The sequence below is a fragment of the uncultured Gimesia sp. genome (genome assembly GCF_963976445.1).
GTDB lineage: Bacteria > Planctomycetota > Planctomycetia > Planctomycetales > Planctomycetaceae > Gimesia.
The window spans coordinates 1-57,671 of record NZ_CAXBKP010000003.1 but is presented as its reverse complement, the minus strand read 5'-3'; the positions used below and the strand labels follow the sequence as shown (position 1 = coordinate 57,671).

35 protein-coding genes (1 of these 35 running past the window's edge) are annotated in these 57,671 nt (G+C 49.6%); 21 read left to right on the top strand and 14 right to left on the bottom strand.

Annotated features, from left to right (window positions below):
- The 4 genes from AAC022_RS04770 to AAC022_RS04755 all read right to left on the bottom strand — a co-directional run.
- On the bottom strand, positions 1–89 hold the start of the coding sequence (locus tag AAC022_RS04770) for a MoxR family ATPase (RefSeq protein ID WP_339728506.1). The gene continues 874 nt to the left of window position 1, outside the view; only the first 89 of its 963 coding nucleotides appear in the window; the start codon lies at positions 87–89; the stop codon falls past the left edge of the window.
- A gap of 239 nt (positions 90–328) precedes the next feature.
- Entirely contained in the window at positions 329–1,822 is a 1,494-nt protein-coding gene (locus AAC022_RS04765) for a sulfatase (RefSeq protein WP_339728504.1), read from the bottom strand.
- 24 nt (positions 1,823–1,846) lie between these two features.
- Complete coding sequence (locus AAC022_RS04760; protein ID WP_339728503.1) at positions 1,847–3,259, bottom strand: sigma-54 dependent transcriptional regulator; 1,413 nt, start codon at positions 3,257–3,259, stop codon at positions 1,847–1,849.
- Positions 3,237–4,664, bottom strand: a complete 1,428-nt coding sequence (locus AAC022_RS04755) for a HAMP domain-containing sensor histidine kinase (protein ID WP_339728502.1) — start codon at positions 4,662–4,664, stop codon at positions 3,237–3,239. Before AAC022_RS04755 ends, AAC022_RS04760 begins: the two co-directional genes overlap by 23 nt.
- 462 nt (positions 4,665–5,126) lie before the next feature.
- Between AAC022_RS04755 and AAC022_RS04750 the strand changes: the two genes are divergently transcribed.
- The 5 genes from AAC022_RS04750 (at position 5,127) to AAC022_RS04730 (ending at position 10,775) form a co-directional block, all read left to right on the top strand.
- Entirely contained in the window at positions 5,127–6,137 is a 1,011-nt protein-coding gene (locus AAC022_RS04750; RefSeq protein WP_339728501.1) for a DUF1559 domain-containing protein, read from the top strand.
- Between the two features lie 255 nt (positions 6,138–6,392).
- The gene (locus AAC022_RS04745; protein ID WP_339728500.1) at positions 6,393–6,989 is read left to right on the top strand and encodes an NAD(P)H-dependent oxidoreductase; all 597 of its coding nucleotides are present in this window, start codon (positions 6,393–6,395) and stop codon (positions 6,987–6,989) included.
- Between the two features lie 126 nt (positions 6,990–7,115).
- Positions 7,116–8,267, top strand: a complete 1,152-nt coding sequence (locus AAC022_RS04740) for an SGNH/GDSL hydrolase family protein (protein ID WP_339728499.1) — start codon at positions 7,116–7,118, stop codon at positions 8,265–8,267.
- On the top strand, positions 8,267–9,787 hold the full coding sequence (locus tag AAC022_RS04735; RefSeq protein ID WP_339728498.1) for a VCBS repeat-containing protein: 1,521 nt from the start codon (positions 8,267–8,269) through the stop codon (positions 9,785–9,787). The genes AAC022_RS04740 and AAC022_RS04735 overlap by 1 nt, the downstream gene beginning before the upstream one ends.
- 133 nt (positions 9,788–9,920) lie before the next feature.
- Positions 9,921–10,775, top strand: coding sequence for a hypothetical protein (locus AAC022_RS04730; RefSeq protein WP_339728497.1), 855 nt, complete (start codon positions 9,921–9,923; stop codon positions 10,773–10,775).
- Positions 10,776–10,805: 30 nt separating this feature from the next.
- Here the strand turns inward: AAC022_RS04730 and AAC022_RS04725 are convergent, their stop codons facing one another.
- From AAC022_RS04725 to AAC022_RS04705, 5 genes are all read right to left on the bottom strand, one after another.
- Positions 10,806–11,642 (bottom strand): NHL repeat-containing protein, encoded by an 837-nt coding sequence (locus AAC022_RS04725; protein ID WP_339728496.1) that lies wholly within the window; start codon positions 11,640–11,642, stop codon positions 10,806–10,808.
- An 89-nt stretch (positions 11,643–11,731) separates the two neighbouring features.
- Positions 11,732–15,439 (bottom strand): FG-GAP-like repeat-containing protein, encoded by a 3,708-nt coding sequence (locus AAC022_RS04720; protein WP_339728495.1) that lies wholly within the window; start codon positions 15,437–15,439, stop codon positions 11,732–11,734.
- A gap of 214 nt (positions 15,440–15,653) precedes the next feature.
- Positions 15,654–16,979: a DUF1501 domain-containing protein gene (locus AAC022_RS04715; protein ID WP_339728494.1), complete on the bottom strand. Its 1,326-nt coding sequence runs from the start codon at positions 16,977–16,979 to the stop codon at positions 15,654–15,656.
- Positions 16,980–17,067: 88 nt separating this feature from the next.
- Entirely contained in the window at positions 17,068–20,577 is a 3,510-nt protein-coding gene (locus AAC022_RS04710; RefSeq protein ID WP_339728492.1) for a DUF1553 domain-containing protein, read from the bottom strand.
- A gap of 322 nt (positions 20,578–20,899) precedes the next feature.
- The gene (locus AAC022_RS04705) at positions 20,900–24,340 is read right to left on the bottom strand and encodes a DUF1553 domain-containing protein (protein WP_339728491.1); all 3,441 of its coding nucleotides are present in this window, start codon (positions 24,338–24,340) and stop codon (positions 20,900–20,902) included.
- 303 nt (positions 24,341–24,643) lie between these two features.
- Here AAC022_RS04705 and AAC022_RS04700 point away from each other — a divergent pair, with 303 nt between their 5' ends.
- Together AAC022_RS04700 and AAC022_RS04695 are read left to right on the top strand one after the other, a co-directional pair.
- Positions 24,644–25,177 carry a sigma-70 family RNA polymerase sigma factor gene (locus tag AAC022_RS04700; RefSeq protein ID WP_339728489.1) on the top strand — a complete coding sequence of 178 codons (534 nt, stop codon included), beginning with the start codon at positions 24,644–24,646 and terminating at the stop codon, positions 25,175–25,177.
- Entirely contained in the window at positions 25,174–26,604 is a 1,431-nt protein-coding gene (locus AAC022_RS04695) for a hypothetical protein (protein ID WP_339728487.1), read from the top strand. Before AAC022_RS04700 ends, AAC022_RS04695 begins: the two co-directional genes overlap by 4 nt.
- Positions 26,605–26,768: 164 nt before the next feature.
- On the opposite strand, the gene AAC022_RS04690 is transcribed toward AAC022_RS04695, so the two are convergent.
- Entirely contained in the window at positions 26,769–28,430 is a 1,662-nt protein-coding gene (locus AAC022_RS04690; RefSeq protein WP_339728485.1) for an NCS2 family permease, read from the bottom strand.
- A gap of 1 nt (position 28,431) precedes the next feature.
- Positions 28,432–29,418, bottom strand: a complete 987-nt coding sequence (locus AAC022_RS04685; RefSeq protein ID WP_339728483.1) for an adenosine kinase — start codon at positions 29,416–29,418, stop codon at positions 28,432–28,434.
- 321 nt (positions 29,419–29,739) lie between these two features.
- Between AAC022_RS04685 and thiC the strand changes: the two genes are divergently transcribed.
- Entirely contained in the window at positions 29,740–31,560 is a 1,821-nt protein-coding gene (thiC, locus tag AAC022_RS04680; RefSeq protein WP_339728481.1) for a phosphomethylpyrimidine synthase ThiC, read from the top strand.
- 133 nt (positions 31,561–31,693) lie between these two features.
- On the opposite strand, the gene AAC022_RS04675 is transcribed toward thiC, so the two are convergent.
- Positions 31,694–33,712, bottom strand: coding sequence for a hypothetical protein (locus tag AAC022_RS04675; protein WP_339728479.1), 2,019 nt, complete (start codon positions 33,710–33,712; stop codon positions 31,694–31,696).
- A gap of 379 nt (positions 33,713–34,091) precedes the next feature.
- On the opposite strand from AAC022_RS04675, the gene AAC022_RS04670 reads away from it, so the two are divergent.
- From AAC022_RS04670 to AAC022_RS04655, 4 genes are all read left to right on the top strand, one after another.
- On the top strand, positions 34,092–34,661 hold the full coding sequence (locus AAC022_RS04670) for a YqgE/AlgH family protein (protein WP_339728478.1): 570 nt from the start codon (positions 34,092–34,094) through the stop codon (positions 34,659–34,661).
- Between the two features lie 63 nt (positions 34,662–34,724).
- Complete coding sequence (locus tag AAC022_RS04665; RefSeq protein WP_339728477.1) at positions 34,725–35,690, top strand: aldose 1-epimerase; 966 nt, start codon at positions 34,725–34,727, stop codon at positions 35,688–35,690.
- A gap of 19 nt (positions 35,691–35,709) precedes the next feature.
- The gene (locus tag AAC022_RS04660; protein WP_339728475.1) at positions 35,710–38,859 is read left to right on the top strand and encodes a HEAT repeat domain-containing protein; all 3,150 of its coding nucleotides are present in this window, start codon (positions 35,710–35,712) and stop codon (positions 38,857–38,859) included.
- A 224-nt stretch (positions 38,860–39,083) separates the two neighbouring features.
- A complete protein-coding gene (locus tag AAC022_RS04655; RefSeq protein WP_339728473.1) occupies positions 39,084–40,283 on the top strand; it encodes a hypothetical protein in 1,200 nt (399 codons plus the stop codon).
- Between the two features lie 13 nt (positions 40,284–40,296).
- Here the strand turns inward: AAC022_RS04655 and AAC022_RS04650 are convergent, their stop codons facing one another.
- The gene (locus AAC022_RS04650; protein WP_339728471.1) at positions 40,297–41,112 is read right to left on the bottom strand and encodes a 3'-5' exonuclease; all 816 of its coding nucleotides are present in this window, start codon (positions 41,110–41,112) and stop codon (positions 40,297–40,299) included.
- 199 nt (positions 41,113–41,311) lie between these two features.
- On the opposite strand from AAC022_RS04650, the gene AAC022_RS04645 reads away from it, so the two are divergent.
- Together AAC022_RS04645 and AAC022_RS04640 are read left to right on the top strand one after the other, a co-directional pair.
- Positions 41,312–42,385, top strand: a complete 1,074-nt coding sequence (locus tag AAC022_RS04645; RefSeq protein ID WP_339728470.1) for a MoxR family ATPase — start codon at positions 41,312–41,314, stop codon at positions 42,383–42,385.
- Between the two features lie 48 nt (positions 42,386–42,433).
- Positions 42,434–43,579 (top strand): cysteine desulfurase family protein, encoded by a 1,146-nt coding sequence (locus tag AAC022_RS04640; RefSeq protein WP_339728468.1) that lies wholly within the window; start codon positions 42,434–42,436, stop codon positions 43,577–43,579.
- A gap of 78 nt (positions 43,580–43,657) precedes the next feature.
- Here the strand turns inward: AAC022_RS04640 and AAC022_RS04635 are convergent, their stop codons facing one another.
- Entirely contained in the window at positions 43,658–43,930 is a 273-nt protein-coding gene (locus tag AAC022_RS04635) for a hypothetical protein (protein ID WP_339728467.1), read from the bottom strand.
- A 1,233-nt stretch (positions 43,931–45,163) separates the two neighbouring features.
- Here AAC022_RS04635 and AAC022_RS04630 point away from each other — a divergent pair.
- From AAC022_RS04630 to fliS, 7 genes are all read left to right on the top strand, one after another.
- The gene (locus AAC022_RS04630) at positions 45,164–46,981 is read left to right on the top strand and encodes a flagellin (protein WP_339728466.1); all 1,818 of its coding nucleotides are present in this window, start codon (positions 45,164–45,166) and stop codon (positions 46,979–46,981) included.
- A gap of 303 nt (positions 46,982–47,284) precedes the next feature.
- The gene (locus AAC022_RS04625) at positions 47,285–51,487 is read left to right on the top strand and encodes a tetratricopeptide repeat protein (protein WP_339728465.1); all 4,203 of its coding nucleotides are present in this window, start codon (positions 47,285–47,287) and stop codon (positions 51,485–51,487) included.
- A 72-nt stretch (positions 51,488–51,559) separates the two neighbouring features.
- The gene (locus AAC022_RS04620; RefSeq protein ID WP_339728463.1) at positions 51,560–52,264 is read left to right on the top strand and encodes a hypothetical protein; all 705 of its coding nucleotides are present in this window, start codon (positions 51,560–51,562) and stop codon (positions 52,262–52,264) included.
- A 38-nt stretch (positions 52,265–52,302) separates the two neighbouring features.
- A complete protein-coding gene (locus AAC022_RS04615) occupies positions 52,303–53,154 on the top strand; it encodes a phytanoyl-CoA dioxygenase family protein (protein ID WP_339728462.1) in 852 nt (283 codons plus the stop codon).
- 69 nt (positions 53,155–53,223) lie between these two features.
- Positions 53,224–54,006, top strand: a complete 783-nt coding sequence (locus AAC022_RS04610) for a class I SAM-dependent methyltransferase (RefSeq protein WP_339728461.1) — start codon at positions 53,224–53,226, stop codon at positions 54,004–54,006.
- Between the two features lie 297 nt (positions 54,007–54,303).
- The gene (fliD, locus tag AAC022_RS04605) at positions 54,304–57,033 is read left to right on the top strand and encodes a flagellar filament capping protein FliD (protein ID WP_339728459.1); all 2,730 of its coding nucleotides are present in this window, start codon (positions 54,304–54,306) and stop codon (positions 57,031–57,033) included.
- A 55-nt stretch (positions 57,034–57,088) separates the two neighbouring features.
- Positions 57,089–57,562 carry a flagellar export chaperone FliS gene (fliS, locus tag AAC022_RS04600; protein WP_339728457.1) on the top strand — a complete coding sequence of 158 codons (474 nt, stop codon included), beginning with the start codon at positions 57,089–57,091 and terminating at the stop codon, positions 57,560–57,562.
- The last annotated feature ends 109 nt before the right edge of the window (positions 57,563–57,671 follow it).

Genomic DNA, 57,671 nt, shown 5'->3' with positions numbered 1-57,671 from the left:
CCCCTGATCACACTACTAAGATTATCTCTTAGCAGGCTCAGATTTTGGGCGTATTTTTCGCTCTGTTCCGGCAAAGTAGACTGTGCCATACAACGTCTCAATCATTGATAGAGTTTGATTAGAGAAATGCAATATCAAAGTGAATGTTCGAACATGATCTTGTATCACAAATCCAAGTGACTCACTGAATTATAACAAATCAACAGGAAATGAAAGGACCGACAACGAAATATTTCACTGTGCACATTATCAATTTTTAATTTTTCGTGAAGTGGTTCCCATCAAGAAAAACTGTGGTTGCCGTTAGATCACATCCCAATTCGTCCCCTCATTTCTCAGGTTGCCAGGGTTGTGGTCCATTCGGCTTCGCGCGTAAAAATTTTGCATCGGTGTCCCGATACCAGCGATGCAATTGTTGACGCATGTCAGAAACCCGTTGAGGCTCTTTTGACGCAAGATCTGTCTGTTCTCCGATGTCCTGTTTCAGGTCATAAAGTTGCGCACGGCCATCTTCAAATCGTTCAATCAGTTTCCAGTCTCCCTTGCGGATCGCACCGCCGGGAATGCCCCCCTGATTAGAGTAATGCGGATAGTGCCAGTACAAGGCATCACGGTTCAATCCCGATTGACCTGTTAATAAAGGTTTGAGACTGACGCCATCTTGATGCTGTTCTGGCTTTGCAGGCAGACCGGCCAGATCCAGAATCGTGGGATAAAAATCGGTTGTGATAACCGGTTCATCACAGATGCTCCCCGGCTTCGTCCCGCCCGGCCAGCGAATCAAAAAGACTTCCCGAATGCCCCCTTCATACAACCAGCCCTTGCCTCCTCTCAAAGGCAGGTTCGAGGTGGGCGAACCTTCGGACGTACTCAAGCCACCATTATCGGCAGTCAGTATGACCACGGTATTGTCTGCTAATCCTGAAGTTTCTAACTGTTTCAGTACTTTGCCAACGGCTCGGTCCATCGATTCGACCATCGCTGCATAGACAGCATGATTCTGCAGAATTCTTACGCGCCGTTTTTCATTGACGGAAAACACCTGTTCTTCGTCGGCGAATTCTTCCTTCTCAGTCAAGCCCAGCCGTTTGGCTTTCTCCCGATATTTGGCGACCAAAGGCTTTGGTCCCATTAAAGGTGTGTGTACAGAATAAAAGGCAAGATAAGCGAAGAAGGGTTGTTCTCGATGTGCGTCGATGAACTTCGCGGTTTCGCTGGCCAGTCGATCGGGGAGATGCTCTCCATCTGGTCCGTCAGTCAAACGAGGATTCCCATAAGGTGAGAAATATTTTTTACCACCATAAGGTCCCCCACGGTGCCAGCCTGCCCGGTTGATATCAAAGCCCTGATTTTCCGGCCAGAATTCTTCCGTCGGCCCCAGATGCCACTTCCCGGCAAAAAATGTCGAGTAGCCGTGTTCTTTGAGAGCTTCGGCAATAGTAACTTCATTCAAAGGCATCTTGTCGTTGAGTGGTGCGGGCAAAAATTTCCCGGCCCGTTTGCCGGAAAAGAAATTCGTGGCATCAACGCGTGTCGGATATTTTCCGGTCATGATGCTATAGCGAGTAGGGCTACAGACCGGATTGGCAGCATAACCATTGGTAAACCGCATCCCGGTTTTCGCCAGCTGATTGATATGCGGCGTCTCGTAGAAGGTATCCGGATTATTACAACCCACATCCATATAGCCAAGATCATCCACTAGAATGAACACAAAGTTCAACGGCTTCGATTGTTTTTTTTCGACAGCATACGTCAGTGAACTCTTTAGAGTCAGCAACGTGAACATCAACATTAAAATGGAGCGCGACATCAGTCTCATGTTGACTTACCTTAGTAGAATAGATCAACTATTTTCAATTCCGTATTGTTTCAGTTTCTTACTTAGTGTGGTCCGATGCAAGCCCAGACAACGAGCGGCCGGCGCACATTGCCCATGAAATTTGTCTAAAGCGATTTCCATCACGGGCGGTTCGATCAATGCCAGCAACTTCTCATAAATATCTGCTGCCTGTTCAGGATCGGCCAGTTGCTGTTCGGCCCACTGCTTGAGCAGCGCGGCGATCTGTGCGTCAGAACCGGTCTCGGTTTCATCCATTCCCAGGAATGATTTAGAAACGGGAGGCGGTAGATCCTCGGGTAAAATTGTCCCTCCGCGTGCCCGGAGCGCTGCATGTTCAATCGCATTTCGCAACTCACGTACATTACCATACCAGGGACGTCGTTCGAGTTCGACAATCGTTTCCGGAGTTAAACGGTGCTGCATACCTGTCTGGCGATCGACAAACCGTTCCAGGAAAAATTCGGCGAGCACACGAATATCACCTACGCGCGATCTTAAAGGAGGGATCTCGATCTGAAACGTGCACAATCGAAAATAGAGATCGTGACGAAATTTCCCCTGTTTGATTAATGATTCCAGATTACGGTGCGAGGCAGCAATTACTCGAAAATTGGTTTTGACACGCTGATTCGAACCGACGGGCAAGACTTCCCCTTCCTCAAGTGCTCTTAAAAGTTTGATCTGTATCGAGAGCGGGATATCTGCGACTTCGTCCAAAAACAGCGTCCCCTGATCGGCCTGTTCGAGAAAGCCGACCCGCGCTGAGTCGGCACCGGTGAAAGCGCCTTGCGTGTGGCCGAACAGTTCGCTTTCTGCCAGAGATTCACTGAGCGCGGCAATATTCACCGCTACAAAAGGACCGGAAGCACGTTCACTGAAACGATGAATGGCCTGTGCCGCCAGCTCTTTTCCCGTGCCGCTTTCTCCGGAAAGCAGCACACTCGCTTCGGAGCCAGCAACCAATGCAATCGACTTGAACACATTCTGCATCTCCGGCGTAGACCCAACCAGACCTTCTACCTGACGGGGTTCACCGGGCAAATGTTCTTCGCGCCGCGATTCGTTGATGGCTTTATCCAATACCTGTTCCATCTGATTCAAATCAAATGGTTTCACAATATAATCGAAGGCCCCCTTGCGGACTGCTTCGACTGCAGTCTGCAAATCACCGTATGCCGTAATCACGATCACGGGGACCGGACCGATACGATCATAGAGCCCCTGCATGGCGGTCAACCCATCCATACCGGGCAAGCGAACATCCATCACAACAACATCGGGGCGTTCTTCTTCTGCCAGGCTTAAAGCCTGCTCTGCGGTCGAAGCCGTCATCACCTGATGGCCGTGGCTTTCGCCTAGTTGGCTGAGCCCCCAACAGATAGATTCTTCGTCATCAACAATTAGTAGTTTCGACACACTCTTTCTCCACATTTACCAGAGGCAACTCGACGATAAAACATGTTTTCTGATTTCGTCGTTCCCAGCGGATCTCACCGGCATGATTCTGCACGATTTCTCTGGCCACAAATAAACCCAGCCCGGTTCCATCTTTTTTGGCTGTCACCAGGGGTTCAAACATTTTATTCACGATCGAAGGCTCCGGACCGGGGCCTGTATCCTGTACTTCCAAAGTAACAGACTCCGAATCGCTTTGAAACAGTTGGATACTGATCTGCCCGCGATCGGCTGATTCCAATCCTTTTTCTGACTCAACGGGAACGGCTGCTTCAATGGCATTCAGCAGCAGGTTAGAGATCAGTTGTTCCAGAGATTCGGCATCCCCCTGGATCATAATTTCTTCTGCAACAGACGCGTCTTTAATTTCGATACCGAAGTGCCTGGCTGTTGGCGTGACCAGACTGATGACTTTGGATACGATTTCACTCAGATTAACTCGTTCTAAACTGGAAAAGTGCCCCCCCTTATTCTCCAGAAAACTCTGTAGATATTGTTCGATCATACACAACTGACGATTGGCTACCTGTAAGGTTTCATCTTGTTGATCGACGGGGCATTTGCGGAGATGCAAATCGAGCGCGATGCGGCACCCGGTGACAGCATTCCGCAATTGATGCGCGATGGCGCCCCGCAATTGTCCCAACGTTTTCAATCGTTCGTTGCGTTTAACTTCGTCTTCGTAATCGCCTAACAGTTCTGCCATCCGGTTGATGGAAATACTCAAGTCACGAATCTCATCATCACGGGTTGGCAGGACCATGGGCTGAAAATCTCCATGCGCTATCTGTGCCACTTTGCGATCAAGTCGCTGCAAAGGACGTGTGACGCGTGCAGCGATCACAGTCGCTAGAAAAGCAACAATCACTAAAGCGATGCTGCCTGCAAGGAGAGAAGGATAGATCGCATTCGAAAGTGCTTCCCGATATTCCTTGACCGGGTAATAAATATGCAGATACCGTTGCATCTGTGTGCGACCACGGGGTTGAATCTGCACGACAGAATGAAAAAAGTGGGCGTCTCCGGTTTGAATCACATCGGAAATCTGCAACTCATTCCATTCGGGAGGAGTCTGTGTGACTGTGGAGGGAATAAAATCAGGACGGGTTGAAGACAGTACATCGCCCTGCTGATTGACGAGTATAAAATCAGCTCCGGAAAGGCCTTTGGTTTGATTTAAAACCGCTGCTGTGAGCGGAAACGTGGCCTCGTTTAAAGTATGTGCGATTTGTCGGAACTGATCACGAATCTGTAGCTTAATCTGATTGGTCGAGAGATAGGCGTGTAATAGCGTCACACTGACAATGGCGCATACCATGATGCCGACCATTGGAATCAGAATCTGGTACCTCAACGGCCAGCGCATCAATCGGAGTGCCTTTTCTTACTAAAATGAGAACGGTTTTGAATTCTGTGATGTGCATCCTGCAAACTTTGAACCAGCCTTCTTCCGAACACCGGTTCGTCCCACGGACACTTCCCTGATTCTTCTTATTTTATGACAAACAGGGAGGATAAAATACAATGAACCTGTCAGATCAGCCAGAATTCTTGTGTGGACCTGTTAAATATGACGTTCTTCTACTCAATTCGAACAACCCACCTGTCGTGAATTTCAGCGCCCCTGTCTGTTTCTCTGACACCTCTGTGGAGACTTCTGCAATCTAAATCCGGTCATCGAGTCCTAACTCGTTACAAACCGAACCAGCGACTCAGAAATTGACGGAAGCCTCTTGAAAACAAGGACTTTGGTACACGCTTTGCTCCCGTTAAGAGATAGGATATTGGAAATAGAACGAAAATAAAGACCTCTACAGGAATCGCTGAAATGCGCAACAAACGTGGATTTACACTCATTGAATTACTGGTCGTGATCGCTATCATCGCGATTTTAATCGCCTTGCTGCTGCCGGCAGTACAACAGGCTCGCGAAGCGGCCCGCAGAACGCAATGCAAAAATCATCTGAAACAACTGGGACTGGCCGTACACAACTATGCCAGCAGTTATCGTTATCTGCCTCCCGGCGCAAGCGTGGATCTTTCCTTGTCCACGTCCGGCAGCAATGGTTCATGGGGCGTTCATGGCCGCATCTTACCGTTACTGGAGCAAGGCAACCTGTATAACAATGTCGATCTCTCGATCGCCTGGGACTTTCAAACTGCCATTGATGGTTTGAAAATTCCCGTTTATGCCTGCCCCAGTGATCCAAAAAGTGATCAGGTTCGTGATCCCGGCGGCGGAAAAGTCAAGTTGTACCCCACCAATTACGGTTTCAACTATGGAACCTGGTTTGTCTTTGATCCTACCAATGGCAGTGGAGGCAATGGTGCCTTTTATCCGAATGCCAGTTTGACCATGGCGGCATTCACCGATGGTACCAGCAACACACTCCTGGCTTCGGAAGTCAAAGGCTGGCAACCTTATACTCGCAACGCTGGCCCCCCCAGTACAACGATCCCCAATACTGCATCCGAGGCAGCCACCATGGCGGCATCAGGCTCAAGTCTGAAAGTGAATCCTGCAACCGGACATACGGAATGGCCCGATGGTCGTGTGCACCACACTGGATTCACCGTCACAATGAACCCCAACACCTATGTTCCGTTCACAGACTCAGGAACGGAATATGACGTCGACTACAATTCCTGGCAGGAAGGCCGAGATGGCAACGCCGGCTCACCGACTTATGCGATCATTACTTCGCGGAGCCATCATATCGGAGTCGTCAATGCGGTTCTGGCGGACGGTTCAGTTCGTACAATCAGCGAAAATATCTCGCTAGATATCTGGCGCGCGTTAGGAACGCGGGCGAACGGTGAGGTGCTCGGCGAATTCTGATTCTCCAACATCGAGTTGAACGAAATAGAAACTGAAAGAGTTGATCTGACCTGAGATCAACTCTTTTTTTATTGAACTTGATATGGCTGTTCAAAAATCGAATCACGTCCATTCCCTGATAAATGAAAATGCAACCAATTTCTAAAACTATAGGAAATACCCCCCTCTTACCTTTCAAAAACAGCAGTAAATCTACAACAATGAAACAGGCAAACGATATCGAGGATTCTGCTAACACGGAAAGGATTCAGAGCGATGAGTTATCAACCGCGTGTTGTCGCTTTTGCAGGAAGTACCCGAGAGAATTCATATAATAAGCGCCTCGTCGCGATTGCCGCCAAAGGAGCGCGAGAAGCAGGAGCCGATGTGACGGTGATCGACTTGCGCGATTATCCCATGCCATTGTTTGATGAAGACCTGGAAGCAAAGCAAGGGAAAAACGAACACGCCCACAAATTTAAGAAGCTGCTGGTGGGTTGTGACGGAATTCTGATCGCCTCCCCTGAATACAATGGCTCACTATCCGCGGTATTGAAAAATTCCATAGACTGGGCCACCCGCGCTGACGAAGGTGATCCTCCCGGTTCCCTACCCGCCTTTCGTGGCAAAGTTGTTTCGATCATGAGTGCCTCGCCCGGTGGCTTAGGAGGCCTGAGAGGGCTCGTTCATTTAAGAGCCATTCTGGGAGGCTTGGGGTGTATCATGCTCCCTGCACAGACGGCTGTCTCCAGTGCCCATGAAGCATTCGACGAGGCCGGCAATCTGAAAGATCAAAAACGGCAGCAGCAAATTCTGGATCAGGGACGAGAGCTCTCCAGCTTCATTGCTCAATTGAACAAGATGGATTTTTAATCGATTCGACTTGAAAAAACTTCGCGTTCATTCCGCATAGTCTACTTTCTTTTTCATATTTGCTGTGGTTAAGATGAAGGGGACTCTCCTTTTATCATTACTTCCGAGTTGACTACAGGAATCAACATGAAATTCAAACAACGCCTTCTATTACCAATTATCGCGGCGCTGCTGTTCTGTGGATCGCCATTTCGAATAGCGATGGCAGCAGATCAGCCACTCACCCCGTCCTCTGTTGATGAGAAAGACAAAACACATTGGTTTGACATCACAGATCTTGGTGTGGAAGGTAAGGGCTGGACTGATACAGAGGCCTTTTATCATCGTTTGCCTGCGAAAGCCAAAGGCGTTGTTCGTCCGCCTGTCTGGTCACTCTCTAAACATTCGGCAGGGATCGCCGTCCGCTTTGTTACCGATGCCACCACGATTAAAGCCAAATGGAAACTGACCTCTCCCTCGCTGGCAATGAACCATATGGCGGCGACTGGCGTGAGCGGCTTGGACCTGTACGTGAAAACAGAATCAGGAACCTGGCGCTGGCTGGCCGTTGGCAAGCCTTCCAAACAGGAAAACAGTGTCACTCTAATCTCGGATTTGATTCCGGGAACACGCGAATATTTTCTGTATCTTCCACTATACAATGGTGTCACATCGGTGGAAATTGGTGTCCCTGAATCCAGTCAACTCTGGAAAGCACCAACGCGTGAAACAGGTAAAGATAAGCCACTGGTCTTCTGGGGAACGTCGATCACTCAGGGGGGATGTGCGTCCCGCACGGGAATGGTACATACTGCGATTCTGGGACGTCGACTGAATCGCCCGGTGATCAATCTCGGATTTTCCGGCAATGGTCGCATGGAACCGGAGGTCGCCAAACTGATTGCCGAACTTGACGCGAGTGTATTTATCATGGATTGCCTGCCAAACGTGACAGCCTCCGTCGTTGCCAAAGAGACTGAACCACTGGTCAAAACGTTGCGGGCCGCCCACCCGGAAACGCCGATCCTGCTTGTAGAAGACCGCACCTATTCGAATGCGTATCTAAAGAAAAGCAGCCAGGAACGACATCGTACCAGCCGCCTGGCACTCCGCGAAGCTTATGATCGTCTGAAAAAAGAGGGTGTCAAGAACCTGTATTATCTGGAAGGCGATGGATTGTTAGGCGACGATACTGAGGGCACGGTCGATAGTTCACATCCCACTGATCTCGGTTTCTTCCGACAGGCGGATGCCTTCGAAAAAGTGCTCAAGCCAATCCTTGAGCAACAGTCGAAATAATGTGGACGCGCCTCTGCTTTTTCCTGTTGCTCGCTTTGCCTCTATCGTGCGAGAAACAGGAACCGCCGTCTCAACAAAAAACGGTACTCTCCTCGGATGCACGCTATGAGGAATTTCACGCCGAGATCCAAAGCTTCTGCGGCAGCTGTCACCTCTGCCCTGATCCGAATGTTCTGACGAAAGAATTCTGGCGACTGCAGATACCGCGCGAGTATGCCCACTATGAACAGTCCCAACACAAGCAGCTGCGCGTACCACCGATGCCTGAAGTGATTCAATACTTCGTTTCCCAGGCACCTGAAAAACATGCACTGCCTGGGCAGATAGTGAATCCCCTGCCCGGTCCCGTCTCATTTCGAAAACAGGAAATTCAAAATTCAGTAGCCAACCAACTTCCCGGCGTTTCTGATTTGAACTGGCGTCCCGGCAAAGAGGGTGCGGGAGAATTATTGATCACCGACCTGGGTTCGGGCGAAATCGGTCGCATACTGTTTACTGCAGGCAAACCCACTTTTCAATCTCTAGCAAAACTGAAGCACCCGGCACACATTGAACGTGCCGATCTGAACCAGGACCAACACGACGATTATCTCATCGCAGACCTGGGCAGTTTTGGTCCAGAGGATCACGACCGGGGGAAAGTCACACTGTTGAAGTTCGACGAGAAAACACAGAAGTATCAGCCACAGCATCTTCAGGAGGGGCTGGGGCGTGTCGCCGATACCAAAGCAGCAGACTTTGACGGGGACGGCGATCTCGACATCATCGTGGCAGAATTTGGCTGGCAAAATACGGGCCAGCTGCTGTATCTGAAAAACGTCTCTCCCTCCATATCAGACCTTCAATTCGATTTACAGGTGCTCGATGATCGGCATGGCGCCAGTCATATGCTGATTACCGATTTCAATCAGGATGGTTTGCTCGATTTCGTTACACTGTTCTCGCAGGAACATGAAATCATCGTCGCATTTATCAATCAGGGCGCCGGCCACTTCAAAAAGGAGACCGTTTATCAGGCCCCCGATCCCGCCTATGGTTCGTCCAGCATCTCGCTGGTGGATCTTGATCAGGATGGCAATCTCGATTTGCTCTACACGAACGGCGATACGATGGATAGTTTCGAACTCCGCCCCAGCCATTCGCTGCAATGGCTGGAAAACACGGGCTCGTTTCCGTTTCGGCATCACCGCATTGCGCCACTAACGGGCGCCTATTGTGCCACGCATGGCGACTTCGACGGCGATGGTGACATCGATCTCGCCGCCTGCACGATGACCTGGGACTATCAGGAACCACGAAATACTATCGTGTGGTACGAGCAACAGAAACCAGGCGAGTTTATTCCGCATCCGCTCGATTATTCCCACGGGCAGCATGCGGTCATTGAAGCAGGTGACTTCGATGCTGACGGAGACCTGGACCTGGCAGTCGGAAATTTTGAGCCGCGCGAGACTGACCAGGCATCGCCTGCCGAATGGTTTTCGATCTGGTGGAACGAGGGGCCTGTGAAATCGGAGTGAAATTTTCAACACACGCCATGTGTATACACCTGGCCAAATCCAGAGTATGATAATGGAAGCGTTCCAAAATCAGTTTTGTATCAAGTTATGATCAACTGCCTGCACCGTTTCCGAACCGACCTGAAGCATTCACATGAACCAACTCATTCAACGCCCTGCCAACCGTAGTATCTGGCTGTTTCGCTGGCTCTATCCGGCACGTACCATTCAGCATTTTCCACGAACAGCAGAAGGGGACTCGGCCTGGCAGAGACAGCATGATGAAGTCTCGCGCACCATTCGCCGGACTCTGTTTCTACTCATCAGTTATTGTTTCTTTTCTCTGCTCGTCATTCTGGAAGCCACGAATGGAGTCAAGTCTTTAGAGTCGCTGAATCTGATTCCGCCAGACAATGTTACGCTTCCCTTTGTGAGTGTCCGGGTCGACTTTGGCACATTTACTATTTTTGGTTTGTTGATTCTATTCGGGATGACGGCCTACCTACATATTTTTGTGGAGCAATGGATCCAGCTGGGAGCATACCACAGACGTCCCAATCGGACTCCGTTGCCTTTTCTATTTAATCTCGATACGCCCAGCGCGCGTGGTCTTACTTTTTTTCTTTTATATTGGATGCCCCTGGTCATCGCACTACTCTATCTTGTGGCCGGATATATCGACCAGATTGATCTCGTCATCCGTCAGCTGGCAGCACAACTGAAACTGTCAGGGCATGTCAGCGAAAGAATTGCGCCACGAAAATGGTTGATCATTTCCCTAATGTCTTACAGCTTCGCAGGTTACCTGATCGCCTTGCAACTGCGTCGACTCCCGCAGAGAAAAACAGTAGCGCAGGCCTTATTAACCGGCTGTTTTCTGATCTTTGCCGCTTGCAGCTTTACTTCTGGCCAACTGCTTTTCGATCCTCTACCTATGACAAAACCGATCCCGAGACAGTCGGCTGAACTGCCCAAGGGGTCGATCCCCGTTGAGGCACCCCTGAAGTAAATCGTTTTGTTCAAACTGGTGTGCCAGCGGTTACTTCCCCGACTTCAGTAAATCGGTAACCTTCTTTTCCAGGTTGACGGAGAAGACCGTTTTGGCATGTGGATCGGCGACCAAGATGTTTTTTCCCGAGAGCGCGATACCGACCGGGTTTTTGAATGGTTCTCCGGAGACCCATTTTTCTGTTTTCCCGTCGGGGGTGACTTTCCAGAGTGCTTTCTCGTAGCCGTCGCTGACGATCGCGGTCCCATCTTCGAGTACCACGACGTCATGGGGAAAGTTAAAGGGGCGACCTTTGACGACGACGGTTACTTTTCCATCAGGAGCCACTTTCAGCAGTTGGTCTGCAGTACCTGAAACGACCCAGAGATTTTCCGCCTGATCTAGAGCCAGACCACGAGGCGCACTGACTTCGGCATACAGAGTTGGTTTGCCTCCGGCTGCAGGGACTTTCCAGATCCGATGCAATTCGAGATCTGAGACTAACAGATCGCCACTTTTGGTGACGACGACATCCATGGGAATTCCAATCCCCCCGTTGGTTAAAGGCGTCGGCTTGTCGCCTGCCTTTTCGAAACGGTAGATTTCCCGTGTCGACGAATCGCCGGCAAGTACCCGCCCTTGCGGGTCAACCGTCACACAACGAACGGCATTCAAAGGAGTGCGAAAGACTTTGGAGCCAGTGAAAAAACTGGCGGCTTTGCCGTTCTCCACACTCCAGATTCCCGGTAGCTTCCGATCGGCCACATAGACGGGGCCTTTGTCGGCGGCTGCAACTGACAGAGGATACAACATCTCGGCTGACTGACTGACGTTAGTCGTGCAGAGAAACAGCAGAACGACGGAAATGCTACGAAGGAAATACTGCATCGTGTGGTATACCTGATTGATATGAGAAATGAAAAAGTTCGCCCCTATTTTATCGTAACAGCCGGGCAAATGCACTCATGAAATGCCGCTTAGGGTTTCTGCAGATAGTTCCAGAAGCGGGCACTGTCCAGTTGACGCGTATGATATTGTTCCCGATCCTGCTGCAGCACCTTATCATCCGGATACGGCTGGGTAGGATAGGGATAGCCCCGCATCTCCCGAAATGGGAGCGGTTCCACCGACTGACCCAGAATCGTATGCAGATTGGCGTCCTTGTCCCAGCCAACGTTATGCAGGATAAAATCTCGTTTCCAACCCGGTTTTACAGGTTCTGATGGGACAGCAAATCGAAGCTGCATCGCATCCCCCGACCCCATAATCACCAGTCGATTGTCGGCGGATTCCACTAGCGGCTTCACATCGCCATAGCGAGTAAAGCCTCCCTGCATTGGCGGCCACTGAATGCTGGTTGACAGACTCTGATAGTCATATCGTTCCGGGCCATTTCCCGGATGAATGATCGGAGCAGAAAATCCGCGATGCTTTAATGTCGCAGATTCCAATGGTAAGGCGCTTGTTATCAATTCAGCCGATGGTTCGTCCACAGTGAAAAAGACCTGATCCCAATAAAACTCCATGTTTGTTTCGATCCGCACGCGATAATCGTTCGTCAGAAACTGATCTGTCAAATCAACGACGATCGTTTTCGTCTTCCCGCCAGGAAAGCCCATGAATGGTTTGATGGTTTTCCATTCCCCCTTTGCATCAGGCACCGACAACGAAGGAGGCCGGGGGGACGGCATGGATGGATTTTCCGATAGTGCCAAGTTAATTCCCGTGTCTGTCGGATAAATCCAGCCGGTCAGAAACAGTTTCATCCGGGGCGCCGTTTTCGTATTCTGCACAGCCTTGGTATTCAGGTCCAGCTCCAGAATGTGGTCTTCGGTCAGCCCCTGTCGATATTTTTCGTCGAACGTTTTCGCATAAACATCGTCGGCCTCTTTGATCTCAGGCAAAACGTCGCGGCCCTTGTGATTGACGGCGGCGACCGGCGTTTGCGGACGTTGCGCGGTATGAATCTTAAACGCAGCCAGATCAGGGGGGCCCACTTTTTCATTCGAGAATATTTCCACATCATCCGGATGGTCAATGGCCATCAGTTGGACGGTGTCAAAGTAACCGGCTTCCCAAAGTTCTTCGGTGATCCGCAACTCATAGAAACCATCTTTTGCTTTCAAACGGTCTCCATCAATTTTGAGAAACTCCCAGTCACGGCAGGGAGCGACAATCCCTTTACCAAACTGCAGACCAATCGGCGCCGCCCAGAGTAAATCGGTGTAAAACGAAAATTGTTCGCCGTCCCAGGTATAGAGGTAGGGACAGGAGCCCATCAGTGTCTGCTTCTCATAAATCCGCTGATCGGTTTTGGCGTTGATGATGTTCACGGGGATACCGTTGGTCCATAAGACACGGATTGCTTCAGCGACCGTCTGTTTCCCAAGCCCGAAGTGAGTCGATTGACCGGCTACGATCTGCGGTTGATAAATGGCGCCGCTACGTAGTTCCAACAGGCTGCCGATGCCATAATGATTCACGCGGCCGCTGGCCGACTTGAGTTCGCCTTTGATCTGCTCGGCGCGGAGTGAGATATCAATCCAATGATTGTCGTTGCCTTGATTTTGCCACTGAATCAGTTCGTTCTCCGCGAGCGCAATCACATCGAGACTACCATCCTGATTCAGGTCATAGAGCAGAACTTTTTGAATTGGCTTTGAGAATGTGATCTCCTGGTCTTTCAGATACGCTGTCTGCTCTGCTTTTCGCTCAGCGGTTCCCAGACAGAGTTGTAGTCCGTTAGCACTCGACGCAAGCAGGTCCAGCACGCCATCGTTATTCAGGTCGCCAGTCTGTAAGAGGGTTCCCTCTGTGTTGACAGGCGCTGCCGCTTTGATGGTCTGCACACTGGCAATCTGCACGGTGCCAGGCAGGGGCCGATTCGTCTCGGCCAGCATCAAATCGGTTCCGCTCACGCCAATCAGATCCCACGAGCCGTTCAAGTCGAAGTCTGCCAGGCGGCACTCTTCGAACTGATTGACGGCGGACTGTTGTTCGTTCTCAGTATATAATCGCCAGCGAAAGCGACCGTGCCGCAGATTTTCCAGATAGCCAGCCTGCCTGGACTGGCGACTACATAAGATCAGATCGAGATCGACATCGCGATCCCAGTCGACACGTACAATCGAAGTCGCCGCCAGATCAACTGGAGGCAGTTGAGAATTGGCGCTGATATCCTGAAACGAAAAATCACCTCGATTCGACCAGAGTGACAGACCTGTGGAAGTTGAAGCCACCAGATCCAGGTCTCCGTCATGATCCAGATCTGAGAAATTGATCGCCAGAACATCGGTAAGTGTCTCCAATGTTGTTTTCTGCGCTTTCAGAACCAGTGATCGCTGTCCGGTTTTTGTGTCTCCTAGATTCTCAAAGACTTTGAATCCTGATTTACCGGCAAGTACCAAATCGAGGTCGGCATCGCGGGAGGGTGCAATCGAAGAGACCTTCTGTTCTGTTTTTTCAGTAGTCGCGGGCTGGTTTAACTGTTGCACATCCGCATCGAGATCCACCGCGTGGACTTCGGAATAATCGCCAGCACAGGCTTGTTGCGTGATCAGTTTCCAAGTCCCGTCTGCATTCCGATTGAAGACAGAAACATCTTTGGCGGTTAGAAGTATTAAGTCGGGTTTGCCATCCAGATCGAAGTCGGCAATCTGTAGATCTTTGATTTCGGAAGGTGTCCCATTAGCAAATTGCAGTGAACCGGCGTCTGTAAACTTCACCGACAGCGGTTTTTGTTGCGCAGGCCACTCGACGGCAGTATAGAACGCGGGGGGGAAATCGTGGATCACAAATTCGAGTGGATTCTGTTCGACGCGGCGGCGATCGCTTTTTACCAGATCTTCCGCAATCAGTACATTTCTCAAAATGCGTGCGTTGCGAAGTACGACGTTCCACTGCTGATCCATAATCGCTGTCAAAGAGTCATTGATCAGTTTGTTCAAATCGAGCCGTGTATGATCTTTGACACTGTCTACTAAGGGAGCCGCCAACTCTTTAATTTTTTCGAAGACAGGTGTCGCCTGCGCTGTCTTCTGATCTGCTATAACCTGCAGATAATCGAGTGATAGAAACAGGTTCTCTGGTTGCAGTTCCCAGGCCTTTGCCAGTGATGCTTTCGATGCTACTTGCAGTGCTGGATCAGCACTCTGTTTTTGTGCCTGCGACAGTTCAAACCAGATCGCCGCGTCTTGAGGGTTCTGTTCAATCGCACGCTGGAATTCCTTCAGTGCCTGTGGTGTTTGGCCGAGCGCAACATGAATGCGAGCAGACAGGACGTAGCTGATGGCGGAATCAGAGGCAATCTGGATTAACTGATTTACGGAATTGAGGGCCTGCTTCGCAAATTTCTGCCCTTCCGGCTGAGCGGATACTTTTTCGGGCGTGAGCTGTAGCAAACGACAGATCGTTAAATCACGAAAGCCGATTTGCTGTGTGGGAAGTTCTTCGGTTAAACGCTCCAGTAACGCATCGCTGTCTGCATAGCGCTCGTTTTCGAGGTAGGCGATGCCTTCATTTTTATATCGCAGCAGTTCCTCTGCTTTTTCGTAGGAGATCGGCTCCAGCGCAGCAGGTCCCTCTTGTTGTTGAGGAGGCGCTTTGACGGTTAAAAACAGTGCCAAAGTCCCTAAAAAAAGAACCACGGCCGCAATGATCGTAAAGTGGGATGATCGAGATGCCATCGAGCAATCCTTTGAGTTAAAAACCTTCGTTCAATAAACGAAATCGAAAATCATTGTCTCAAAGGATACCGATCCTGAGTGCGAATGTCAGCCGTGACATGCTTGCTTTACGTTCAGAAGTACTCTGTTTCGCTGATATTCAGGAAAATAAAAAAGGATGGCCATCTGGGAACCATCCTTTTTTAAGTAAGTCAGAGTTTCAACGTGAGCTGGTTTAACCGAACAGTTCCCGTACAGGTTCTCCCATATCGGTAATTGGCACGGGGCGATCGCCTGAGAAGAGTTCTTCGGTAGGGTCGATACCCAACGCACTATAGATGGTTGCGTGCAGATCGGGCACGGAGACCGGACGCGAAACGATGGAGCTACCTAGTTCGTCGGTCACGCCGATGGTTTTCCCATTCTGCAAACCACCGCCTGCCAGCGCCACGCTGAAGGCTTTGGATTGATGACCGCGACCTCCGCCGGAATCGAATGAGGCAGGACGACCGAATTCGGATGCGACGACAATCAATGTTTTGTCGAGTAGTTTGTTCTGTTCCAGATCGAGCACGAGTGCTGACAATGCAGAATCCAGTTCTTGAATTAGCAGATGCTGATTGAGCTGTCCGTCGTTATGGGTATCCCAACCGGTCCCATTCACAAAATTTAAGTTGTGAGAAACTTCGATGAATCGCACGCCTGACTGGATTAAGCGTCGCGAGAGGAGGCAGCGTTGCCCGAACTCACCGCCGTAGGCGTTGCGCAGATCGCTTTTTTCATTGTCTAACTGGAAGACTTTCATGAACTCAGGGCCTGACAGCCGAAGTGCTTCAGCCACCGATTGATCGTAATCCTGAATTGTCTGGCCGCCGACACTGTTCTGACGGTATTCGGCTCGCATTTTTGACAGCAGACGTTCGCGACGGTCTTGTCGACTTTGATTGACACGCGACGATCGCGTGAAACCACTTGGCCCGGCGCTCGTATCGGTCAGATAAACATAACCGGCTTTGCTGCCCAAAAACCCAGGACCACGGGTGACGTTGGGATAACCGATCAGCACATAAGCGGGTGCATGTTCGCTGGCAGCGCCTCTTTTATGCGCGATGACCGAGCCAACAGAGGGGTAAGTAATCGTACCCGTAGTCGGTCGTCCGGTATGCATGCGGTTCGTTGCGGCGGCGTGTTCGTCAATCACTTCGTGATGCACGCTGCGGACGATGTTGAATCGATCCAGAATCGGTGCACACTTGGAAAGATGCTCACAAACATCGGTTCCCTTGATCGCAGTGGGAATCGGATTGTAGTACGAACCGGCCTTCTTTGCTTTCGCATCCCCTTTGCGTTTCGGGTCCCAGGTATCAATAGAACAGGAACCGCCGCCTAGCCAGACCATAATACAATGCTCTGCTTTTCCGACAGGCATTGGCAGTTTTTTGGCTCCATGTTTTTCGGAGGCCAGCAGCTGCTGCCAGGGAGATCCCAAAGCGGAAGCCGCCAGACCCGTAACAGAAGCCTGTCGTAAAAAATCGCGACGCGTTGAATGAAATTCGTTCATGATCTACTCTTATTATGATTTGTGAAACGTTGTAATAAGTAAGTTCATTTTTGGCACTGTTGATTTTCAGCGCTGTTTATTTTCAGTACTAAGGAACAAAGATAAATTCCGGAGAATTCAGCAGCGTCCAAAGTACATCTTCATAGCGACTCCGCCAGTCGTCCTGCAGACGCTGTGTTGGCGGATCTCCTTCTTTAACGGCTTCCTGTAGTTCGACTTTAATTTCATTGGCCCGGGGGCTCAAATGGTTTGACCAGCCCACCAAGTTCCGTGGTAAAGATTCGGGGATGACAATTTTGGCATTCGCGTTGATGCGCTCCGCATAGCCGGGCTGGAGTAGATCGACAAACATGTGCAGCTCACTGTCCGTTGGTTCGCGCGTGAGTGTTTTCATCACGGTCTGCTTGACCAACTCTTCCACAGGCTGTTCCTGCAAGGTGAGCGTCGTAAAATCACTATCGTCTGAAAGTCGTGTGAAACGTTTTCCAACCACGCCATTCGCAAGAATCGCCGGTTGCAATGCCGTCGACGTATACTCACGGACGGTCATCGGGTTCTGTCTCGTATCCCGCCAGCCAAACGTTTTCAGCAATGTAATAAATGGCTGACCAAAGGGAAGCGCCAGACTGGGACGATCCCGCTCGTTGGACGGTGATGTGAATTCCCAGGCACGACGGGGTGATCCCAGATCGAGTGCGGTGGGATAATTCAGTGCACCGTCGACATCAATACACATTCGCCCTGCATTCAAAGGCTTACCGCAAATGGCGAACATCGAATCCAGAATTTGCTCGGCTTCCATACGGCGTAAAACCGGTGAGGAAAAATTATAGGTCGAATCAACCAGTGATTGAATTTTGGTAATATCGGTTGCCACCTGTCGCTGATACAGGTCCGATTCAAAAATCAAACGTGCCAGATACTTCAAGTCATATCCATGTATCACGAATTGTTGTGAGAGGTATTTAAGCAGCTCAGGATGCGACGGCTCCTGGCCATCCCAGTCGTCAACGGGCTCGACCAGTCCCTGACCGAGATACCGTTTCCAGACCCGGTTCACAATCACATTAGCAAAACGTTCGTTCTGCGGAGAGGTAATAATGGCCGCCAGTTGCTCGCGGGTGTCTTTGGATGAACGCAGATAGTTTTCGGGAAACTTGCCGGGCTTGACCAGTTCTTCAAACGTCCATTTCGGAGGCACATTCTCTCCCGGCAGAAGGGTGACTGAGATGAGCATCGAATTCGATTTGAAATCAAAACCGGGAACCGAACTTGTTTTGGGAACTCCCTGTGGAGTCCGCTTTAACATGGCCGCCAGACTAAAGAGATCACGTTGTTTGAAATCATGAAACGGTGCATCATGGCAGCGAGCACATTTCATGTTCAAGCCCAGAAAGGTCTGACCAACGATGTGCGCTTTGGCTGCCATTGGGGCATCGTTCAGCGAAGCCATTTCGAAGCCAGCAGGTCCCCCAAAGTATTTACTGCCTTCCATCATCACCAGTTCGGTCAGAAAACGATCGAAGGGTTTATTGTCGTAAAATGACTCGTGAATCCACCAGCGGAAAGGCCCTGAATTATTTAATGTTGGTTTAATAACGTTCGGGTTCTCGGCCAATACATCCTGCCAATAGCCGACCCAGTTGTCTGCCCAGCCGGAATCATTGATCAGACGCTCCATCGCAAATGCGCGGCGGGTTTCCGGTTTGTTGGCCAGATACTCTTGAACCAATTCAGGAGAAGGTACGGTTCCCGTAGTATCAAGGGATAAACGCCGCAAGAAAGCGAGATCATTCAGCGGAGGTGATTGAGACGCTTTCTCTTTTGCCAGCCGTCGATTGATGAAATGATCGATGGCGTTGTTGGCCCGCAGTCCTTTCGCAGAGGCAGGTACTTTGACCTGAGGCTGCTTGAGTGTATCTTCTTTGGCCAGCTTGTGTCGCCATTCCCAGTATTGGGCTTCTTTGGCAGCCCCTTCCTGCCGACGCTGTGCATTAACGGCAATGAGCGAGTAGCGGAATTTGCGTTCGAAGGGCACCCAACTCTCGTCGGTCAACCAAATGACCTCATCATTCTTCGAAAGCAACTGAAAGTCTTTACCAGGATCACCGACGAAGATGGCCGTTTCACCGAAGTCAGGCCGATGACCGAAACCGCCGACAAACATTTCAAAACGGACGCGATGCGGTTTACCATCACTGGTATACTCAATTACTTTTTCCTGATCACCACGATGTAATGGACGAATCTGGGGAGCCAGACTGCGATCTACCTTAAACACATGACCGTGGGCACTGCCAGATATTTTGTGGAATCCCGTTTCAGCGACTAATTTGTCATCAATATAAAGCCGCGAAGCATTACGGGCGCGAACTAAAATCCGCTTTTTTCCTTTGGGGATGGTAACATGAGACATCGCGCGAACTAGAAATGGTCCAGAACGATCTGCCCTTAAACCCCGACTGGAATACTTAATGGGCATTTCAAGCAATGCAAAATGGGGTTGAGTGATTGACTCTGAAAAACGGGGTGGGCGGAAGCTCCAGGACTTTCGATTAGGAACGCCTTCATAGATATCAACCTGAACCCGGTCTGAGGGAACCGCAGTCCAATCAATGCGAGGCTGAGGAGCAACATATTTAAAGTGAGACGCAATTTGTTTTGCCGAGAGAGCAGTTCGATAGAGGGCGACTTCATCGAGTCGTCCATCAAAGGAACTATTGGCAGAGCCTCCCATTGAAGAACCGATCCAGAGTTCATCATTATCCACGACCGGAGCCAGTGTGGTATCACCGCCCATATCCCACTTGCCGGAAACAGCCTTCCCATCAATATATGCTTTCAGACTTTTCTTTTTCCCGAATGTATATGTGACGGCAACATGATGCCAATTCTGCGAACTGATGCCGGCGCCTTTGGATGTCCAACGATGATAGTCTGGTTTGACATCCTTCTTTTCTGGTTGACCACGAAACAGAAAACTGAGTTCCGAACCAGTCACTCTCAACCCATAATTCTGGTTATCCCGAGCGACTCCTTTTCGGCCCGTACGACCTTTACCAATAATATAGTAATGTCGGCCTGCTTGTGTTGAGTTGAGGTTCACCCAGGCTTCAAGCGTGATCGCATCACCGGCAGTGAAATCGAGGTAACTTTTCTCGCCTGGATCTACCACGCGGAGAAATCCGGATCCCGGTTTGAAGTGAGCAGCCTGATTTTTGGAACTGAAGAGCGGGAACTCAGAAGGACGCGGGCCTGCCGCTGCTTCAAGCAACTTGCCGCTTTCCAGCGCGATGACAGGTTCCGTTTTTTTGTCCTCTTTCTTCGCTGTTTTATTTGCTGTTTTATTTGCGGTGGTTTGAACGCCGACATATCCCTCTTTGGATCGTTGTTCGAAGTTCCAGTAGACGGTCGGTTTCCCTGAAAGAATCAGCTCACGGTAAGTAGCCGGTGTTTTCTTCTCTTGTTTTGGTTTTTGGGCTTTCGGTTTATCGGCGACTTTTGGTTTTTGGGCGACTGACAGGCTCGGAAATAAAGGCAGGGCGAGCGAAACAATCAGGAGGGAAAAGAAACTCTTAACGAATGCCAAATAGTTCATAGCAGGCAATTCCAGATAAAATCAGGTTCTCGGAAGAGATATCACAGCAGGCGAGTTTTGTGAAAACCGGGTATTTCCGACCCCACAAACAATACTGTACACAAGGATGTCACTTTTATATCAATCGTGATCTATAAGAATATACCGATGCAGAGGATGATCTCACTCTAAATTATAACCTGATCGGTGAATTTGTGAAATTATTGCGAGAGCGCCCCCCTTTTTGTGAGATTCCGCGCTTTCAGGCGTATTCTGAAGGCCGAAACTGCCCCAACCGCATTAAATACGCCAAAAAGTGCGATTTGTTCAGATCGGTTTTCAATTAAGGCACAAAGATAAATTCCGGAGAATTCAACAAAGTCCAGAGCACGTCCTCGTAGCGATTCCGCCAATCCTCATTCAGGCGTTTGGTCGGTGGATCTCCTTTTTTAACCGCTTTCTCAAGTTCCACTTTGATTTCATTGGCCCGGGGGCTCACATGGTTGGACCAGCTCACCAGATTTCGCGGCAACCGCTCGCGGCTGACGATTTCGGCATTCGAATTGATCCGCTCCGCATATCCCGGTTGCAGCAGCGCTAAAAACATTTTGCGTTCCTCAGCCGTCGGCTCACGCGTCAGCATTTTTATCACGGTTTCTTGAATCAACGCTTCCAGCGGTTGATCCTGTAAAGCGAGTTCCGTGAAAGCGCTGTCATCGGAAAGCCGGGTGAAACGCTGACCTAACAAGCCATTGGCGAGAATCGCCGGTTGCAGAGCAGTCGCTGTGTACTCGCGAATGGTGACCGGACTTTGACGCGTATCACGCCAGCCAAACGTTTTCATCAGCGTAATGAAGGGTTGTCCAAACGGCAGCGCCAAACTGGGGCGATCCCGTTCATTTGACGGGGAAGTAAACTGCCACGCACGACGTGGCGTTCCCAGATCGAGCGAGCTGCGATAATTGCGGGCGCCATCAATGTCGATACACATCCGACCGGCGTCGAGTGGCTTTCCGCAAATGGCAAACAGTGAATCCACAATTTGCTCCGCTTCCATGCGACGTAGAACCGGAGATGCAAAATTGTAAGTACCATCAACCAGTGATTCCATTTTTGCGACATCGGTTGCCGCCTGTCGCTGATACAGGTCTGATTCAAAAATCAGACCTGCCAGATGCTTTAAGTCATAGCCGTGTATCACGAACTGCTGCGACAGATATTTGAGTAGCTCTGGATGAGAGGGTTCCTGACCATCCCAGTCGTCGACCGGCTCTACCAGGCCATACCCCAAGTATCGTTTCCAGACCCGGTTCACTATGACATTCACAAACCGTTCGTTCTGAGGAGCAGTCATAATCGCTGCGAGTTCCTCACGAGTATCTTTGGGAGACCGCAGGTAGTTTTCTGGAAACGTGCCGGGCTTGATCAGTTCATCAAACGTCCATTTGGGTGTCACATTTTCTCCCGGTAATAACGTGACCGAGACCAGTAGAGAATTTGACTTAGGATCGAAGCCGGGAATGGAACTGGTCTTAGGCACGCCCTGCGATGACCGCTTGAGCATCGCCGCCAGGCTGAACAGATCACGCTGTTTGAAATCATGGAACGGCGCATCGTGACAGCGAGCACACTTCATATTCAAGCCCAGAAAGGTCTGCCCAATGATATGGGCCTTGGCCGCCATGGGAGCATCATTCTGTGATGCCATTTCAAAACCGGCCGGACCGCCAAAGTATTTGCTGCCTTCCATCATCACCAATTCGGTCAGGAAACGATCGAAGGGTTTGTTGTCATAGAACGATTCGTGAATCCACCAGCGAAAGGGTCCGGTGTTATTCAAAGTCGGATTTACGATATTGGGGTTCTCAGCCAGCACGTCCTGCCAATAGCCAACCCAGTTATCGGCCCAGGCGGGATCATTGATCAAACGCGTGATCGCGAAGGACCGGCGAGACTCCGGCTTCTGTGCCAGATATTCTTTAACCAGTGCAGGTGCCGGAACTGTCCCGGTGGTATCAAGCGATAGCCGGCGCAGAAATGCCAGATCATTCAACTGAGGTGACTGTTTCACTTTCTCTTTTGCCAGACGACGATTAATGAAATGATCGATGGCGTTATTCGCTCGCAAACCTTTGGATGCTGCAGGCGTTTTGGCTTGAGGCTGCTTGAGCGTTTCCTCTTTTGCCAGCTTGTGCCGCCAGTCCCAGTACTCGTCCTCTTTCGCTGAAGCTTCCCGGCGACGTTTCGCGTTGACAGCGATTTGATCGTAGCGGTACTGGCGAGCGAAAGATAACCAGTCCTCGTCGGTCAGCATCACGACCTGATCGGACGGAGTCAGCAATTGAAAATCCTTGCTGGGATCGCTGATGAAAACGGCCGTTTCCCCGAAATCAGGCCGATGCCGAAAACCACCCACGATCATTTCGAACCGCACGCGATGCGGTTTGCCGTCACCCGTAAATTCAACCACTTTTTCCTGATCCCCCCGTTGCAGAGGACGAATCTGCGGCGACAGGCTCAGGTCGACATCATAAACTTTGCCGTGAGCACTGCTCGAAATATTATGAAAACCAGTTTCCACAATCAGCTTACCGTCGATATACAGCCGCGACGCATTACGGGCACGAACCAGTATCCGTTTTTTGCCTTTGGGGAGCGTTATTCGCGACATCGCCCGCACCAGAAATGGATCGGGGCGATCGATTTTCACGCCACGAGCCGAGTAGCGGTTGGGAATTTCAATCAATGCAAAGTGGGGCTGCGTGAACGTTTCTGCCAAACGGGGCGGACGGAAACTCCAGGACTTCTGATTGGGGACCCCTTCGTAGACATCTACCTGCACCCGGTCATTGGGAATCGCCGTCCAGTCGATACGTGGCTTGGGAGCGACAAATTTATAGTGAGCAGCAATCTGTTTCGTTGAGAGTGCTTTTCGATAGACGGCGACTTCATCCAGCAAACCATCAAGCGAACTATTGGCCGATCCGCCCATGGAAGAGCCGATCCAGAGCTCATCGTTATCGACTACTGGCGCACGTGTTGTATCACCGCCCACATCCCATCTACCGGATACGGACTTACCATCAATATAGGCTTTCAGACTTTTCTTTTTAGCAAACGTATAAGTCAGCGCCACATGGTGCCAATTGTGGGCACTGATCCCGGAACCAGTTGAAGTCCAGCGATGATAGGTCGGCTCCCCATCTTTCTTCTCAGGCTGAGTACAAAACAGAAAGCTGATTTCCGAACCGGTCACCCGCAGACTATAGTTCTGATTATCCTGGGGCACTCCTTTTCGATGTGTACGGCCCTTCCCGAGAATATAAGAGAATCGCCCCGCTTTTGTAGAATTCAAATTCACCCAGGCTTCGATCGTAATCGCGTCACCAGCGTTGAAATCGAGCGGACTATTTTCCCCTGGATCGACCACCCGCAGGAAACCCTTCCCCGGCTCGAATCCGGCGGCCTGGTTTTTGGCGTCGAACAGAGGAAATTCAGAAGGGCGAGGCCCGGCTGCCGGCTTAGCTAGCTGACCGCTGACCAGCGCTTTCACAGGCTTGGATTTTTCTTGATCAGCCACAACGCTGCTGTAACCTTCAGAAGCAGGCGTCTCAAAATTCCAGTAGAGCGTTGGCTGGTCTGAAAGAATCAACTCCCTATAACTGGTCGGGGCGGCTTGGGTACTTTTTTCTTTTTGAGCGTAGGATGGGCTCGCAGAGAGAGGCAGGGCGAGCAAGAGACCCAGCAGGTAAAGGGAACGCTTAACGGATACCAATTGGTTCATAGCGGGCAATTCCAGACAATCAGGTTCTCAGAAGAGACGTCACTGCAGGCGAATTTTATCTGAAACAGAGCATTCCAGACTCGACAAACACGCTGTACACAAGAACGTCGTAAATCATGAACTAATCTAATATACCGGTACCCAAGGTGATCTCACGCCAAATCAGGCGCGGTGAGTTCAATTTATGATTTTTTTGCGGGAATGCCCCTCTTTTTGTGAGATCCCGTGTTTTCTGGTATATAAAGGCAGAGAATTTCAACACTGCCGATCTTCGGTGGTACATAGATTGAGGTCACCATCGATTTGAAGCCTGAAGAAACTGAAAACTTCGTTCAACTCATAACCGCTCACCAGAGCGTGCTTTATGCTTATATCCGGTCATTGCTGCCGGACTCAGAAGCGGTGCAGGATGTGCTGCAAGAAACAAACCTGGTGCTCTGGCGTCGTGCGGAAGAGTTCGAAGCGGGCACCAATTTTGTCGCCTGGGCTTGCAAGGTGGCTTACTATCAGGTGTTAGCTTTCTACCGGGACAATAAACGTGATTCGATGGTCTTTAATGTGGAACTGGTTTCGATGCTGGCCAAACAAAACGAAGAGAAGCTGGCAGGTTCACATGACCTGCAGCGTGTGCTCTCGCGCTGTCTTGCCAAACTTCCGGAACAAAGCCGCCGTCTGATTCAGCAGCGCTATGCAGCGGGCGGATCGGTCCAGGCGATTGCCGCGGAACAGGGTCGTTCCGTCGGCGCTGTTTCTCAAACGCTGTATCGCATACGGCAACTTTTACAAGAGTGCGTTCAAAAAACACTTGCCCGTGAGCAGGGAGAAAATTTGTCATGAATCAGAATCATCAACCTTCCGAGGACCAGAACGATCCCCAGGAAATCATCTCCGCCTTTCTCGATGGTCTACTTACCGAAGAAGAAAGCCAGGCTTTTCTGGAACGTCTGGAATCGGATGCTGCTGCCAGGGACCTTTATCTGGAAATGATGAATACCGATTCCCTGCTACAATGGGAACAGGGGCAAACCGCGCCGCTGCCGGATCTGTTCTGCCTGACACCTGAAGCGGCTGTATCACAACCGGGCGTTGACCCCGGTGTTGTCTCGGCGCGAAAGCAACTGGCGTTCATGCGATATGCACTGGCGGCGACCGTTGCCGTCTGTCTGTTTCTGACCGTGCTTCTGCTTATGGAAAGCCATCCCAGTCAAGCAATCGCGCGACTGGATTCGAGTGATGGTGTTCCTGCTGCGATGATCATTGAGGAACATCATCCGGTTTGGGAACAGACCGAATGGACTCAGGATGTCAGCAAACCACTTGTTCCGGGTTGGCTAAAATTAAAGTCCGGACGCTCCCTGATCGACTTTTTGAGCGGTACCACGATCGCGTTACAGGGACCTGCCGAGCTGGGAGTCAATTCGGATGATCGCGCCTATTTAAGGTCGGGTCGCTTAGCCGTTGTCGGAACATCACGGGCTCACGATTTCACGTTGACGACCGACAATCTGGCGATTCTGTCACAGTCTGCCAACTTTGGTCTTTCAGTGACACCCGATGAACAAACCGAACTGCATGTGTTTGAGGGAAGTGTTACTGTTTCTCGATCACAGCCACAACCTGACGCAGTGATGATTCAGGATCAGACGCCGGAAGCCGCAGATTCGATCACTGTGGAAGCCGGACAGTCGATTGTCTTTGATGGCAATGGTCAGGAAGTGCTTCGTCAACTGGCAGACCAGAGTGCCTTCCCGACACGCGATCAGTTTTCCGTTGCGGATCCTCCTGGAGATATCCCAGCCATCGACTTTGCAGCACATAAAATTGAGCCTTACAGTTTTCAGGACGGGCAATATGAACTCCCCACTGATTACCAGTTAATTGAACAAGGCAAAGGAATTCGTCTGTGGGGGAACGCCTGGAAGACGTTGGATATCAACACAAAGATCACCCCCAACACGGTGATCGAATTTGATTTCCGCTCCTCGCATCAAGGTCAGATTCACGGTTTTGGTTTTGACTCTGATAAGAAATACGATAGACCGAATCATGTGTTCCAGATCTATGGCTACGAAGCCTGGTCCCACATCGGACAGCAGTTTAACACGTATACGGGAACCGGCTGGAAACGATTTCGGATTCGTGTGGGCCGTTATCTGACTGGGAAATATCGTTATCTGCATTTCATTGCCGATGAAGATGTGATTGCCCGCGCCGAGAGTCAGTTTCGCAATGTGCGCATTTATGAAGCACCGACACAGCCGTAGTTTTCTGATGGCGTAGATCGAACTCATTCACACGTTTCAACCAGGAACAGCAACCACGAATTCTCTCAGTGGATTTGTGTTACTGTCAATTCCCTGCTCGCTCTGTTCGGCTCGAATGATATTCGGGCTTACCCATTTTTCTGGAGATGACAGGATTTGTTTTCTCAATGCCTGGAACTTAGTTCGGAATCGGGCTCATCGGTTTCAGGGAGAGGCGGATCGTCTTTGAATCCGCCGAGGATCAGAAAGGTGGCGGCGAACAGCAAATAACCAACGCCGATGCCTGTCGCATGGAAGGTGAAGCCGTCGACATTCTCTGCCGTGAATGCCAGTCGAAAATGAATGTCGTTGCCGATGATTTCGTAGGCGCTGGTGAGACCAACAAACGCAAACAGTGCCGCAATGACAGACCAGACTGCGGCCGAACGGTATTTGCCATCAATCAGGCAAGCACAGATGGCGGCCAGGATCATGCAGGTAAAAATAAAACCGCGTTCCATGACAACCAGGCCGTGCACCAGAAATCCATTGACTTCGGTAAATAGATTCGTGGAGAGAATTTCCTGTAGTGACTTACCCCCACCGACAAGTAGAGTGCCCTGCATCACCGTTGCGCCCCAGGCGGCGATCGCCGGGAATAACCCGAGTGCGACGGCGGGCGCGTGTCGTTTGGGAGAAGCCTGAAATGCCTGCGCGGTAATCACCATGCCGATCCAGAGCACAATTGCGATTCCGGCTTCGAGGGGAATGATCTTGCTGATGACGCCTGTGGTTCCCGTGAGACAGATGAATAGAAAAAAGATGCCGTTTAAGGTGGAATAACCGGCCCGCGAGCCCATTTCTTTCCAGCCCGGATGTCCGATATATATCGTCGTGGGAAAACAGCTACCGAGCAGTGAAGCCAGAATAGTTCCGACACCGTTGGCAATCATGGCGGGTTTCGCAGGATAACTGTCGCCGGCGGCTTCAGCCGATTCGATGTTCTGCATACTGCCAATCACGTTAAACAGGCCCATCGGAAAAATCACTGACATATAACCCAGCCACTCACTGGGCTCTTTCAGCAATTCCCAGAGCGCGGAACCCGCGAATTGTGGTGGATACCAGCCCCACTGTCCCCAGGCTGTCTTGATTGCATCCGTACTCATGGCGGAGCCTTGCATGAGTTGCGGTACCACTTCGGGGAGTACCCAGGCGCAGATGGTGCCGACAATGATCGCCAGCAATCCGCCCGGAATGCGAAACGGAAGTTTGGTACGCGAAAAGAGCGTCAGCAATACGACGGCTGCCGGAAGCATGGCAATCAGCGGTCTCTGATAGATTTTCAGCGCGAATGTCATGGAGATAAAGCCGATGGCGATGCCGGCAAGCGTAGAAAGTAGAGCCGCCCGCGGAGTCAGTTTTCGTACCCGATCTGCGACAAACGCACCAAAAAATTCGATGATGCCGCTGCCAAAACAGGCCAGCAAACCCATTTGCCAGGCTGCCTCGGGACTATTCGTGCGCTGATAGACGGGAACCATCACAAAAAAAATGTAAACCAGCAGTGAGGGCGTATTAATGCCGTACGGGAGGGCGCAAACATCGCTCCGATTTTCCCGTTTCGCCAACTGGTGTGCCTGCCAGGCGTAAAAAATGTTCCCGAACAGAATACTGAGTGCCGCTCCAGGAAGGATATATTGCAGTAGCAATTTGGAATCGGCAGAGATTCCACACAGGCCACACAACGCCACGATTAATAGAAGCTGGACGAGGTTATCGATCATCAAAGCGAAAAAACCGTCCAGGTCGCGTCGTACGAAGAGGGGGTAATTGCTGTGCTTCATATCAACTGAGCAGTTCCTTGATGTCTTCCTCTGTGAAAGGTTTTTGCAATCGAGCGCCTAATTGCGAGACGATACGGGCGGCTGCGTGTGAGGCAAGGTGGCCCGATTGATGCCAGTTCAAACCATTGGTAATTCCATACAGGATGCCCGCGGCATACATATCGCCGGCACCCGTCGTATCGATCGCCTCAGTCTCAACACCTTCAATGGGAATAATGCGTCCTTCATGCATCAGAATAGACCCATCGGAGCCCAGAGTGAGCGCAAGATTCGGAACATGTTTATGAATGATATGGGCACAATCGACGGCGTCGTGTTTACCGGTCAGGCTGCGGGCTTCTTCCAAATTACAAAATAGTAAGTCGACAGGACCTTCGATCAATTGCTGGAATTCGTCTCGGAACAAGTTGATCAGGAACGGATCAGAAACGGTGAATGCGACTTTTACATCATGTTTTTTGGCGAGTTCGATCGCACGGTAGGCAGCCTGTTTCTGGGTTTCTCCCGTAAATAGATAACCTTCCACATACACATATTCCGATTGTTTGATATGTTCTTCGTTTATATCGTCCACACTCAGAGTGGCGGAAACCCCCAGATTGGTGAGCATGGTACGCTGGGCGTCTTCGGTAATCAGGACAACACAGGTCCCGGTATGTCCTTCCGAGGCAGGGTCAACGTCGATGGTTACGCCCAGTTTTCGCATATCGGCCAGGTCAAATTCGCCGAGCATGTCACTGGCCACTTTTCCGGCGTAGGCTGCATTTCCCCCGAAATCAGCGACTCCCAAGATGGTATTGGCTGCAGAACCGCCGGCACATTGCGAAATTGGTGCGCCATCCAGTTCGCCGAGGACTTTTTGCTGTGTTTCTTCATCAACCAGAGTCATGACACCCTTGGTAAAACCCAGTTTTTCCAGCGTGGCATCGGAGACCCGTGCCTGTATATCAACCAAAGCGTTTCCAACGCCATATACATCGTATTGCATGATTTACCTTAACCTGATGGATTCAGAATCGTTTCAAATCGACCTTTTTGTAGGGCAGATCGAACTCCAGATCTATATTATTCACAATGTGCAAATCATAACCAAAGCGCTATTCAATGGGAAACCACAGAGAGTAACCATCTAATCAGTTTGAAAAAAGCAGTCAGGTCACTACTATATAAGCAAGAATCCAGAAAGCGTCCCCATCGGGGACAGTGCTACTGCAAGTTGTTATGATTTCTGGCCTGGATTCTCCAATAACAAAACACAAGAGAAACAGACTCAAAACCACCGCATCAACAATTGAAGGATGCTTTAAGCATGACGAACTCCTCATCTGCGTATGACCTGATGTACTCACTCCCACCCATTGGTGGAAATCCCTCGACGCGTCCTAACCAGACGAATCCGGGGAGTTTCGCGAATCCGCCACAGATTGCGCCGGGAGCCCAAGGTGCGTTGACGTTCTCTTCACCTGATACTCCGGGCATGCCGGGCGTCTCTAAAAAAACAGCCTGGGATTTCATGCCGGAAGGCTGGGAGCTGAAAGCCGGCTTTGAAGAAAATTATGAAACCGCAGATGCCTGGACGCCACCAACTGATTTTCTACCAGTCACTCAACTGGAACTTGCCCGCTGTGGGACGATCACTCCGGAAATGGAACGGGTTGCGGAACGGGAACCTCATCTGACCGCCGAACAGATCCGCGACGAAATCGCCGCCGGTCGTATGATTATCCCGGCCAACAAAGTTCACCTTGGCTACAAGCTGGACCCAATGGCGATTGGCCGTGCTTCGAAAACGAAAATCAATGCTAACATGGGCGCCTCGCCGGTCTCTTCAGGCACGGACGAAGAAGTCGAAAAATTAACATGGGCACAGAAGTGGGGTGCGGACACCGTGATGGACCTTTCCACCGGGGGAGACATCGACGGCTGTCGGCAGGCAATCATTCAAAACAGTTCCGTTCCAATCGGGACCGTTCCCATTTACTCGATGATCATCGCCCGTCGTCTGGAAGATCTGGACCATGCCAGCATTCTGCAGATGCTGAAACATCAAGCGGAACAGGGTGTAGACTACTTCACGATTCATGCTGGCGTCTTGCAGGAGCATTTGTCATTAGTCGCAAAAAGACTGATCGGGATTGTCAGCCGTGGTGGTTCACTGTTGGCGAAATGGATGTTGCACAATAAACAGCAAAACCCGATGTATGAGCTGTGGGACGACATTTGTGATATCATGCGGGAATACGACGTCAGTTTTTCGATCGGCGATGGTTTACGTCCCGGCGGACTGGCCGATGGTTCCGACCGTGCTCAACTGGCAGAGCTTTGCGTGCTGGGTGAATTGACCGAACGTTCCTGGAAAAAAGGGGTGCAGGTCATGATCGAAGGACCGGGGCACATTTCCTTCGACCAAATCGAATTTAACATGAAGCTTCAGCGCACACTGTGCCACGGTGCTCCGTTCTATGTGCTGGGACCGTTGGTAACAGATATCTTCCCCGGTTACGATCACATCACAAGTTGTATCGGTGCGACGGCAGCCGGCTACCACGGTGCGAGCATGCTGTGTTATGTGACGCCAAAAGAGCATTTGGGCTTACCTAAAAAAGACGACGTCAAACAAGGGTGTATTGCATACAAGATTGCCGCCCATGCAGCTGACGTGGCACTCGGCATTCCGGGAACCCGGAATCGCGATGATGAACTAACCGAAGCCCGTGCTGCTCTGAACTGGGAAAAACACTTCGAGTTGAGCTTCGACCCTGACACGGCTCGCGCTTTGCATGACGAAGATCTGGACGTCGACACAGACTTCTGTGCAATGTGTGGCCATGACTGGTGCAGTGTGCGAATTTCGAAAGAGATTCAGGAATTCATGTCAGGCAAATCGGAAGACTATGCCTGGGACAAGGCCAAGAAAACACTGCCGTTGACCGAAGAACAGCAGGAAATTCTGGAGAAACGCGGCGTACTCAGCCCGGATCAAATCCACAAGCTGGCATCGAAAGTCAAAAACAAAATGACTGACGAAGAACAGGACAAAGCATCGTGCCACAGTGATTTCGTGGCTCCCGAAGAAGCACAGCAGATGCAGACATCCAAAGAGCTGCCCGTGTTGAATCGACGACCTTAGCGCATCGCTTGCTGCCGATTGAAGTGAATTCACAGAGAGCCATTTTTTGCGTGGAAAAACCGGGGTTGTTTCTTGCGCGAAATTCAGCATCGAGCAAAAACGATTCTTGAGTCTCGTGAACAGATAGGAACATTTATCTTCTAGATCTGTAGTAACCGCCCCCGCTGGCCAGCAAGATAACCACAACAACAAGTTTAATGATCGCCGCCCAAAAGTTGCTATTACCCAAGAAGCCTGCTTTACAATTGGGACAACGCAACTTCTTTGCCTTCACGTCGCTTTTAAACTTTTTATCACAGCGAGTACAGACGTAGATATTATCGCTATTTTTAGTACCACAAGAAGGACAGGCTGCACCATTCTTTGTTTGAGCTTGGAATTTATGACTGCACCAATTGCATTCGAATTCATATTCCCATTGAGGAACGCCAATCCCAGCCGGAGGTGATGGATTATTCGGCGGAGGAAAGGAACTCCGAAAGCGACGCTGATCTTGGCGATTGGAGTTGGCTTGATTCATATTCCTTTGGCTCATTTCACGCAATCGCTCCATATCTTTCAGCAGTGTCGATTGGGGCCTTGAAATGCCCTGATTGCCTGCCCCGTTCATTGCCAGTTGGTCTGTCTGTTTCTGTTTGCGGGGTTTAATCAGGCTCAAGTCCCCATCACTGAAGAATTCCGTAATGAACAGTTCTTCCTTTTCCCCCGTATTGATCACAGCAACAGAATCGCCGTACGCTAACCGGACAAACTTGCCTTTGATTTGACGTTTGCTGCGGTCGGTCCAGATGCGGAACTCTTCTTCTCGCTCTGCAGGTGTCAAGGAAAGATCGACTGCTGCCGCTTCCGCAGGAAAGAAGTTGCCGGGAATTTCTTTTTTCAGACGGTCCTGAACATACTCCTGGTCTTCTGCTGAGAAGTTCAAATAAGGAAACTCCTGCGTCGTACCGGTTTTCGTGATGATCAGAATCACCTTGCCGTCTTCCATTTTCACATAGGAGGCACCTACAGAATTCCCTGACAGATCGGTCCACTTACGGTGATTATTCACACGGATGATTTGTTTCAGTTTTGTCGGTGAAAGATTCGGATCGAGGTCTTCGCGATAGACGAGCGGAATTTCGTCCATGCGGCCGTGCATTTTTAACGCATCTCTGAGCAGTTGCAGGTCTTCCTCAATCAGGGTGCCAATATGCACGCGTGCAAAACCTAATCCCCGTGTGGAAAACATGATTTCGCGACCATTGATACTACCTAAGCGCGCTTCAGACTTCTGACCTTTTTTATCAGTCCAGACTCGAAAATCTCTCAGAGCGGCGACCAGAGCCGGATCGATTTCGGTATTCGCTTTGACCACTTTGGAATCGTCATCCTTCGCAGGTTCTTTGGCTTTCTCGCGCATTTCCTCCCGATGTTTTTTCATCTGTGCTTTTGCTTTTTCCCGCGCCATTTCCAGTGGATTTTGACCGGGCTTGATCGGATTATTCATCTTTATCACAGGCGGTAAATTGACCTGTGGTACCCCACTCGAAGGATTGCCTGCCCGCTCTCCCTGATACTCGTTGGGCAAGAACGCCTGCATCTTATTCCGATGGTGATATTCAATCACCCAATCTAGATCTTTCTGGCTGAGCTGATCGAGAGTAAGACGCAATATGGCTAACGGTTCTTTCTGCAACACCAGTTTTCCCTTGTGCAGTGAAAGCAATTTGGCTCTGTGTTGTTTTCCGTCCTTCAACGTCCATTCACGCACTGTAAACGGCTTATAAGACTCTACCGTGACCGGTTTAACGGGCATGCTCTTTTCGGGCTGTTTTTTTTCGGGCGCCGTTTCTGCTGGTTTGGGTGTTTCCGGCTGTGGCTTTGATTCTGGTACAGCGGTCTGCGGTTTACGATACTGGGGAGGCAGGAAGCTCAGTTGTTTTTTCCGCTTGTGATACTCATAGAGCCAATTCAAATCTTTCACACTCAGTTTCTCAAGCGGTACGCGAACCGTCCCCTGCCCCTCCAGCCTGAGCGTTGCGATGGGACCGGAAACGGTAATTAATTTCCCCGTGGCTTCGGTACCATCACGGTAGGTCCAGGTACGGACTGTAAAACGTTTGTAGCTTTCTTCTGCGACCAGTGTTTGAGAGAGAAGAAATGAATTCACTATCGCACAGAAAAGAACCGCACAGAAAAGAACGAATTTTGTTGTTGATGACTTCATTGTGATCAAACCATAATAAAAAGTGTGATATGGAACTCACCATGCAATAACTACTGAGCATCACCACCAGAATAGCCGACATCCGTTCAACTTCAAATAGTGAATTTCGAATTTTTCCAGGCAAAGCCCCAATCTGAGCCCGCAAAAGGCGTAACCTGTTTAACCATCAGAAACAAACGATAAATAGATGTCGATTTGAACGGAAAAATCTAACTCTGTTTTTTCAGGTTTTGTCCAGTTATAATAAACGCTGTGCAGTCACTGTCTTTGCGAAACAGAGTTCGGGTTTAATTTCCTGAAATGAAGGAGAGTAAATCGTTTTATGTTGAAATCTTTAAAGGGGCACTTTTTAGTCGCGTCCCGCAAGTTAAATGATCTCAATTTTTATCGATCCGTCGTATTGATTGTAGAACACAATGAGCAAGGGGCCACGGGTCTGATCGTAAACCGTCCCTCTTCATTTTCGGTCACGAATGCGCTTTCGAAATATTTTGATCTACCCAAACTGGAAGACATGGTATTCATGGGAGGCCCGGTCGAACCGAATGGCATGTTTGCCTTGCATAATGCAGGCGACCTGGAGAAAGCACAGGAACCAATTGTTCCCGGCTTGTTTATGGGGAGCAGTCCGGACGTTTTCGAACAGGTCATCTGGCGCATATCCGAAGGAGATCCACACTTGGATTTTCGGATTTTCTTTGGTTGTGCAGGCTGGGCGCCAATGCAGTTAGAATCGGAAATTAATCGGATGGACTGGCTTCACACTCGAACTAAGGCAGAAGATATTTTTGAAATAGACGCCTATGACATCTGGGACGTGCTTCTCAAACGGGCCATGGAAGAGAGACGTTTTCTGCCACAAGAGGAAACAGCGCACCCCGAATGGAACTGATTTTTGCGAATTGAAGAATTAACACCTCACTTAAATCTACCTACATGAAAAGCAACATTACGTATGACGTCCATAAAAATCACCGATCCGGAAACAGGTTCGTTCGCACATATTTTACCGGAATTGGGCTTTAACTGTTATCAGTTTCAGGCAATGGTGGACGGTCAATGCATCGATGTGATTGATGCTCATCCCGAGTTTGAGCAAGGCAATCAACGTCCCAGTAGTAGTGGCATCCCGATTCTATTTCCGTTTCCCAATCGAATCGCAAACGCACGTTATAAATGGGAAGGTGTGACCTACGAACTTCCCGCAGACAAAACCTATCATGACCAAACGGGCAATGCGATTCACGGGTTTTGCCTGGATCTTCCCTGGCGTGTGATTGCACAGGAAGAATCGTTCGCAATTGCCCAGTTTCAGCTGAGCATTGATGGAAAAAATCGTTTGAAATACTGGCCCGGCGACATCTTCATCGAAGTTAAATATGAGGTCAAAGGAGCCACACTGCGAGCCGACATTCGCGTTGGAAATCCGGGCACGACCTCCGTTCCCTGGGGGCTGGGAACCCACCCTTATTTCAAAGCTCCCTTGTCCGAAAAAAGCAGTGCAAAAAACTGTCTGATCGAAGCGCCGGCTTCGGAAGAGTGGGTGCTGGAAGATTGCCTGCCTACCGGAGTGAAAAAAACAATCTCGGATGCCCATGATCTACGGGAAGGAGCCTGGCTCGATCAACTGAAACTGGATCATGTGTTAAGCGGAATGCCGGAAGGAACTGATCAGTACGAAAGTCTGATTATGGATGAGCAGGCAGGGCTGGTCGTGTCTCAGGACTACGATTCTCTGTTCTCAGAGCTGGTTGTCTTCACGCCTGCTAACCGAGATTGTGTCTGTCTGGAACCTTATACCTGTGTCACGAATGCCATTAATCTGACCAGACAGGAAGCCGAAACCGGACTGCGGGTCTTGCCGCCAGGATCAGAGATTAAAACCTGGATTGAAATCCGTGCTGGAAAAGTGATCGTTTAATTACGTCGGGAGAAACAGAATGCGAAGTCGAAACTGGCAATGCCTGATCACGGCGCTGATTTCAGCGACGCTCCTGTTATGGACTGCAGTTGTTCCAGCACAGTCAAAGAGCCTGCAGAAACCAGACAAGGTATCGGCTTCGGATTCACCGCTGTCGAACATCGAACGCCAACAGCAACTGATCGAGACTGAACAACGGTTGAAGGTGTTAAAACGACAGCCCGCACACCATCCGACAGTTTCCCCTAAAACAGAAGTTTTTCTGACGATCGACGATTCAGTTAAGACAAACATACAAAACCAAAAGCATCTCTTTCTGACTCGGCTGACCTTGGTGAATCAAAGCCGACAGCCTCTCAAACTGATCCGTAAACAGATCAAAGCCACTGTCGACGGACAGGTTGTTCCAGTCGCCGGATTACCCAAAAATCTCAGTCACCAAAGAGTCCAACTGCGCCAAGGCAGGCAAATATTGAGCCGCTTGGAATTTAAAGATGAAGTCGAAGTGGCTCCTGGAAAACAGGACAGTCTGTGGATAATACTTCCTGACATTCAGGCAGAGGGGCGCATTCCCAAGATTGAACTTGAAACGACGGTGAACGGTCAGCTTTTGCGTTTGAACGTGAACCGCTTTGAACTGGGACAATTGCAATATACCATGCAAAGAATAGGGCCCAGTCAATGCCTGGCAAAATTTACCATCAGGGGAGAACTGAATTCGATTAACATCGGAAGCCTGATGCAGGAGATCGATCAACTTACGACAGTCAATATCAAACGGTTCGTGATTCATTTTCCTGATCCCAAACCCAAGCTTGATCCTGGTGTTGAGGATTGGTTGCCTCGTGCAGCAGAATTCATTGGAACCAACTCCATCGTGGAAGCTCGCTTCCCCGCATTTCCAACGATGATCACCGAGTTACATCTTTCCGGCGAAGTGTATAAAGATGTTAAGCCACGCTACCCAAGCATAATGCCAACGAAAGTGGCGCACGCAACAGAGGAAGCAGCCATTCATGCGGCCCTCGACAGTGCAATGAGAATTTTGTCACGGGAAAAAGTGGCTGAGCAAATCCGCACAGGGTCGCCCTCTGTGCAAGTGGCAGGATTAATGAGCGGAGGACGGCAGTTAACAAATGCAGAACTTCCATTAGTGCTGGAATTGACTACACATCAAAACGCGGCAGTTCAACTGGCAGCGTTGTACGCCCTGCGATATCTGGGAGAGCCACGCGCTTTTGAACGGCTGACGGAAGTCGCTCGCATGCCCCCCGGACCACAGTTTGAAATGGCGATCGCCAGTCTTGCGGAATCCCGTTTTGCGGAAGGTCAGAAGGTACTGCTAAAACTGTTGCAACAGTCTCCACCTGAATCCCAGAAAGCCATCATCAGTATCATCGCTCAGAGCCCCCGACCTCAATGGGGCACTGAGATTTACAAATTTCTTGACAGTGACAATCTGGAGCTGCGCAAAGCTGCGCTCAAAGCTCTGATACTCAACGGGCACCCACAGTTGTTTGAGGTTTTAACTGATGCACTGGGTTCTCCACACGCCGAGTTCAGAGAAGTCGCGTTTCAGGAACTAATCAAACGCAAAGACTCTCCAAGTGAATCACTGGCCATTAATTATGTTTTGGCACAGCTACAACAGACGGCTCCGACACAGTCGATGTTATCGTTTATTGACCGCTTGAAAGACCCTCGCGCGATTCCACTCTTGTTTCAATATTTGCAGAACTCAAAGCTTGAAACGGGCATGCGCGCCTCAGTACTCAAAACACTGGCTTCGATTGGAGATCAGAATGTGGATGAGCACTTTCTGAAATATTATCCCCAAGCGAGTTCGACCGAGAAAGTATCGATTCTGTCATCACTGCAGAAAATGAAATCGCCCCACTATTTTAAGCTGGCCGCGCAAGCATTGGACGATAAAAATCAATCGGTCATAAATGAGGCCGTTAAAGGATTAAGTACCTCTTCATCAACCAAAGCGATCACAATTCTACAAAATAGACTTCAACAGACAGAGCAACCTGCCAAGTGGTCACCCATTTTTTCCGCCTTCGTTTCCATAGGCACCCCTGCAGCGCGGGAAGCGATTATGGAAGCGCGGTACACGGGCAACATCGACGCAAAGAAACAAGCGGCCCTGACTGCGTTGAGCAATTTCTATCGAAGTTCTCCGGGGGGCCGGTATTTCAGAAATGGTCAGTTACTGCAGGATAAAAATGACTGGCAGACTGCAATCAAAGAGTTTCAGACCGCGATCAGCATCGACTCCCAACTGGTACCTGCCTATCTGGCCATCGTGAATGCCAAAACATCACTCAAACAATATGAGGAAGCACTCCAGTACGCCGATAAGGGGCTCGAAATCGATGACAAAGAACCACGGCTCTACGTGGCTAAGGGACTGATTTACAAAAATCAGTCTCAAACGGCAGCAGCGATGAAACAACTTCAGAAAGCGATTGAAATTGATCCCCGGAATTCATTCGCACACACCATCCTTGCTTCACATTATTCTCAACTGCGTCAATTCGAAAATGCCATCAAATCCTGCGACGCTGCTATTAAAATCAATCCCAAATACTTTGTCCCTTACACAATCAAGGCACAAATTTACAATGAAACCGAACGTTGGGATGAAGCGATCAAAGTATATGATCAGATCATTCTTCAAGATCCGAAGAATGAGAGAGCCTATACCGGCCGTGGTCATACGCATTTACATAAGACTGACTGGAAGGCGGCACAGAAAGATTTTCAAAAAGTATTTGAACTTAATAACCGAAATTCGCAGGCAATTACCGGGCTGGCCCTCTGCATGGTTTATAACCATGAAGAAGAGAAGGCCATTAAGTTGATTGAGGAGCATGCCAAACAATTCGCTGCCGATGATCTGTTCCAATACAATGCCGCCTGTGTCTTCGGGCGTGCCTTGTTCAATCTGAAGGATCAGACCAAAACACCCGATCTAGAGAAAAAAATCAAAGCGTATCAGGCGAAAACCATCCTGTATCTGACAAACTCATTCCAGCAAGGATTCGCAGATGTGGAATGGATGCAGAAAGATCCAGATCTCGCTGAATTACGAGAACTCCCCACCTTCAAGTCGTTGGTGCAAACGATCAAAAAAGGCCCTGCGAAAACCAAACCACAGGAGTAATCCGTGCTCCAGGGAAAGGGGTTCTGCCCTAACCTGCTGATTTCCCTGGGCTTATCGACGAAGTCACACCAGCGTTAGTGGTGCCGGTGTGTCTGAGGGAAAACTGCCGTTTTCCTGCTTTTGGCTTTCTGCTACATTCCCGGCACTCCCTGCCAGTCTTCCTTTCTGTGGTTTCCACTCCTTTCGCGAAGCTCGATTCGCATCCCCGTTTCATAGTGAGTCCCATGATGCGTCGTCATCAAATTTTCGCTTGTACTCTGATGCTCTTAACCTTATTCAGCAATCGACTGCTTCGGGCAGATGACCAGCCCCGTTCAAATCAGCGCGAAACATCAAATTCTGCGATTGAATATGATCAACACTCTAAGGGTTCCCTGACCTACAAGCCCGTACCCCTCGCTCCTGAGAAAATCTTGAAGCGCTGGTCGGCGGCATCCCGATTTTTGGCACCAGTCACTCCTCAGTCAAAAGTAGAAGAGTTTAAAAAAGGGAACCAGACATATTTCACCGGTCATGAACTCGCGCTGATCTCCGAATTTCAGCAACCAGTCACCGCCCAAACCTTATTGAATGATTATGCGTGGCGCGTCGTCAGCCAAAGCAACGCGCGCATCGTTCTTCGCGGTCAACCGAAAGATGTTTTGACACGCCATCTGTGTCGCCCGTTCGAATTACAAATAAATCCTCAATCGATGCTGCCGGAATCGCTGACGTTTCTGTCAGATTCATCCAAACAAAAACAGGGTTTTGCCTCAATTGAATTGACGGCTTTAAAAGTACCACCAGCCACCGTAATGGTAGACACCAACGACGCGCCACAGTTTGTCGCACGCAAAGTAACAAAGGCGGCCTTTCCCCAGATTGAAACTCAACAACATCCTGCTTTTGCTATGAGTCCGATCAAACGTGTTTCGTTTTCCAAATCCAGTTCAGAGAATAAAAATGAGGCGGAACTGCAGGAAATCGAAAAACTCGTCTCGCGCTGGGTTTCAGAAACGCAGCGAATTGACTCAATCAAATTAGGTAATGGCGCGAGGATTTACAAAGCCAGGGATCGCCGGCCTGCTGAGATTCCACGAAAGCTGTATACCAAACCTGATGGAACCATCGTCTCTGGCTGGCCCGCTTTTCTGCGAGTGCTCCCACCCTGGTTGATCAACGTCGATCAGGAAACGTTTATCATCGAATCCTTTGCCATTGAATTATCGACAGATGATACGGCTCCCTCGGCATCGCGATTCATCACATTGAAAATCAAACCGAACCCCACCAACCCACCGAGCCCTCAGGCCGGCGGAAAATGGGATGCAGTCGAGATCGAATTCAGCAGCAATCAGCCACTGCCTATCAAAATCAGTGAGATCAGAAACAACCAGATAATGCAGTTTCTGCTGTCGGATATGCAGATTCAGTACAAACAGTAAAACCTGCCACGGGTCACTCTGCTGGCGTCTCCCAGTCACCCCAGTGCTCCAGATAATGCTGATAGGCGGCGTTTCCTTCCGATTCGCGTTCCAGATACCGATAGGCTTCGGTCACGATCTCCTGCTCGACCTCGACACTGAGGTGCCCCGTCAGCACACGCGACCTGAGAAAGACAAAATAGGTATCCAGAACATCACAACGACAGTAGTCGTTGATCTCTTTGACCTTTCCCTCGTCATACATCGTTTGGACCTGGGAGCCATCAATGCCGGTTTTTCCGGGTTTGCCAATCAAATTCGCCAGTAGGTTCAAACCACCCGTGACGCGACCGGCACCAAAATTGGAAAAGAAATCCATCAAGTCGAGATGCGCTGAAGTATTGTACCGATTGCGGGACTGATCAAAACTACGGGCCTCGAGATTGAACCATTCTGGTAATGACACGCCATAGCGATAGGCGGCCAATTCCAGAACCGGCAGATCATAGCCCCGTCCATTGAAGGTTACAAAAGTGGGCTGGCCGTAGTGTGACCAACCTTGCCAGAACTTCTTTGCAATCAGATGCGGCCGATACTCGGGCGCATCGAGGACCGTTAAATCCTGGAGTCGGAAATCGGCGGTGATTTTGGCCACAGCAACAGAGATGGGCAACATATAGGTCGCGGGGATAAAATTGCTGCCGGTGGCATCCATTTGTTCCGCCTGATACTTGGCGAGAGCGGCCGAGGGAGACAATTCTTCTCCAGGATAACGGACCCGGGAAATCAGGTCGCCGTCCGCGATGGCTTCCACGTCAAATACTAGATAAGCAACTTGGGACTGGGACACTTTTTCGCTCGCATTTAGTCTTGTAAGTTATGATAATATCAACAGTTAACACGTTAACTGACGAACAGGAACTCGGTATAATGAAGGCTTGCATCCATGACATGCCGGATGGCCCCTTCCATTAGGTTCTGCTGATAAGTATAAACGATAATAAGAATTTATAGCAGTTTGGTAATTTCTTGATAAGGCTGTGGTGAATATGACCAACCCGGATGATCAACTGGTGGTTCAGGAAGATGAAGAAGCGCAACGCGATCTGGAAGCACAGGCGATTCGCGGTCTGTCTAATGCGTATCATCTGATGCGGGATGAGATCGGCAAAGTGATCATTGGGCAAACGGAAGTAGTCGATGAAATTCTGATTTCATTATTCAGCCGCGGCCATTGCCTGCTGGTAGGTGTTCCCGGCCTGGCCAAAACGCTGCTGGTGAGTACGATTGCCAAGATCCTGCATCTCTCATTCCGCAGAATTCAGTTTACTCCTGACCTGATGCCTTCCGATATCACGGGAACCGACGTCTTACAGGATGATCCGGAAACGGGACATCGTTCGTTTCAGTTTATGCAGGGGCCGCTTTTCACCAACGTCTTACTGGCGGACGAAATTAACCGCACCCCTCCCAAAACACAGGCTGCATTATTGGAAGCAATGCAGGAACGGAATGTAACCATCGGCTCGAATACCTATCGACTGCCTGAGCCGTTCTTCGTTCTGGCAACGCAGAATCCGATTGAGCAGGAAGGAACCTACCCGCTGCCTGAAGCACAATTAGACCGGTTCATGTTTAATGTTGTGGTCAACTATCCGACTGCTGCAGAGGAACTGATGATTTTGAAACAAACAACGGGAAGCCATCAGCCCCAACTGGAAGCTGCGCTCACCGGTCGTCAGATCTTAGCGTTACAGGAAGTAGTTCGCAAAGTCCCTGTCGCCGAGCATGTGTTTGTTTATGCCCGTGATCTGGTCCGGGCAACGCGTCCAGTGGAAGCGACTGCCCCCAAGTTTATCAAAGAATATTTATCGTGGGGTGCAGGACCACGTGCGGGGCAGTTTTTAATCCTGGGCGCCAAAGCCCGCGCCATCCTGGAAGGACGCTTTCATGTCTCTACCGAAGATATCAAATCGGTCGCGCATGCCGTCCTGCGGCATCGAATCGTGACGACGTTTCAGGCGGACAGTAAAGGCCTCGCGCCGGATGATATTATTGATATGCTGATTGAACATGTTCCGAATCAGCTCAAATCGCAGGCACAGGAAGCCGTTAAAGGGTAATTCCGGCAGCAGCCGCTTCAGCTGGCCTCTATAAATAAATGACGAGTCATGTCGATTCCCGCTTCACAACGCATCTTTCTGGATAACAATTCCACCACCCGACCTCTCGATGAAGTCGTGGATCTGGTGGCAGAGCAGTATCGCACCCATTATGCGAACCCGGGAAGTTCACATGCCGAAGGTCGACAGGCACGCAGAGTGCTCGAAGACGCACGCGAACTGCTGGCGTCACTGCTGGGTGCTAAACCGCAGGAAGTGATTTTTACCAGTGGTGGTACAGAATCGATCAATCTGGCCATTCAAGGATTTCTAACAGGTGCGCCGGGCGAAATTGCTTTACCGGCAGGCGAGCACCCGGCGACCGTGAATACGATTCGCAGACTGGCGTCGCGGGGCATCAAACAAACGGTGATCCCGCTCGACGCAGAGGGCCGACTGCGGGCCGAGACACTCAGCCAACTCCACTGGGATCAGATTCAGCTGGTGACGCTGCTTCTGGCTCATAATGAAACAGGAGTAATCCAGGACATTGCACCGCTGGCTGCGATCTGTGAAGAGAAAAAGATTCCTCTGCATCTGGACTGTGTGCAGGCGATTGGCAAAATTCCCTTTCATTTTCAGGATTCAGGTGCGACGGCCGTCAGTCTGGCTGCGCATAAATTTCATGGGCCGCGGGGCGCAGGTGCGCTGATTGTCAAAGAAGGCGCACGATTGCATCCACAGATTGCCGGCGGTCATCAGGAACGCGGCAAACGTGCAGGGACTGAACCGGTCGCGTTGGCAGCCGGCATGGCACGGGCGCTCGAATGTGCCAACCGCGACAGGGAACAACGCACCCAACACGTGACAAATCTGAGAGACCACCTGCAACAGGGGCTCAGCGAACACTGTTCTCCTGTTGTGATCAATGGATCTCAACAACAACGGCTGCCCAATACGCTTAACATTTCATTTCCCGGCCTGGATGGTGAGGCGTTACTGATCTCGCTGGATCTGGCGGGAATTTCGTGTTCGCTGGGCAGTGCCTGTGCCAGTGGTTCAAGAGACCCGGCTCCCGTATTACTGGCAATGGGCTGTGAGGAGCGCATCTACCGCTCTGCTGTCCGGTTGAGCCTGTCGTTCCTCAATACGAGCGAGGAAATCGAAGAGGCAATTTGCCGTATCAGCAGAGTGGTCAACCAACTACGATCTTAGACTCCCGAACCTGCGGGAAAGAGATGATGTGGCGTTGAACCACTCTTTCAGCAAGTCCTGAAGCAGACCGCAGCCGTATTACTCTCCCGGTGCGTCAAAAATTGTGAACTGCGGCAACGGCAGATCCGATTTGCCGAGTTCTTTGAGTTGCGTTTCAATCATCTGAATGCGGCTGGCGATTAGTTCGCGACGATGCATCCATTTCTCTTCCCAGTTTCGGAACATGGTTTTCAGATTTTCTGATTCTACTTTTGATGTATGACGGGTCTTTTGAATTTTTACCAGTGATCTTCCTAATCGTGCGTGGGCTTCCCTAACCTGATGACTCGTGTGTTGAGGACACAAAGGCATGCGATGCTGCTCCCTAAGGTGTGCGATTCGTTAAAGTGGTCTTCTTAGGATGAATACATCTTGAAAGTGAATTTGATCAGCGCAGGTGAACTATGATTGTTTAAAATTATTCCATCAACTGTAAGCGACATCAATTGTCTATTTATTCAACCACCTGCTGTTGCCTATTCGCTTTTGGCAAGATATGAAAAATGAATCGTCATTGACGATCAGCGATCTTGAGTGAGATACGGGGACTTTCTGCATGAATCTAACGAGAGACATGAAAGACTAAGTTCATTTGTTACGACCTGCATTCATCAGAACAATTATCATTAACCCGCATAATCAATAACTCTGCAAAAGCAGGCACAAAATGCATACCACGGTTCCTACTGTCTACAGAGACTTTGAAGCACAGGCATTCCTCTCTGATCTTCTCTCGTGATGTGTCGTGTCGAAGTTAGAAGCCGTTTATTCTTTGCTGAAACAGTGTGTGATTGACTTGCAGATGTTGCCCTGCAGGTGCCAGCATCTGGAAGGCGTAATCCTGGTGTCGAGATTGCGGGATTGCTTTGGCGTGTGGGTCTCTGAATGCGCTCGAGATCGTTTACGAGACTGTTCTCACTCAATAAGAACGGTGTGAGCAGCCTGTATGCTGGTTCTTAGTGACGAAACAGCGTGAGGCGTTCACCTCGGCTATCAAACAGAACAGGTTGTGACGATTCTGCCTGTCCCAAAGCCAGAACGGGGGTCCGATTAGGCAAGCAGCAGCAGTCGTAACGCCTGCCTTGATATTGATATCCCTTTGCATGTCATGATCGCAAATTTCCTCTCTTACGGCAGGGGAGTTACAGCCGACATTTTGATGAAGGACGGGATAATAGTCACGACTAGTCTTTTCCAGTGTGTGATGACAGAGAGATCGGTTTATTTTCACAAAAACACCAGAGACACCTAAATAACCCAAAGTAACATTCCGATATCAAAGGAGTGTGGTTGCGCAGCTTCCCTCTGCGTAATCCACAGCGTGATCTGAATCTGAAATGGTTTTGTTATGGAAAGATAAGCCACATCAGTTCGAGAAATCCTGTCAGAATGTATAAACATGATTGGCATTTTTAGATTTGACAGGAACGAAAACTAATGTCTACGGGTGATTTCAGCATCATCCGGGAACCTAAATCATAAAGTAGCTATAACCCAATAAATCCCTTGGGAAGCTTTTATTACAAGTGAGAAAGGCTGTTTGCCATGACACGAATTAATACTAACGTTGCCTCGCTGAGAGGTTTGCGTAGTTTAAATAAGTCTACAAATCTTTTGGATACCTCACTGACGCGGTTGTCAACCGGTTTGAAAATTAACTCCGGTAAAGACAATCCTTCAGGTTTGATCGCCAGTGAAACTCTGCGATCTCAGGTGTCTGCGATTGAACAATCAATCAAAAACAGTAACCGTGCCAGTAACGTAATCGCGACTGCTGACTCGGCTCTTGGTGAAGTCACCAACCTGTTGAACCAGGTTCGAGGATTGGTTCAAGAAGGTTTGAACGAAGGTGCTTTGTCTTCGGACGAAATTGAAGCGAATCAGCTTCAGATCGATACTGCCCTGTCAGCCATCAACCGTATTTCAGCGAACACCTCATTCGCTGGTGACAAACTGATTGACGGAAGTAAAGCTTTCCGAACTCAGTCTAGTGCAACTGACTCAGCTAAACTCTCTGACTTCCAAGTTAACGAAGCCGTATTTGGTTCCAGCAGTACGATTACGCTGGATGCAACGATCGTAACCGCTGCGAGTCAAGCCAGCTTGGACTATAGTGCTGTCGATGGTGGTCTGGCTTCTGCGACCACGATTGAAATCGGCGGTTCCAGTGGTAGTCAGGTGCTGTTCCTGGGTGCTTCCAGTTCGCTGGACAATGTGCGTGACGCCGTCAACGGTGTGACCGACATTACAGGTGTGACAGCCACGAAAACCAATAAGGTCGCCAGCAACACCAGTTTTCAAAACGCAGCCAATGTTAATTCAAACTTGTCATTTTCTGACGCTCGAAGTTCAGACAGTGTCTTAGGTGATGCAAACCAAAATATCAACGTTTCGTTTGTAGACCCTTCTGCCAACAGTGCTGCTTTAGGCGTTACTGTCACGAATAATGCCACAGATGTTAACATTGTCATCAGTTTGGCGACAAGCGGTGCTGGTGCCATTACCTCGACTGCAGCCGACATCAAAACATTGCTGGATGCTAACGCAGATGCCAACGCATACGTCTCATCAGCATTTGAAGGTGTCAGTACTGGTGATGGAGTTGTAGAAGCCGAAGCGGCTGCTGCCTTAAGTGGTGGTACCAATGCTTATCTGACGTTCAATGCGAATAACTATGGTGCTGATGAGTTCGTTGATGTCAACGTGCTGTCTGGTTCATTTGACACTGTCGATAACATCACAGATGGGAATGCTCTGAAGCGAGATATTGGTTCCGACATCGTCGCCCGAATCAACGGGCAGGTTGCTCAGGGTTCCGGTCTGAAGGCTAACATTCGGTCGCAACAGCTGGATGCTTCGTTCTCGTTCACTGCTGCTGCTAATACAACAGACAATACCGCCAGCATTACGATTACCGGTGGTGGGTCACTGTTCCAGATTGGACAGGATGTGTCAGCCGCTGGTCAGGTGGGTATCGGGATTGAAGCTGTGAACACGGCCCGACTGGGTGGTGTTTCCGGTAAGCTGTTCGAACTGGGATCAGGCGGTGGTAAGAGTCTGCTTGATGTCGGTCCTTCGGTTCCTGGCTCTGATTTGGTGAATATCATCGAAGAAGCGGTCAACCGTGTTTCTACACTTCGTGGTCGACTGGGTGCGATTCAGAAAAACGTGATCGAGACCAACGTCTCCTCTTTGGGGGTTGCCTTGGAAAACATTTCTGAAGCTCGAAGCCAGATCGTGGATACCGACTTCGCTGTCGAAACCGCGAATTTGACGAAAGCTCAGATTTTGAACCAGGCTGGTATTTCGGTACTCTCGATTGCCAACCAGAACCCACAGCAGGTATTGAGTCTCTTAGGATAATCCTTGAGAGAGTCGATCACCGACTGAAAAATACTTCATTTACGAAAACACTATCCATCACACGATGGGTAGTGTTTTTTTATTTACACCTGTCGTTTTACCTATTCCCCCAGACGCCCTGCAGTAAAACACCTCGTTTGAAGACGATTTTACCCTGACGAAAGAAACTGCTTATCTATCCCCCCGCCGCAGCCGATACAAACAGAATAACCGGAAAAGTCTATCTGGTGATCTATGCCAGGCAGGTTTCAGCAGTTCCAATTGAAATATTTTCAATTACTACCGCGATTCAAAGAAGATCCTATGCCTTCACTACAGGAACTATTGGCAACGGCAGTTCAACAACATCAGTCGGGAAATCTCCCTCTGGCAGAAAAGCTCTACCGTGAGGTGCTGCAACACGACCCCGCCCAAGCCGATGCCCTGCATTTACTGGGCGTCGTGTATCTGCATTTAAAGCAATTTGACAAAGCCATCGATTTTATTACGCGCGCCATCTATCAGAATGATGGGATTGCTTCATTTTTTTCCAACCGCGGAGCTGCCTATAAAGGCTTAGGACAATATCAAGACGCGCTGACGAATTATGACCGTGCGCTCGAACTCGAACCTCAAAACCCGGCATTCATGCTGAATCAGGCTATCACACAGGTTGCTTCTGGAGAAAAAAAACAAGCCCTTCAAACATACCGGCGTGCAATTCGGATAAAACCCGATTACATTGATGCGCTGATTAATCTCGGAAATCTCTTACAGGAAGAAGAGGATGATCTTGAGGAAGCGATCGCCATTTGCCGGCAAGTCGTGAAGTTGGCGCCGCAGGTCCCTACTGCGCATTTCAATCTGGCGAATGCCATCGCGAAGTTAGAAGACCCCGAGGCTGCCGAAAAGTCCTATCAACAGGCACTACGGCTGGCCCCTAACCATCTTGACACTCTGAAAAATTACGCCGTCTTTCTGACATCACAGCAGAAATACGAAGCAGCGATCACGGTTTTCAAAAAAGCGATGGTGTTACAGCCGAATTGTTGGGAAATTAGAAACAACCTGGGTATCGTTTATGCCGCGCAGAACAAATTTGAATCCGCCATCAAATGTTTTCGGGATGCATTAAAACGCGCGCCTGATAATTGCGAGATTCTATTTCACCTGGGTAAGGCATTAGAAGATTCGAAACAGACTCAGGAGGCAATGGTCACCTTTCGGGGAATTTTGAAAAAACAACCCAATCACCCCGGCGCCGCATTTCGCTTGGGATCACTGGTCGCATCACTCGGTGACCTGGAATATGCCTATGAGATCTTCCAAAACCTCTACCAGAGCGACCAGACGAACACAGCTTCCCTGTATGGAATGGGATCGATCAGATTACAACAAAAAAAAATCGGTTCTGCTGTTGGCTATTTCGAATTGCTGGTTGAGCTGGAACCCGATCATCTGCAGTCACGCTTATACTTGATCGAACTCTATTCGTCACAATTGCGCAACAATGAAGCGGAAGAGCAGGTAGAACAAGCGATCAAAGATCATCCCGAAAACGCCACTCTCTGGAACTATCGCGGACACTTCAGCAAACAGAAAAGGCGAAGCAAAAAAGCGCTTCGATATTTCCAGCGTGCGCTGGAACTGGACGAATCCTCTGCATCCGCTTACTGTAACGTGGCGACCGTCTATCACGACATGGGCCAGTTCGACGAAGCAAAAGAGGCGTTGGAAAAAGCTTACAAATTGCTACCGCTGCCGGAATATCGACTCGCGATTGCCAGCTTGCTGCCTCCCATTCCTGCTTCTATGGAAGCTATTGAGGATGTGCGCATCTCGTTTATGCAAAACATCGAAGACATGCACGCCGACGCGGTACAGATCGACGCTTCGATCAAATTGACCCCCGGTACGTTTTATCTGGCTTACCAGGGATATAATGATCGGCCCATCATCGAACGTATGGCAGAGTTGTATCATTGCAATAATACGCTTTCCTGGAATCAGCAAGAACCAATGATCGAACGGGATGGGCGAATCCGTATCGGTTTTATCTCCAATCTGTTCTTTAATCATACCATCGGGTCCCTGATGAAAGGGATCATTAAGAATTTTGATCGTGAAAAATATCATGTGATTACGATCTCGCCATTAAAACATAATGACGAAGTCGCACAAGAAATTCGTGCCGACTCTGATGAATATGTCTTTCTGGGGATTGACCTCCACCAAGCCACTCAGCGTCTACAAAGTCTGGAACTGGATATTCTGTTTTATGCCGATATCGGCATGGACCCGCTTATCTTTTCGCTGGCCACCACGCGGCACGCCCCCATCCAATGTGTCACCTGGGGACACCCGATTACAACCGGCTTAAAAACCATCGACTACTTTATCTCCAGTAAACTAATTGAACCGGAAGACGCACAAGACCACTACACTGAAACATTGGTCGAACTGGATGCGCTGCCCTCTTATTACCACCGTCCCAATTTGCCCGACAAGATTAAAGCACGAGGCGCATTTGGACTTTCCGACGACGACCACATTTATGCCTGCCCGCAAACGCTGTTTAAAATTCATCCCGAATTTGATCAGGTACTGGCAGGAATTCTACGAAAAGATCCCCAAGCACGGATTATCATGATTCGTGATGAAACGTCCAAATGGAAAAATTTACTGGTCGAACGATTCAACAACTCTTTCTCTGATGTCATAGATCGTATTCACTGGTTACGCGGAATGTCGACGTCTGACTTCCTGAACGTGATTTATCTCTCCGATGTCATGCTTGACCCGATCCACTTCGGTGGGGGAAATACATCCTATCAATCCATGGCCATCGGCACGCCCGTTGTCACGCTCCCGGCAAAGTATATGCGCGGTCGTGGGATGCTGGCCGTCTATAAAAAAATGGGCCTCATGGACTGCGTCGTTTCGTCCATCGACGAATACATCGATCTCTCCTGCCGGATCGGTATGGATGAAGAATACAGGGACCAACTACGTCTCAAAATTCTATCCAAGAGCCATCTGGTATTCGAAGACATCAACACGGTTCGGGAAATGGAACTCTTTTTCGAATCGGCGTTACAACAGATAGTGACACAAAAAAAAACTCAATCTCTCACCACTCTAACAAACTCGACCTCAATCAAGGACCAAAGCATGGATGCTTCATCAAATAAAACAGAAAGTGAAGATCACTCCAAAATTCTGAATTCTGCCATGCAGAATTATACTTGTCCTGCTTGCGGGTATCATATCGCCGTGCAGTTTTATGATGGTGGCTTACTGCCATTGACAACACTGGCCTGGCCAAAAAGCTGCGAAGAAGCCCAGAAAATGGAACGCCTGCCACATGATTTCATGCGGTGTGTTGACTGTGGCCATATCTCAAATGCGGCCTTCGACTATGCGAAAGTCCCCTACTCTGATAAGCCAAACCTGATGTTTAACAAAGGCGCCATCTGGTCAGAACATCTACAAAAAGTCTGTGACCTCATCGCAGAGACCCTGCCGGAAAACCCAACCGTCGTGGAAATTGGCTGTGGAGAAGGCCATTTACTACGTTCGCTGGCAAAAAAGATTCCTAACGGAAAATTCATCGGCTTTGACCCGAACGCGGAAATCGAAACAGAAGGCGCCTTGATTGACGCCCGAGCCATGTTATTTGAACCCGGAACACATCTGGCCGAACTCCGTCCAGATTTAATCATCAGCCGACACGTATTCGAACACTTGATGAATCCGCTCGGCTTTGCCCAGGAAGTGGCCTTTGCCGCGAATGTGGCTGAGTGCGAAACCAAACTGTTTATTGAAGTTCCCTGTATAGACGGTGTGCTTGCCGCAGGCCGCACGGTCGATTTTTTCTATGAACACAACTCCCACTTCACCACTCGATCGCTGGAACGGCTCTTGACCCGCTGCGCGACCACCGTTGATCTGATTCAAACCAGTTATAACGACGAAGTCATTTACGGCATGGCTAGTTTTCAGCCACAGCAGCATCAGGTAGAACTGGCACGCCAGGCAGTGGCCTTTCAGGAAAAAGTCCTGCTGTCGGCAACTCAGCTCGCAGTTCAGTTTGATGAGCTTGTCAATTCCGGTAAACGAACCGCGATCTGGGGTGGCACGGGGAAAGCGGCTGCGTTTATTAACCAGAATCACCTTGATAAAACGCGATTTCCAACCGTCATCGACTCCGACATGAATAAAGTCGGCACGTTCGTACCGGGCACTGGTCAGGAGATATTGTTCCGGGATCAACTGATTGAAGATCCTGTGGATGTCATTTTAATTGCCACCCAATGGCGGGCCGCCGATATTGTACTCGAAATTGAACGCAATCAAATTCCCTTTAATACGATCCTGATCGAATACCAGGGTCGACTGATCGATTACTTCCACGACAAGCATCCTTATCGTGGCGAAGATAATCTGACTGAAGAAAAGGTTCCCCGACCTCAATTTCTTTCTCAGAAAAGCAGACAGCGTGATTCCATCGAGAATGACTTAACATAGCAAAGCCCGGGGCTCCGTTGCCGATCTGTAACAGACCACATCCCCCACGTACGATTTCAGACAGGATAGATTATGATCATCTTCAATTTCGGAATTCCGAACTCAGGCACAGACTGGTCGCAGGAAGTATTTAAGAAAATATGGGACAGCCAGAATTTTTCATTTCAGGCTGAAGATGCGAAGTCTCTGGAAGAGTTAAACCAGATCGTCGGCACGATGAAATTGAATGAGCGGATGATTCTCCGCTTTGAATTGCTGACAGAAGAGGTGATTGCTGCAGCTCAACAGGATGCAGTACGTCCCTTTTATCATTATCGAGATCCCCGCGATGTCGTCTGCATGGAGATGGAGAACAGCAATATTCCTTTCGCGACCGCCGTCGACCAGACCGTCGCCGCGTATCAGGAAATCCATCTTGCCCTCTGCCTGCCGGGCATCATGGTAATCCCTTACGAGCATATTGCTGAGAATGCCGAAGGACTGATTTATCAGATGGCGACCAAACTGGGTGTTCTCTTAAAACTGGACGCCGTCTCGGCAATTGCCAGCGAAATGCGTGAACTGCAGGCAGAACCTCAGTATGCGTCAGCAGCTTCGACGGGCGGCGCTTCATTCGCGACGCAATCGGTACGAATCGATGAAGAGCATGCGCCGGATTCTTCCGCCATACAACCGCTCAGCATTGGAAAGTGGCGCGAGCAGCTTTCCCAATCGGAAAAGGCAATGGTCAATCGTTTTTTTAAACCATTAGTCGATCAATTTGGATTCGGCGAATAAGCATTCTACTCAAACCACTGCACCAGGGATGGTAAATCATGCTGCCTTTAAATCAGCTGTGTACATTGAATTGTCAAACAGAGGGTCCTGAACTTTCAGAAACCCATCTGAATCAGTATGCAGAAGATGGTGTCCTGCTGGTGAAAAATCTGTTTGATCCCGCGGAATTTCTGCCGATTCGAAATGATCTGGCGGGCCGTCTCACCTTGCTGGAGCGCCACTACAGTTGTGACGTTTCCGCAGATGCAAATGAGATCACACAGATCAGCGATCGCCTGATGCGTCTGGAAGCACAAGCTCCGGGTGCGCAGAGCATTCTATACGATTCCATGAATGCGGCCCCCTCTCTGCACGCGATGGGCACCAATCCCAAACTGATGGCGATTCTTGAAAAACTGCTCTCGCCGGAAATTTCGATCCATGACCGGTATATTATTTTGATGAGCATGCCTCAGGCTGAGTGGCATCTCGCTTCGTGGCATCAGGACTGGTATTACAATGAAGGTCCACATTCCACAATCACGCTGTATGCTCCCTTACAGAAAACCGATCACCAGAACGGCAGTCTGACCTTTGCGTTAGGCGAACATCAGAGAGCGCCGATTCCCCATGATGAGCATGACCACGGGATCACAACCAAATGGCATTCACTGCCTACCGATGTCGTTCACGATTTCGAACGCGTCGTGCCCACCGCTCTGGAAGTCGGCGATGTCCTGCTGTTTCACAGTTTGACTCCGCATACTCCCTGCAAGAATGAATCGAACTATGTGCGGTTTGTTCTAAATTTGCGGTATCGGGATCTGAGAGATCCTCAATTCCTGAAAGATGGCTGGCGGATCAAAGACATCACACGTGCCAGACAAGCCATGCAGCGAACGGCTTCTTGAAATCGTGCGGCGATACCTTCAGCGTTTTGTCTGATTTTTACACAATACTTCATAAAAAGCTAATTTGACATGGTAGAAAAAAAAGGGCTGCTCAAGGGCAACGTAGGAGAATCACAGAACCAATCTGCTGGTGACTTAAATGCACTTAACGCCGTCGAACAGTATTGGGAATCGAGTGTCGGCACGAACCTAAACAAATTGGATGCGTTTACCAAATACGTTTCCCGACAATCAATTACCAAATTATTGGCCCGTCATGAAATCTTCCGACAGCAGTTGGAAGTCAATGGTTCAATTGTAGAACTAGGTGTCCACCGTGGCGCCAGCTTAATGGCTTGGGCACAGTTCAGCGCCATTTTGGAGCCAGTGAATTATCTACGGAAAATCATCGGCTTCGACACATTCGAAGGCTTTCCCTCACTGAGTGAAAAAGACACAACGGGTACCAGCGAACATCTTGAAGTGGGTGGCTTTAAGTCCGAAGAAAATGCGATGGAGGATTTGGAAAAAGCAATTCAGCTTTATGATTCCACTCGTTATCTGAACCACATCCCCAAGGTGGAATTAGTTAAAGGGGACATCAGCGTCACTCTGCCTGAATACCTGGAACAAAATCAACATCTGGTTGTCTCCTTATTACACCTGGATGCCGATTTGTATGAACCGACTAAAGTGGCGTTGGAACTGCTTGTCCCGCGGATGCCTAAAGGTGCAATTATTGCCTTTGACGAACTTAACATGGATTTATTTCCAGGGGAAACACTGGCAGCCATGGAAACACTGGGACTTCCGAATTTACGACTCAAACGGTTTCCGTTTGCCACTTCACTTTCCTATGCGGTAATCGAATAGAATCCCTCCAGAAAAAATCGTCATAATCACCAGAATTATTTAGAATACTGTTCCTTAAGGCTGATCTTCCTACGCTCTACTCATGCAGAAACCTTTGACTAACCGATATATATTGAGATGCTGTTGTTTCTCGTGCGCCTCCTATTGCTGATCCTGATTGGCAATCTGCAGATGCAAATGAGCAACTTCACTCTCAGTCGGGCTAAAAAGTATTTGTTCACACTCTGAATTTCAGGTGCTGATCGTTAAGCATTAAAGGAGCAGTTGCTTCAGTCACTTTAAGACAGGCTTGGTACAATGTCAGGGCTCAGTTCCGGTGTCGGTCTGGCAACCGGATTAAATATCACAGAAATTGTGGACGCCATCATAGGCGTTCAGAAAAATGCACTTGTGCGTCTGGCCAATCGTGCATCCGCATTCGAAGCCACCGAAGGGGGTATCAAAACCCTCGAAGCCAACCTGCTGACACTGAATTCCTCGGTTCAAAAACTGAACCTGGAAAGTACCTTTGAAACACTCCAAGCCACCAGTTCGGATACCAGCCAGTTCAGTGTTGCTGCCAACAGTACCGCCACCTCCGCAACCTACCAACTACAGGGACTGCGAAAGTCGTCGAACCACCAGGTGATCTCGAATGGTTTCGCGGATGCCGACACAACCCCCATTGGCACCGCCACTACAATTACTCTTTCGGGTGGAGGCCAGCTGGATCAGCCCAAACTGCTGGAAGAACTGAATGATGGTGTGGGCGTTCAACGGGGCAGTATCCGGATTACTGACCGGGATGGCCTGACCGAAGTCATCGACCTGAGTCAAACCATTACGATTGATGACGTCGTGGATGAAATCAACCAATCCGCGACCTCGATTGTCGCCAGCATTGAAGACGATCACCTGGTTTTCACGGACACCGGAACAGGCGTGGGCACACTGAAAGTCAGCGAAGTGGGTGGCGGCCAAACTGCCGCTGATCTGGGAATTTTAAAGTCAGTTGTGGCCTCTACCTTTGATGGGGATTCCGTCTATCGAGTTACCAGTGATTTTAACCTGTCACAAATCAACGATGGGAACGGCATTACCACAGTAAGCGGCTCTGATGATTTTCAGATTACCGTAGCCGATGCTTCAACCATCGATATTGACCTGGACTCAGCAAAAACAGTCGGTGATGTCGTCGACCTGATCAATGACAACGGCGCCAACGGCGGAAAAGTAACTGCGGCGATCACCGCGAATGGTGAATTAAGCCTGACCGATAATACGGTCGGTGGTAGTACCTTTGAAGTGACTGCTTTGAACAGTTCCCTGGCAGCCCGTGAACTGGGAATTCAAACGACGGGGCCGGGTGGCACCATTACCGGCGCGCTGTCTGGCGGATTAAATTCGGTATTACTCAGAAATTTAAACGGGGGCGTTTCTTCAGGGGGAACGGTCCTGAACGCAGATCTGGTTTATATCGAAGATGGCGCGGGAGGCAATGCGACAATAGATTTTTCCTCCGCAAAAACGCTCGACGATGTCATCGACACGATTAATGCGAATGGTTCCATTCAGATTGAAGCCAGCCTGAACGACACGAAAACGGGCATTGAGATTAAAGACCTCTCTGCTGCTTCCGGAACCTCCATTGAAATTCAGGATGTCAGCGGGAATCTGGCAGGTTTTCTCAAAATCGAAGCAGTGTTAGCTGACACAAAGCATACGGTCAGTTCCGGTTCTTTGGATCTGCGTTACATTAACGAAGAGACCTCGCTGTCGACCTATGCCAAAAATGGCAAGGCAGTTTCGACTGGTAGTATTCGCATCACCGACCGTGACGGAACCAGTTTCAGTGTGAATTTAGCAGACTCGACAACCACCAAAACCGTGGGCGACGTGCTGACAAAAATTAATGATGCCGCAACAACAGCCGGGGCGCAAATCAACGCCCGTCTGAATGATACCGGTGATGGCTTTATCGTTGAGAGCACTGGTGGCAGCAGCTTTGATGTCAAAGTGGAAGAAGTTTCAGGCGGGACTGTGGCGGCAGACCTGGGAATCAAAGGTTCGGACGCAACGGGCCTTGACAGCCGCCAGACAACAGTGATCACTATTGAAGCAACAGATACACTGGAGGACATTACCGATAAGCTCAATGCATCCGGTGTCGCTTCTGCGACGATTATTGATGATGGGACCGCGTTCGACTCGGCTCGACTTTCGATCACCTCTTCGCGAAGCGGTGCCGCGGGAGAGTTGATTCTGGAAAGTTCATTCGACTTTGGTTTCGCGACCTCAGTCGATGCCGAAGATGCATTGATTCGGATTGGCAGCAACCCGCAAACCTCATTTTTACTCACTTCCTCGACCAACAGTTTTGACGACGCGATCACAGGATTGGAGATCGATCTGCTTTCCACAAGCAGTTCGCCTTCCACGATCAACGTGTCTCGCGATACCGCAGGTATCAAATCAACCGTCAACACGTTTATTTCCGCCTATAACAATTTTGTCGATGCTAAGACTTCACTCACCAGTTATAACACGGACACGAATGAGCGTGGTATTCTCAACGGAAATGGCGTTGTATTGACGACGGTTTCCCGCCTGGAAGGTTTACTGACAAAAAAACTTTCGGTCAGTAACAACTCGATCAAAAGTATGTCGGAACTAGGAGTACAATTTGGCGGTGACGGAAAATTAAAGCTTAACGAAAACATCCTTGACCAGATATTGCTCGATGACCCGAATGCTGTCACAGAATTTTTTCAACAGGAAAACACCGGATTTGCAGTCGTGATGGATGAAGTGATCACAGCGATGACCGACCCCTTCACTGGTTCATTCAAAGCACAGATCGATTCACTTCAGTCATCAGCACTATCATTGAATACACGTGTGGAAGAACTGAACGAAATTCTGGAAGTGCGTCGCGAAAGGCTGATTCAACAGTTTACACTCCAGGAAACGATCGTGAACCGGTTGAACTCACAGCAGACAGCATTAGATGGTCTGCAGTTACTGAGTTTCAACTCATCCAAGAAGTAATAAACCACCCATATTTTATTGATTCATTTAAACCAAAAGAGGGGCCTTCAGGGAGATGCACGCAAAAGATTACATTGAGAATCAGGTTTTGACGGCAACACCGCACCAGTTACATTTAATGGTCGTGGATGGCGCTCTGCGTTTTGCCCGAAAAGCAGCACAAGCTGCCGAGGAACAAAATTTCGAGCAGGCCCATTTCGCGCTGGATAAAAGCCGCGATCTGGTGGCTGAACTAATTGGAGGACTCGATCCTGCTCAGCAACCCGAATTGATTGATCAGTTGAAAGCGCTGTTTGTTTTTGTGTATGAGAACTTGAATCATGCTGATGTGAAGCAGGAAGCCAGTTACATCCACAACGCCATTAAAGTTTTGAGCATTCATCGCGAAGCCTGGTGTGAACTGATCGAACAGCTCCAAACGACCACAACCGAGGAAAAAAAAACGATTCATTCTCACGAATCATTTAAGCGACCACATCATATAGAGCAGCCCGAGCAAGTACATGAAAGCCGTTCCTGGTTGACATAATCAAATTCAATGATGTCGCTCGTGACGCAAAAAAGCACCCTCACCATTTACGACGATGAGGGTGCCTGAGGTGGAGACTTCCCCCTCGATGCAAGCCTGCTTCCTGTTA

Excerpts from the sequence above, each read along its gene's own strand:
- AAC022_RS04765 (WP_339728504.1), bottom strand. The coding sequence starts at position 1,822 with ATGAGACTGATGTCGCGCTCCATTTTAATGTTGATGTTCACGTTGCTG.
- AAC022_RS04755 (WP_339728502.1), bottom strand. The coding sequence starts at position 4,664 with ATGCGCTGGCCGTTGAGGTACCAGATTCTGATTCCAATGGTCGGCATC.
- AAC022_RS04750 (WP_339728501.1), top strand. The coding sequence starts at position 5,127 with ATGCGCAACAAACGTGGATTTACACTCATTGAATTACTGGTCGTGATC.
- AAC022_RS04745 (WP_339728500.1), top strand. The coding sequence starts at position 6,393 with ATGAGTTATCAACCGCGTGTTGTCGCTTTTGCAGGAAGTACCCGAGAG.
- AAC022_RS04740 (WP_339728499.1), top strand. The coding sequence starts at position 7,116 with ATGAAATTCAAACAACGCCTTCTATTACCAATTATCGCGGCGCTGCTG.
- AAC022_RS04735 (WP_339728498.1), top strand. The coding sequence starts at position 8,267 with ATGTGGACGCGCCTCTGCTTTTTCCTGTTGCTCGCTTTGCCTCTATCG.
- AAC022_RS04730 (WP_339728497.1), top strand. The coding sequence starts at position 9,921 with ATGAACCAACTCATTCAACGCCCTGCCAACCGTAGTATCTGGCTGTTT.
- AAC022_RS04725 (WP_339728496.1), bottom strand. The coding sequence starts at position 11,642 with ATGCAGTATTTCCTTCGTAGCATTTCCGTCGTTCTGCTGTTTCTCTGC.
- AAC022_RS04720 (WP_339728495.1), bottom strand. The coding sequence starts at position 15,439 with ATGGCATCTCGATCATCCCACTTTACGATCATTGCGGCCGTGGTTCTT.
- AAC022_RS04715 (WP_339728494.1), bottom strand. The coding sequence starts at position 16,979 with ATGAACGAATTTCATTCAACGCGTCGCGATTTTTTACGACAGGCTTCT.
- AAC022_RS04710 (WP_339728492.1), bottom strand. The coding sequence starts at position 20,577 with ATGAACTATTTGGCATTCGTTAAGAGTTTCTTTTCCCTCCTGATTGTT.
- AAC022_RS04705 (WP_339728491.1), bottom strand. The coding sequence starts at position 24,340 with ATGAACCAATTGGTATCCGTTAAGCGTTCCCTTTACCTGCTGGGTCTC.
- AAC022_RS04695 (WP_339728487.1), top strand. The coding sequence starts at position 25,174 with ATGAATCAGAATCATCAACCTTCCGAGGACCAGAACGATCCCCAGGAA.
- AAC022_RS04690 (WP_339728485.1), bottom strand. The coding sequence starts at position 28,430 with ATGAAGCACAGCAATTACCCCCTCTTCGTACGACGCGACCTGGACGGT.
- AAC022_RS04685 (WP_339728483.1), bottom strand. The coding sequence starts at position 29,418 with ATGCAATACGATGTATATGGCGTTGGAAACGCTTTGGTTGATATACAG.
- thiC (WP_339728481.1), top strand. The coding sequence starts at position 29,740 with ATGACGAACTCCTCATCTGCGTATGACCTGATGTACTCACTCCCACCC.
- AAC022_RS04670 (WP_339728478.1), top strand. The coding sequence starts at position 34,092 with ATGTTGAAATCTTTAAAGGGGCACTTTTTAGTCGCGTCCCGCAAGTTA.
- AAC022_RS04665 (WP_339728477.1), top strand. The coding sequence starts at position 34,725 with ATGACGTCCATAAAAATCACCGATCCGGAAACAGGTTCGTTCGCACAT.
- AAC022_RS04660 (WP_339728475.1), top strand. The coding sequence starts at position 35,710 with ATGCGAAGTCGAAACTGGCAATGCCTGATCACGGCGCTGATTTCAGCG.
- AAC022_RS04655 (WP_339728473.1), top strand. The coding sequence starts at position 39,084 with ATGATGCGTCGTCATCAAATTTTCGCTTGTACTCTGATGCTCTTAACC.
- AAC022_RS04645 (WP_339728470.1), top strand. The coding sequence starts at position 41,312 with ATGACCAACCCGGATGATCAACTGGTGGTTCAGGAAGATGAAGAAGCG.
- AAC022_RS04640 (WP_339728468.1), top strand. The coding sequence starts at position 42,434 with ATGTCGATTCCCGCTTCACAACGCATCTTTCTGGATAACAATTCCACC.
- AAC022_RS04635 (WP_339728467.1), bottom strand. The coding sequence starts at position 43,930 with ATGCCTTTGTGTCCTCAACACACGAGTCATCAGGTTAGGGAAGCCCAC.
- AAC022_RS04630 (WP_339728466.1), top strand. The coding sequence starts at position 45,164 with ATGACACGAATTAATACTAACGTTGCCTCGCTGAGAGGTTTGCGTAGT.
- AAC022_RS04625 (WP_339728465.1), top strand. The coding sequence starts at position 47,285 with ATGCCTTCACTACAGGAACTATTGGCAACGGCAGTTCAACAACATCAG.
- AAC022_RS04620 (WP_339728463.1), top strand. The coding sequence starts at position 51,560 with ATGATCATCTTCAATTTCGGAATTCCGAACTCAGGCACAGACTGGTCG.
- AAC022_RS04615 (WP_339728462.1), top strand. The coding sequence starts at position 52,303 with ATGCTGCCTTTAAATCAGCTGTGTACATTGAATTGTCAAACAGAGGGT.
- AAC022_RS04610 (WP_339728461.1), top strand. The coding sequence starts at position 53,224 with ATGGTAGAAAAAAAAGGGCTGCTCAAGGGCAACGTAGGAGAATCACAG.
- fliD (WP_339728459.1), top strand. The coding sequence starts at position 54,304 with ATGTCAGGGCTCAGTTCCGGTGTCGGTCTGGCAACCGGATTAAATATC.
- fliS (WP_339728457.1), top strand. The coding sequence starts at position 57,089 with ATGCACGCAAAAGATTACATTGAGAATCAGGTTTTGACGGCAACACCG.